Origin of the sequence: Streptomyces sp. NBC_00207 (assembly GCF_045160965.1) — a bacterium.
In the GTDB taxonomy this organism is placed as follows: Bacteria; Actinomycetota; Actinomycetes; order Streptomycetales; family Streptomycetaceae; genus Streptomyces.
On the sequence record NZ_CP130715.1, the window covers coordinates 4,913,358 to 4,969,285 of the forward strand.

At 71.8% G+C, this 55,928-nt stretch carries 52 protein-coding genes, 1 tRNA gene and 2 pseudogenes (2 of these 55 cut by a window edge); 35 read left to right on the top strand and 20 right to left on the bottom strand.

The features are described 5' to 3' along the window. Together OG472_RS23180 and OG472_RS23185 are read left to right on the top strand one after the other, a co-directional pair. Positions 1-351, top strand: partial view of an RNA polymerase sigma factor gene (locus OG472_RS23180; RefSeq protein WP_405831051.1) — the 3' portion only. It extends 255 nt beyond the left edge of the window; 351 of the gene's 606 nt are visible here — the last part of the coding sequence; the start codon falls outside the window, past its left edge; it ends in the stop codon at positions 349-351. Then, on the top strand, positions 348-1,124 hold the full coding sequence (locus OG472_RS23185; protein WP_405941975.1) for an MGMT family protein: 777 nt from the start codon (positions 348-350) through the stop codon (positions 1,122-1,124). Before OG472_RS23180 ends, OG472_RS23185 begins: the two co-directional genes overlap by 4 nt. A gap of 85 nt (positions 1,125-1,209) precedes the next feature. Here OG472_RS23185 and ddaH (OG472_RS23190) read toward each other — a convergent pair whose 3' ends face one another. After that, entirely contained in the window at positions 1,210-2,076 is an 867-nt protein-coding gene (ddaH, locus tag OG472_RS23190; RefSeq protein ID WP_362851242.1) for a dimethylargininase, read from the bottom strand. A gap of 334 nt (positions 2,077-2,410) precedes the next feature. Between ddaH (OG472_RS23190) and OG472_RS23195 the strand changes: the two genes are divergently transcribed. Genes OG472_RS23195 through OG472_RS23250 form a run of 12 tightly spaced genes read left to right on the top strand, consistent with a single transcriptional unit; the run spans position 2,411 to position 15,279 of the window. Continuing rightward, complete coding sequence (locus tag OG472_RS23195; protein WP_401610029.1) at positions 2,411-3,724, top strand: SidA/IucD/PvdA family monooxygenase; 1,314 nt, start codon at positions 2,411-2,413, stop codon at positions 3,722-3,724. 54 nt (positions 3,725-3,778) lie between these two features. Further along, positions 3,779-4,147, top strand: a complete 369-nt coding sequence (locus OG472_RS23200) for a cupin domain-containing protein (protein WP_030714028.1) — start codon at positions 3,779-3,781, stop codon at positions 4,145-4,147. After that, on the top strand, positions 4,144-5,763 hold the full coding sequence (locus tag OG472_RS23205; RefSeq protein ID WP_401610025.1) for a class I tRNA ligase family protein: 1,620 nt from the start codon (positions 4,144-4,146) through the stop codon (positions 5,761-5,763). Before OG472_RS23200 ends, OG472_RS23205 begins: the two co-directional genes overlap by 4 nt. 15 nt (positions 5,764-5,778) lie before the next feature. Continuing rightward, complete coding sequence (locus OG472_RS23210; protein WP_405941976.1) at positions 5,779-7,107, top strand: MFS transporter; 1,329 nt, start codon at positions 5,779-5,781, stop codon at positions 7,105-7,107. 14 nt (positions 7,108-7,121) lie between these two features. Further along, on the top strand, positions 7,122-8,369 hold the full coding sequence (locus tag OG472_RS23215; protein ID WP_401610021.1) for an ATP-grasp domain-containing protein: 1,248 nt from the start codon (positions 7,122-7,124) through the stop codon (positions 8,367-8,369). Beyond that, positions 8,362-9,186, top strand: coding sequence for a dimethylargininase (gene ddaH / locus OG472_RS23220; protein WP_405941977.1), 825 nt, complete (start codon positions 8,362-8,364; stop codon positions 9,184-9,186). The genes OG472_RS23215 and ddaH (OG472_RS23220) overlap by 8 nt, the downstream gene beginning before the upstream one ends. Next, positions 9,183-9,518 carry a hypothetical protein gene (locus OG472_RS23225; RefSeq protein WP_327415049.1) on the top strand — a complete coding sequence of 112 codons (336 nt, stop codon included), beginning with the start codon at positions 9,183-9,185 and terminating at the stop codon, positions 9,516-9,518. The genes ddaH (OG472_RS23220) and OG472_RS23225 overlap by 4 nt, the downstream gene beginning before the upstream one ends. Then, positions 9,515-11,293 (top strand): ABC transporter substrate-binding protein, encoded by a 1,779-nt coding sequence (locus tag OG472_RS23230; RefSeq protein ID WP_405941978.1) that lies wholly within the window; start codon positions 9,515-9,517, stop codon positions 11,291-11,293. Before OG472_RS23225 ends, OG472_RS23230 begins: the two co-directional genes overlap by 4 nt. After that, a complete protein-coding gene (locus OG472_RS23235) occupies positions 11,293-11,796 on the top strand; it encodes a YbaK/EbsC family protein (protein ID WP_383565110.1) in 504 nt (167 codons plus the stop codon). Before OG472_RS23230 ends, OG472_RS23235 begins: the two co-directional genes overlap by 1 nt. Positions 11,797-11,801: 5 nt before the next feature. Further along, positions 11,802-13,064: an ATP-grasp domain-containing protein gene (locus tag OG472_RS23240; protein ID WP_405941979.1), complete on the top strand. Its 1,263-nt coding sequence runs from the start codon at positions 11,802-11,804 to the stop codon at positions 13,062-13,064. A 35-nt stretch (positions 13,065-13,099) separates the two neighbouring features. Further along, positions 13,100-14,245, top strand: coding sequence for an NAD(P)/FAD-dependent oxidoreductase (locus tag OG472_RS23245; RefSeq protein WP_401610012.1), 1,146 nt, complete (start codon positions 13,100-13,102; stop codon positions 14,243-14,245). Positions 14,246-14,274: 29 nt separating this feature from the next. Next, positions 14,275-15,279 (top strand): MmcQ/YjbR family DNA-binding protein, encoded by a 1,005-nt coding sequence (locus OG472_RS23250; protein WP_405941980.1) that lies wholly within the window; start codon positions 14,275-14,277, stop codon positions 15,277-15,279. 66 nt (positions 15,280-15,345) lie between these two features. Here OG472_RS23250 and OG472_RS23255 read toward each other — a convergent pair whose 3' ends face one another. Continuing rightward, a complete protein-coding gene (locus OG472_RS23255; RefSeq protein WP_401610007.1) occupies positions 15,346-16,788 on the bottom strand; it encodes an NB-ARC domain-containing protein in 1,443 nt (480 codons plus the stop codon). Positions 16,789-16,964: 176 nt separating this feature from the next. On the opposite strand from OG472_RS23255, the gene OG472_RS23260 reads away from it, so the two are divergent. After that, the gene (locus OG472_RS23260) at positions 16,965-20,240 is read left to right on the top strand and encodes an AfsR/SARP family transcriptional regulator (RefSeq protein WP_405941981.1); all 3,276 of its coding nucleotides are present in this window, start codon (positions 16,965-16,967) and stop codon (positions 20,238-20,240) included. A 45-nt stretch (positions 20,241-20,285) separates the two neighbouring features. Here the strand turns inward: OG472_RS23260 and OG472_RS23265 are convergent, their stop codons facing one another. Beyond that, entirely contained in the window at positions 20,286-20,450 is a 165-nt protein-coding gene (locus tag OG472_RS23265) for a hypothetical protein (protein WP_401610001.1), read from the bottom strand. A gap of 88 nt (positions 20,451-20,538) precedes the next feature. After that, positions 20,539-21,444, bottom strand: a complete 906-nt coding sequence (locus OG472_RS23270; protein WP_405941982.1) for a hypothetical protein — start codon at positions 21,442-21,444, stop codon at positions 20,539-20,541. 206 nt (positions 21,445-21,650) lie between these two features. Here OG472_RS23270 and OG472_RS23275 point away from each other — a divergent pair, with 206 nt between their 5' ends. Further along, positions 21,651-22,196 carry a LysM peptidoglycan-binding domain-containing protein gene (locus OG472_RS23275; protein ID WP_401609995.1) on the top strand — a complete coding sequence of 182 codons (546 nt, stop codon included), beginning with the start codon at positions 21,651-21,653 and terminating at the stop codon, positions 22,194-22,196. 62 nt (positions 22,197-22,258) lie between these two features. Here OG472_RS23275 and OG472_RS23280 read toward each other — a convergent pair whose 3' ends face one another. Further along, on the bottom strand, positions 22,259-22,951 hold the full coding sequence (locus tag OG472_RS23280; RefSeq protein ID WP_401610417.1) for a DUF5324 family protein: 693 nt from the start codon (positions 22,949-22,951) through the stop codon (positions 22,259-22,261). A 174-nt stretch (positions 22,952-23,125) separates the two neighbouring features. Here OG472_RS23280 and OG472_RS23285 point away from each other — a divergent pair, with 174 nt between their 5' ends. Further along, entirely contained in the window at positions 23,126-23,653 is a 528-nt protein-coding gene (locus OG472_RS23285) for a peptidylprolyl isomerase (protein WP_405834912.1), read from the top strand. Between the two features lie 160 nt (positions 23,654-23,813). Further along, positions 23,814-24,692: a rhomboid family intramembrane serine protease gene (locus OG472_RS23290; protein WP_401609993.1), complete on the top strand. Its 879-nt coding sequence runs from the start codon at positions 23,814-23,816 to the stop codon at positions 24,690-24,692. Between the two features lie 115 nt (positions 24,693-24,807). On the opposite strand, the gene crgA is transcribed toward OG472_RS23290, so the two are convergent. Then, positions 24,808-25,062 carry a cell division protein CrgA gene (gene crgA, locus OG472_RS23295; protein ID WP_030383881.1) on the bottom strand — a complete coding sequence of 85 codons (255 nt, stop codon included), beginning with the start codon at positions 25,060-25,062 and terminating at the stop codon, positions 24,808-24,810. Positions 25,063-25,153: 91 nt separating this feature from the next. On the opposite strand from crgA, the gene OG472_RS23300 reads away from it, so the two are divergent. The 6 genes and pseudogenes from OG472_RS23300 to OG472_RS23325 all read left to right on the top strand — a co-directional run bounded on the left by OG472_RS23300 (position 25,154) and on the right by OG472_RS23325 (position 29,131). Next, positions 25,154-25,927 (top strand): DUF881 domain-containing protein, encoded by a 774-nt coding sequence (locus tag OG472_RS23300; RefSeq protein WP_383565132.1) that lies wholly within the window; start codon positions 25,154-25,156, stop codon positions 25,925-25,927. Next, complete coding sequence (locus OG472_RS23305) at positions 25,899-26,672, top strand: class E sortase (RefSeq protein ID WP_405941983.1); 774 nt, start codon at positions 25,899-25,901, stop codon at positions 26,670-26,672. Before OG472_RS23300 ends, OG472_RS23305 begins: the two co-directional genes overlap by 29 nt. Positions 26,673-26,761: 89 nt before the next feature. Then, complete coding sequence (locus OG472_RS23310; protein ID WP_030011120.1) at positions 26,762-26,938, top strand: hypothetical protein; 177 nt, start codon at positions 26,762-26,764, stop codon at positions 26,936-26,938. Further along, positions 26,935-27,573 carry an aminodeoxychorismate/anthranilate synthase component II gene (locus tag OG472_RS23315; protein ID WP_401609986.1) on the top strand — a complete coding sequence of 213 codons (639 nt, stop codon included), beginning with the start codon at positions 26,935-26,937 and terminating at the stop codon, positions 27,571-27,573. The genes OG472_RS23310 and OG472_RS23315 overlap by 4 nt, the downstream gene beginning before the upstream one ends. Then, positions 27,555-28,394: pseudogene (locus tag OG472_RS23320) on the top strand (class E sortase); the annotation flags it as partial. The gene OG472_RS23315 and the pseudogene OG472_RS23320, both read left to right, overlap by 19 nt. 14 nt (positions 28,395-28,408) lie before the next feature. Then, a complete protein-coding gene (locus tag OG472_RS23325; protein ID WP_405941984.1) occupies positions 28,409-29,131 on the top strand; it encodes a class E sortase in 723 nt (240 codons plus the stop codon). A gap of 182 nt (positions 29,132-29,313) precedes the next feature. On the opposite strand, the gene pknB is transcribed toward OG472_RS23325, so the two are convergent. The 6 genes from pknB to OG472_RS23355 form a co-directional block, all read right to left on the bottom strand. Further along, entirely contained in the window at positions 29,314-31,329 is a 2,016-nt protein-coding gene (gene pknB, locus OG472_RS23330) for a Stk1 family PASTA domain-containing Ser/Thr kinase (RefSeq protein ID WP_405941985.1), read from the bottom strand. 195 nt (positions 31,330-31,524) lie between these two features. Continuing rightward, positions 31,525-32,988, bottom strand: a complete 1,464-nt coding sequence (locus tag OG472_RS23335) for a peptidoglycan D,D-transpeptidase FtsI family protein (protein WP_405941986.1) — start codon at positions 32,986-32,988, stop codon at positions 31,525-31,527. Beyond that, complete coding sequence (locus OG472_RS23340; protein ID WP_383565144.1) at positions 32,985-34,409, bottom strand: FtsW/RodA/SpoVE family cell cycle protein; 1,425 nt, start codon at positions 34,407-34,409, stop codon at positions 32,985-32,987. Before OG472_RS23340 ends, OG472_RS23335 begins: the two co-directional genes overlap by 4 nt. 34 nt (positions 34,410-34,443) lie before the next feature. Next, positions 34,444-35,901: a PP2C family protein-serine/threonine phosphatase gene (locus tag OG472_RS23345; RefSeq protein ID WP_405831074.1), complete on the bottom strand. Its 1,458-nt coding sequence runs from the start codon at positions 35,899-35,901 to the stop codon at positions 34,444-34,446. 138 nt (positions 35,902-36,039) lie between these two features. Continuing rightward, complete coding sequence (locus tag OG472_RS23350) at positions 36,040-36,537, bottom strand: FHA domain-containing protein (protein WP_327415068.1); 498 nt, start codon at positions 36,535-36,537, stop codon at positions 36,040-36,042. A 10-nt stretch (positions 36,538-36,547) separates the two neighbouring features. Continuing rightward, entirely contained in the window at positions 36,548-37,411 is an 864-nt protein-coding gene (locus OG472_RS23355; RefSeq protein ID WP_383565148.1) for an FhaA domain-containing protein, read from the bottom strand. 293 nt (positions 37,412-37,704) lie between these two features. On the opposite strand from OG472_RS23355, the gene OG472_RS23360 reads away from it, so the two are divergent. From OG472_RS23360 to OG472_RS23385, 6 genes are all read left to right on the top strand, one after another. Continuing rightward, a tRNA-Leu gene (locus tag OG472_RS23360) sits at positions 37,705-37,787 on the top strand. Between the two features lie 259 nt (positions 37,788-38,046). Further along, positions 38,047-39,753, top strand: coding sequence for a sensor histidine kinase (locus tag OG472_RS23365; protein WP_405941987.1), 1,707 nt, complete (start codon positions 38,047-38,049; stop codon positions 39,751-39,753). A gap of 8 nt (positions 39,754-39,761) precedes the next feature. Beyond that, the gene (locus OG472_RS23370; protein WP_401609968.1) at positions 39,762-40,421 is read left to right on the top strand and encodes a response regulator; all 660 of its coding nucleotides are present in this window, start codon (positions 39,762-39,764) and stop codon (positions 40,419-40,421) included. Positions 40,422-40,474: 53 nt separating this feature from the next. Beyond that, positions 40,475-41,875 carry a DUF2252 domain-containing protein gene (locus tag OG472_RS23375; RefSeq protein ID WP_401609965.1) on the top strand — a complete coding sequence of 467 codons (1,401 nt, stop codon included), beginning with the start codon at positions 40,475-40,477 and terminating at the stop codon, positions 41,873-41,875. 108 nt (positions 41,876-41,983) lie between these two features. Then, entirely contained in the window at positions 41,984-42,832 is an 849-nt protein-coding gene (locus OG472_RS23380) for a J domain-containing protein (protein ID WP_405941988.1), read from the top strand. A gap of 81 nt (positions 42,833-42,913) precedes the next feature. Then, on the top strand, positions 42,914-43,258 hold the full coding sequence (locus tag OG472_RS23385; protein ID WP_319721992.1) for a rhodanese-like domain-containing protein: 345 nt from the start codon (positions 42,914-42,916) through the stop codon (positions 43,256-43,258). Positions 43,259-43,265: 7 nt separating this feature from the next. On the opposite strand, the gene OG472_RS23390 is transcribed toward OG472_RS23385, so the two are convergent. From OG472_RS23390 to paaA, 6 genes are all read right to left on the bottom strand, one after another. Continuing rightward, the gene (locus OG472_RS23390) at positions 43,266-44,408 is read right to left on the bottom strand and encodes an acyl-CoA dehydrogenase family protein (RefSeq protein ID WP_405941989.1); all 1,143 of its coding nucleotides are present in this window, start codon (positions 44,406-44,408) and stop codon (positions 43,266-43,268) included. 91 nt (positions 44,409-44,499) lie between these two features. Beyond that, positions 44,500-45,603: a 2Fe-2S iron-sulfur cluster-binding protein gene (locus OG472_RS23395; RefSeq protein WP_401609958.1), complete on the bottom strand. Its 1,104-nt coding sequence runs from the start codon at positions 45,601-45,603 to the stop codon at positions 44,500-44,502. Further along, positions 45,604-46,110: a 1,2-phenylacetyl-CoA epoxidase subunit PaaD gene (gene paaD / locus OG472_RS23400; protein WP_401609955.1), complete on the bottom strand. Its 507-nt coding sequence runs from the start codon at positions 46,108-46,110 to the stop codon at positions 45,604-45,606. Beyond that, a complete protein-coding gene (paaC, locus tag OG472_RS23405) occupies positions 46,104-46,859 on the bottom strand; it encodes a 1,2-phenylacetyl-CoA epoxidase subunit PaaC (RefSeq protein ID WP_405941990.1) in 756 nt (251 codons plus the stop codon). The genes paaD and paaC overlap by 7 nt, the downstream gene beginning before the upstream one ends. Next, positions 46,856-47,140 carry a 1,2-phenylacetyl-CoA epoxidase subunit PaaB gene (paaB, locus tag OG472_RS23410; RefSeq protein WP_383565165.1) on the bottom strand — a complete coding sequence of 95 codons (285 nt, stop codon included), beginning with the start codon at positions 47,138-47,140 and terminating at the stop codon, positions 46,856-46,858. Before paaB ends, paaC begins: the two co-directional genes overlap by 4 nt. Then, complete coding sequence (gene paaA, locus OG472_RS23415; protein ID WP_405941991.1) at positions 47,137-48,186, bottom strand: 1,2-phenylacetyl-CoA epoxidase subunit PaaA; 1,050 nt, start codon at positions 48,184-48,186, stop codon at positions 47,137-47,139. Before paaA ends, paaB begins: the two co-directional genes overlap by 4 nt. A 135-nt stretch (positions 48,187-48,321) precedes the next feature. On the opposite strand from paaA, the gene OG472_RS23420 reads away from it, so the two are divergent. The 3 genes from OG472_RS23420 to OG472_RS23430 are packed head-to-tail and all read left to right on the top strand — an operon-like array spanning position 48,322 to position 50,959. Next, positions 48,322-48,984: a DUF5819 family protein gene (locus tag OG472_RS23420; RefSeq protein ID WP_405941992.1), complete on the top strand. Its 663-nt coding sequence runs from the start codon at positions 48,322-48,324 to the stop codon at positions 48,982-48,984. Further along, positions 48,969-50,156, top strand: a complete 1,188-nt coding sequence (locus tag OG472_RS23425; RefSeq protein ID WP_401609944.1) for an HTTM domain-containing protein — start codon at positions 48,969-48,971, stop codon at positions 50,154-50,156. The genes OG472_RS23420 and OG472_RS23425 overlap by 16 nt, the downstream gene beginning before the upstream one ends. Before the next feature lie 23 nt (positions 50,157-50,179). Then, positions 50,180-50,959: a TrmH family RNA methyltransferase gene (locus OG472_RS23430; RefSeq protein ID WP_401609941.1), complete on the top strand. Its 780-nt coding sequence runs from the start codon at positions 50,180-50,182 to the stop codon at positions 50,957-50,959. On the opposite strand, the pseudogene OG472_RS23435 reads toward OG472_RS23430, so the two are convergent. Beyond that, positions 50,915-51,859: pseudogene (locus tag OG472_RS23435) on the bottom strand (hypothetical protein); the annotation flags it as partial. The gene OG472_RS23430 and the pseudogene OG472_RS23435 sit on opposite strands and share 45 nt — an antisense overlap. Positions 51,860-51,967: 108 nt before the next feature. Between OG472_RS23435 and OG472_RS23440 the strand changes: the two are divergent. Continuing rightward, complete coding sequence (locus tag OG472_RS23440) at positions 51,968-52,627, top strand: MerR family transcriptional regulator (protein ID WP_405831089.1); 660 nt, start codon at positions 51,968-51,970, stop codon at positions 52,625-52,627. Positions 52,628-52,637: 10 nt separating this feature from the next. On the opposite strand, the gene paaN is transcribed toward OG472_RS23440, so the two are convergent. Further along, positions 52,638-54,320, bottom strand: coding sequence for a phenylacetic acid degradation protein PaaN (gene paaN / locus OG472_RS23445; RefSeq protein ID WP_383565176.1), 1,683 nt, complete (start codon positions 54,318-54,320; stop codon positions 52,638-52,640). A gap of 124 nt (positions 54,321-54,444) precedes the next feature. Here paaN and OG472_RS23450 point away from each other — a divergent pair, with 124 nt between their 5' ends. After that, a protein-coding gene (locus OG472_RS23450; RefSeq protein ID WP_405941993.1) for a 3-hydroxyacyl-CoA dehydrogenase crosses the window boundary here: on the top strand, positions 54,445-55,928 show its 5' portion. 28 nt of this gene lie beyond the right edge of the window; the window shows 1,484 of its 1,512 coding nt (coding positions 1-1,484); the start codon lies at positions 54,445-54,447; the stop codon falls past the right edge of the window.

The following is a 55,928-nucleotide window of genomic DNA, read 5'->3' on the forward strand; positions in this document are numbered from 1 at the left end:
CTCCGTACCCTGAGCCGCCGGCCCGGTGTTGCCGACGGCGTCGAAGTCACGTGTGCCGAGACCCTGGACGACGCTCCGGGGCCGGAACAGCGCGCGCTCGACGGGGCGCGGCGGGCCCGGCTGGTCGCCGCGCTGTCGGGTCTGCCGGACCACCACCGGCTGCCCGTGGTCCTCAGGTACATCGGCGAGCTGACCTACCAGGAAATGGCCGCGGTCCTGGACTGCCCGGTCGGAACGGTGAAGGCGCAGGTGTCGCGGGGTCTGGCCACTCTGCGCGCCGAGCCCGTCTTAGCCGCCGACCGCACGCGGCACGGGCCGGCCCGAGAGGAACGGAAGGAGGCGGCGGGATGAGACTGCCGGACGAGTTGAGCACCCTGCGCCAGGTGGCACCCGCAGGGTTCGCGGTACGTGTGCTGGAGCGCGCCGGTGTTCCGGCGCACCGCTACGACTGCTACGTACACACCGGCTCACCGGTCGGCCCCCTCTACGTGGCTCACGGGCGGGGAGCGGTGACCGGTGCCGCCGCCACGGACTGGTACGCCGACGACACGGCGTTCGAGGAGGCCTACCGGGCCCGGACCGGGCGATCGGTGCTCTCCGGGACCAAGCCCCCGCCGGGTCTGGCGCGGGCCCTGCGGGGCCGGGACCGGACCCTTCGCTACGACTTCGGGCCGCTGCCCGAGGAGCAGAGTGCGGTCCTGCAGGCCACCCGGCTCATCCCGTTCGGGCAGCTGCGTCCGACGGGCTGGCTGGCCCGCGAGGCCGGACTGCCCGCTCTCGCCCCCGCGCAGGTGATGGCGGCGGTCCGGGCCAATCCCGTGCCCGTACTCGTGCCGGCGCACCGGGTGTGCCGGGACGACGGGCTGCCGGCGGACTGCGGGCTGCCGGCAGCCTTCGAAGGGAGACTGCGGGAATGGGAGGGCGTGGACGCCGAGCGGGTGGAGCGGTTCGTACGCCTGGGGGCCCGCTTCCTGGGCAGCGGGACCACGCGGATCTTCTGCTACCCGACGTGCGCGCACGCGCGCCGCATCACCGCCCGGCACGAGGTGCCGTTCACCTCGGCCGACGAGGCCGCCGCAGCCGGGTTCCGGGGCTGCCGCAGCTGCCGGCCGGCCACCGTGTGACGGGAGCGGCCGGGCCCCCTTCCGTGCTGCCGCGTCAGCACGGAAGGTGCGGGGCGTCCGCAGGCCGCGCCCCGTCCGGCACCGCTCAGCGGTCGCGGAGTTCGAGCGTGCAGCACTTGACGCTGCCGCCGGCCTTGAGCAGCTCGGAGAGCTCGACCCCGATCGGCTCGAAGCCCCGCGCGCGCAGCTTGGCGTGCAGGCCGGTGGCCGCGGCGGGCAGCAGCACGTGGCGGCCGTCGGAGAAGGCGTTGAGCCCGAACACGGCGGCGTCCTCGGCGTCGGCCAGGATCGCGCTCGGGAACATGGCGCGCAGCACCGCCTGGCTGCCCTGGGAGAAGGCGGCCGGGTAGTACATGACCTCGTCGTCCGACAGGACGGAGAGCGCCGTGTCCAGGTGGTAGAACTCCGGGTTCACCAGCGTCAGCGAGGTGACCGGGAGACCGAAGAACTCCTGCGCCTCCGCGTGGGAGCGCGGGTCGGTGCGGAAGCCGGTGCCGGCCAGCAGGCGCCGCCCCACGGTGAGGATGTCGCCCTCGCCCTCGTTGACGAACTCGGGCCACAGCGTGTCCGTGTAACCGCGGCCTTCCAGCCATCTCAGGTACGCGGGCCCCTCCGCGGTGCGCTCCGCGTGCCGGAAGCGGGCCCCGTAGACCTTGCCGTCGACCACGGTGGCGCCGTTGGCCGCGAACACCATGTCGGGCAGGCCCTCGATGGGGTCTATCTCCTCGACCACGTGGCCGAGTTCGAGGTACAGCTCGCGCAGCCCCTCCCACTGCTTGACCGCGAGCGCATTGTCCGTGGCGTGCTGCGGGTTCATCCACGGGTTGATCGAATACGTGACGTCGTAGTGCCGGGGCCGGCACATCAGCAGACGGCGGCGGGTGGCGACGCGGGTGGGGCTTTCCGAACGGTAGAGAGCGCCGGCGGGGGTGATGGGCTCGGTGAGCGGCACGAGGGCTCCTTCATGGGGTGCGGATGGAAGCCCGGCCGCCCGAGGGATGTTTCGGGCCGGCCGGAAGCGCGAACGCGACTGATCACTGGGGCCAATGGAAAAGGCGCTCCGCATTGACCGGAAGCAGTTCGGAACACCGGCCAATCAACCCTCTGACCAGGCCCTCGGCCGAGTTGATTGTCCGTGTCCGGCTTCGCTTCCGGGCAATCGGCGGCTCCCGTGGAATGTGGACATCACCCGGTTTCGGGAGGCGACGCAAGGACGGGAAAGAGACCCCGAACCGTCCTGCCCGACCGTACGAACCTGTCCACCTGTTCCATCTGGAGGTACTTCCATGGCGCATCGCAACGTCGAACTGCTCGCAGTCGGTGCAGGACCGGCGAACCTCGCGCTGGCGGTCGCCGTCGAGGAGCTCGCTCCCGAGCTGGCCGGCGACACCCTGCTCATCGAACGCGAGCAGGACATCGTGTGGCAGCGCGGCATGCTGCTGCCCGACGCGCTCAGCCAGGTCTCCTTCCTCAAGGACCTGGTCACCATGCGCAATCCGTGCAGCCGCTTTTCCTTTGTCAACTTCCTTCACTCGCAGGAGCGGCTCGACGCTTTCGTCAACCTGGCCAGCTTCGTTCCGTACCGCAGCGAGATATCCGAGTACCTGCAGTGGGTGGCCGACGAACTCGCCGCGGTAAAGGTCGAATACGGCCGCGAGTGCACTTCCGTCGAAGCGGTGAACGGCGAGGACGGCGAACTCTCCGGCTGGCTGGTCACCCTCGCCAACGGCGACACCATCGGCTGCCGTTACCTGGTGATCGGCGCCGGCCGTGACGCCCACGTCCCCGCGGTGTTCGACGGCCTGCCGGCCGAGCGCGTCATCCACAGCACGCAGTACACGCAGCGCATCGCCGGGGTGCGCGCGGACCTGCCGCACCGGGTCGCGGTCATCGGCGGTGCGCAGAGCGCGGCCGAGCTGTTCGGCGCGGCCCTGCGGGACCTGCCCGAGTGCAAGCCGACCATGATCATGCGGTCCATCGGCCTGAACGGCTACGAGAGCAGCAAGTTCACCAACGAGCTGTACTACACGTCCTTCATCGACGAGTTCTACGAGTCCTCGCCCGAGGCCCGCCAGCAGCTGCTCGCCGAGATGTACCGCTCCAACTACGGCGGTCTGTCCCCGGCCACCCTCGACGGCCTGTACCGGCAGTTCTACCAGGACCGCCGCAGCGGCCAGGAGCGCCTGGCGCTCCACCCCATGACCGACGTGACCGCCGCACGCATGGACGGCGAGGAGATCGTCCTGACCCTCGTCGACCGCAAATCGGGTGCCGAGCGGGAGATGCGCACGGACCTCGTGCTCCTGGGCACCGGTTTCGTCCGCGAGATGCCGTGGGCGGTCAAGGCCCTCGCGCAGTCGATCGGACTCGACGAGATCAACGTGAGCCGGAACTACCGGCTCGACCTGGGCCGCCCGGCGACCGCCGCCTGCTACCTGCAGGGCGTCAACGAGGCCACCCACGGCATCGCCGACTCGCTGCTCAGCGTGCTCGCCGGCCGCTCCGCCGAGATCACCCAGGACATCGTGGCGCACCGCCGGTCGAGAGCGGTGGAGATCCCGGTCCAGGAGCGCGAGCTCGCGCTCGCCGGCGCGGTCTGAGCCCCGCGCGCCCCTCACGAGCCGTACCCGCCTGACGAGGAGAGAACGACCCACATGCTCACCCAGCCACTCGACCGCGAAGGACTGACGCACGAGAACGGCCTCGACGCGCAGCGGCTGCTGCCCTGGCCCGAGCTCAACGCCCCGTTCGAGGGGTCCTGGTGCGTGATCCGCCCCGGCACCGCGTCGACCGCCCACGCCCACCACGAGTACGAGATCTTCATCGCCGTCGCCGGCACCGCCGTCCTGGAGTCGCAGGGCGTCCGCAAGCCCTTCACGACCGGGGACATCGTGCACTTCACCCCGGGCTCCGACCACCGGGTGATCAACGAGTCCGACGAGGACTTCGAGATGTACAGCGTCTGGTGGGACCTCGACATGACGCAGCGGTTCGCAGCACGCCACGAAGGAGCCCAGGCATGACACGCCGTACGGTCATCATCGCGCCGCCGCCGACCCCCAACGGGGACCTGCACACCGGGCACCTGGCGGGCCCCTACCTGGCCGGTGACGTGCACGCACGCTACCTGCGGGCCTCCGGCCGTCCGGTGATCTTCACCAGCGGCACCGACGACAGCCAGACCTACGTGGTGTCCAGCGCGGCGAAGGCGGGCCTGACGCCGGAGGAGCTGGCCCTGCGCTCCGCGACGCAGATCCGCGCCACCCTGGAGGCGGCCGGCATCTCCGTGGACGGCTTCGCCCCCTTCGACAAGGGGTACCGGCAGACCGTCATCGACTTCGTCACCGACCTCCACAACGACGGCGCGTTCCGGCTGAAGACCGTGCGCCTGCCGTACGTCGAGGCCACCGGCGAGTACCTCATGGAAGGCCTGGTCGCCGGCGACTGCCCGGTGTGCCTGGTGGAGAGCCGCGGCGGACTCTGCGAGTCCTGCGGACACCCCAACAACTTCGACGAGCTGCTGCGTCCGCGCTCCACCGTCGACCCGGACGCCGTGGTCACGCACCGCGAGGCGCAGATCCTCGTGCTGCCGATGGAGGAGTACCGCGACCGCCTCGCCGACTACTACGTCCGGCACCGGGACGTGCTGCGGCCGCACACCGCGCAGCTGGTCCGCGAGGCGCTGGAGCGTCCGCTGCCGGACTTCCCGATCACCTACCCCACCGGCTGGGGCATCCCGGCGCCGTTCACCGAGACGCCGGGCCAGGTCCTCAACGCATGGGCCGAGGGCATGGCCGCCTCGATGTACTGCACCTGGTACGCGGCGGAGCAGCTCGGTGAGCACACCGACCGCTACGACGAGCACTGGCTGTCCGAGCACGGCATCGACCTCGTGTACTTCCTCGGATTCGACAACGTCTACTTCTGGGGAATGACGCACCTGGCCCTGCTGATGGCGCACGGCGACCGGTACGTCGAGCCGCACGCCATCGTGTCGAACGAGTTCTACGAACTGGAGAACCAGAAGTTCTCAACGAGTAAAGGCCACGTGGTCTGGGCCGCCGATCTGGTCGCCGAGGTACCGCGCGACCTGGTGCGCTTCTACCTGGCCCTCACCGCGCCGGAGCACTCCCGGACCAACTTCAGCCGCGAGGCGCTCGACACCCTGGCGAGCTCCCGGCTCGTCGAGCCGTGGAACCGGCTCGCGGGCCGCCTGGAGGAGCTGCTCGCCGGCGTCCCGGCGGACGCGCCGCTCCCGGTGTCGCAGACCGGCGCCGAGCACGCGGGCATCGTCGTCGGGCGGTTCCGCTCCCACTACGAGCTGGAGAGCTTCAGCCTCCACCGCGCCGCCGACCTGGTCGTCGTCCACCTCGACCGGCTGCTGAAGCAGGCGGACCGGGTGGCGGCCGACGTGCCGACCGACCTCGGGGACCTGGTCCTCGCCGTCCGGACGCTGACGGCCTGCGCTGCTCCGCTGCTCGTCGACGTCGCGGCCCGTGCCGAGCGGGCCGGGGCCGACCTGACCCTTCCGGCCGGCGCCTTCGCCGCCGACCCCGTCGCTCCGCTGCGACTCCCCCTCCTGTCCACCGCGGTCGGGGCGTTCGAGCCCGTGGCCGAGCCGGTCGACATCCGAGCCTGACCTCCGAGGAGCACTGTGTCCACGATCGCCCCGCCCCGACCCAATCGGGCAGAACGACTGCTCATCCCCGCGACCTTCATCACCAACCTGGGCAACGGCATCCAGCTCACCGCCGCCTCGTACCTGGTCTTCACCGAGGCCAACACCATGCTCGCGGTGAGCTGGCTGATGATCGCCGTCACCATCCCGCAGGTGGCGCTCTCCCTGTTCTTCGGCAAGCTCGCCGACCGCTTCGACCGCCGGACCCTGGCGATGGTCTCCGACCTGGCCAGCGCGGCCGCCGCGATCGGCCTGCCGGTCTGGCTGGCCCTCGGCGGCAACCCCTCGACCGTCAGCTACGTCGCCAGCTTCGTCCTGTCGATCTCCGCGGCGCTGTTCTTCCCGGCCAGCAACGCCCTGATCAAGGAGCGCATCCCGGAGTCGCGGCTGGCCCAGTTCAACGGCAACGCCGAAATCGCCATCCAGGGCGGCACGCTCGCCTCGGCGGCCCTCGGCGGCTGGGTGATCGTCTGGGTCGGCACCACGTCGCTCTTCTACTTCAACGCGATCACGTTCCTGGTCTCCGCCGCCCTGCTGTTCTTCATCGGCCGCCGTCCGGCCGGCGAGGGCGCCGGCACCCCGGAGACCGTGGCCAAGGCCGCTGCCGCTGCCGCCGCCCGCCTGACCGGTTCCCGCCCGCCGCTGGCCCGTCTCGCGGTGCTCTACATCATCGGCAACATCGTCATCATCGTCGGCAACAGCATCATGCTGGTCCTGGTCATCGAGGGCTTCAAGTCCAACGCCGGCTACCTCGGCATCGTCGACGCCCTGTTCGGCATCGGTGCGCTCTTCGCGGCCTGGGCCTTCAAGAAGATCAGCTCCAAGGCCACCGTGCTGAAGACGGCCCTGATCGGCTACCTCGCCTTCGCGGTGCTCCTGTCCCTGGAGTCCGTCCACCTCTACGCGATGATGGCCGTCATCCCCTTCGCCGCCATCGCCTTCTGCGTGGCCCGCATCTCGGCCCGCACCGCCCTGATGAGCGCGGCGCCCGAGGAGAAGACGGGCTTCGTCTTCGGTGCCACCAACGCCTTCGGCCTCGCCGCCGGCACCACCGCCGTCGTCCTGATCTCGCTCCTGGTCGACTCCACCAACGTGAAGAACGGCTTCTACGCCCTCTCCGCCCTGGTCGTGGTCATCGCCACCATCACCGTCATCTCGCTCAGCAAGCACGACCGTGAGGTCGCCGCCGCCGCTGCCGCCGAGGAGTCCGAGGCCGTCGCCGGGGCCGCCGAGGTCGCCGAGCCCGCCGCCGAGGTCACCGAGCGCGCCGCCGAGGCCCGCGAGTCCGTACCGGCCAAGGTCTGAGGGGGGAAGCAGAGATGAAGCTGCTCGCCATCGAGGCCAGCCAGAACGCCACCTACTACATCTCCCGCTACCAGCAGGTCCAGGACCTCGGAGCAGAGGTCTACGTCCTCAACGGACTGGGCACCGAGGACTTCTGGGACGCGGAGCGCTACCGGATCGCCGGATCCAAGCACATCGAGGACATCGTCACGGCCGCCAAGGTGTGGCACGCGGAGGAGGAGTTCGAGGGGGTCCTGACCTTCTCGGAGTCCGGGGTCGTCACGGTGGCGGTCGTCGCCGAGGCGCTCGGACTGCCGAGCATCGGCTTCGAAGCGGCCCGGACCAGCCGCAACAAGCTGCTCATGCGCCAGGCGCACGAGCGCGGCAGCGCGGCGCATCCCGGCTTCCGGTACGCCCCCGACGCCGAGGCCGCCCTGACGGCCGGTGAGGAGCTCGGCTACCCGCTGATCCTCAAGCCCACCCTGGGCGCCGCCAGCAACTTCGTCTTCAAGGTCGACGACCCCGAGGAGATGAGGGCCCGCTTCGCGGACGCCACCCTGGGCATCGAGACCATGACCTGGGCGCTGATGGAGGCGGACGGCCTCGACCTCGGCCCGAACGGGATCATCGTCGAGGGCTACCTTGACGGCCACGAGCACCTCATCGAGGCGCTGGCCTGGGACGACGAGGTGTACCTCGGCTCCATCGTGGACCGGATCACCGTCGAGAGCGGGACCTTCGACGACGACGTCCACCACGCGCCGAGCTCCCTGACCCCCGAGCAGGTGGCCGCGGTCCACGAGGTGGTCCGGGACGCGGCCCACGCCCAGGGACTGCGCCGCTCCGTGCTGCACGCGGAGGTGAGGTTCCACCAGGGCAAGCCCTTCATCCTGGAGATCGCCATCCGTCCCGGCGGCGGCGGGCTCGACCACATGGCGCGGATCAGCGCGGGCCACGACCCCATCCGGTGTGTGGTGGACGTGGCCCGGGGCACCCGGCCCGACGTCTCGCACTACTCGCCGACCTCGGTGCACACCGCCGCGATGTGCCTGATCAGCGGGGCCGGCACGGTCGAGTCGATCGAGGTGCCGCAGGACGTCCCGTCCTCCGTGTTCTTCCTCAAGATCACGGCCACTCCGGGGACCGTCATCAAGCGTCCGCCGGCGGGCAACAACATCCTCGGCTTCCTCGGGGCCACCGGCGAATCGCTGGAGGAGGCGCTGAGTACCGCCCACATCGTGGCCAGCCGCATCCGTACGGAGATGAGGCCCGAGCATGGCTGAGTCCCCGCGGCGCACGGCCACGAAGCGCCACTACCTGATGTGCCGGCCCACCCACTTCGAGGTGAGCTACGCGATCAACCCGTGGATGAACCCCGAGAAGCCCATGGACGCCGACCTGGCCCTGGCCCAGTGGGAGCGGGTCCGGGACCTCTACCTCGGCCTCGGCCACGAGGTCTCCGCCATCGACCCAATCCCGGGCCTGCCGGACATGGTGTTCTCCGCGAACGGGGCCACCGTGGTCGACGGCAAGGTGCTGATCGCGAAGTTCCGCCACCGGGAGCGGGCGGCCGAGGCCGACGCCTACCGGGCCTGGTTCGAGGGGCACGGCTACACCGACGTCAGGGTCCCGGAGTACATCAACGAGGGCGAGGGGGACTTCGCCCCGGCCGGCCGGCGGATCCTGGCCGGCGCGGGATTCCGCAGCGACCCGGGTGCGCACGAGGAGCTCCGTGAGTTCTTCGGCCTGCCGGTGGTCGGCCTGGACCTGACCGACCCCCGCTTCTACCACCTGGACACCGCGCTGTGCGTCCTCGACGACGACCTGGTGGCGTACTACCCCGCCGCCTTCTCCGAAGAGAGCCGGGACGCGCTGCGGGAGCTGTACCCGGACGCGGTCATCGCCACCCGGGAGGATGCCGATGCCTTCGGCCTGAACGCGGTGAGCGACGGACTGAACGTGGTCCTGACGGAGACCGCCACCCACCTGATCGGTGAGCTGCGCGAGCGCGGGTTCGAGGTGCACGGCGTGGACATGTCCGAACTGCTGAAGGCCGGTGGCGCGGTCAAGTGCATCACTCAGGAGATACGACGCCCGTGATCGATTACGACGGCAGAAGTTTCCGCAACACCGGTTACCCGGCGGGCGAGGACGCCCCCGTCGGCCACTACCACCAGGAAGGCGACCTGCTCTGGGCCGACTTCGACGGAGGGCCCGTCCGCAGGGGCTCGCTGAACGGGCGGGTGGAGTCCGACGGGAACCTCGAATTCGCCTACACGATGGTCCTCGCGGACGGCGAGGTGGTCGCCGGCAGGTGCTGGAGCACCCCGGAATTCCTGGACGACGGACGGATCCGGCTCAACGAGCGCTGGGAGCGCTACGGAGCCCACTCGGACAGCGGCGAATCCGCACTGGAGGAGGTAAGGACATGACCAAGCCCACCACCCCGCTCCGCGGGGGCAGCGTGACCTGGGCCTGCACCAGCGGCTTCAGCCCGGTCTTCATCTTCCCGTTCACCCCCGGCGAGTACTACGGGGTGGCCAACCTGCACGAGTTCCAGACGCTCATGTACCGCCCGCTGTACTGGTACGGCACCGGCGGGCAGCCGACGGTGGACTACGAGCGCAGCCTCGCCGAGCCCCCCGAGTGGAGCGAGGACGGCCGCACGGCGACGATCACCGTCAAGCCGTACAAGTGGTCGAACGGCGAGACGGTCGACGCCGACAACGTGATGCTGTGGATGCACCTCCTGGAGGCCGAGAAGGACAGCTTCGGCGGCTACACGCCGGGCTTCTTCCCGGACAACCTGACGGGCTACGAGAAGGTCGCCGAGGACAAGGTCAGCTTCACCTTCGACCGCGCCTACTCGCACAACTGGGTGCTGATGAACCAGTTCAGCACCATCACCCCGCTGCCGAAGGCCTGGGACCGCACCGCCGACGACCGGCCGGCCGACGCCACGCACGACCCGGCCCAGGCCTCCGCGGTCTACGCCTACCTGCGGGCCTGCAACGACGAGCGCAAGAGCTGGGACACCAGCCCCGTCTGGAGTGTTGTCAACGGACCCTGGAAGCTGAGCAGTTACACCATCGACGGTATCTCGGGCGAATGCGTCCTGGTGCCCAACGAGAGCTACTCGGGCCCCAACAAGCCCTACCTGGACGAGTTCCGGCTCGTGCCCACCGGCTCGGACACCGAGCAGTACGAGATGCTCCGCCGCGGCCCCGGGGCCCTCGACGGGGTGCAGATCGGCTTCCTGCCCTTCGACGAGGTTGCCGAGCCGGCCGAGGACCTGCTGGCCGGCGGGCCCAACCCGCTCGGCGAGCACTACGACCTCGTCCCCCAGCTCACTTACAAGATCCATTACTTCCCGATCAACTTCAACAACCCCACCGTCGCCGGAAAGATCTTCAAGCAGCTGTACTTCCGCCAGGCGCTGCAGTCCTGCCTCGACTCGCGCGGCGCCATCCGCGACGTCTACAAGGGCTACAGCTACCCGACCACCGGGCCCATCCCGGCCCTGCCCGACAGCCCGCTGCTCTCACCCGCCGCGCACGAGGACCCGTACCCCTTCGACGTCGAGGCGGCCCGCGCCTTCCTGACCGAGAACGGCTGGGACACCAGCACCACCCCGGGCCGTTGCGTCCGCGAGGGCACCGGACCCGGCGAGGCGGGAGAGGGCATCCCGGCCGGCACCCCGCTGCGGTTCTCGATGCGGTACGCCCAGGGGCACGAGACCCTGACCGCGGTCATGCGCAAGTTCGCCGCCGACGCCGCACAGGCCGGCATCGAGATCGAGCTGACCGAGGTCGAGGCGAGCGTCCTGGTCCTGGAGGACACCACCTGCACCCCGGGCCCCGACAGCCCGTGCCTGTGGGAGTTCAGCGACTGGAACGGCGGCTGGGGTTACGGCCCCGGCTTCTACCCGACCGGAGAGGCCCTCTACTCGACCGGGTCCTCGGTCAACTTCGGCAGCTACAGCGACCCGAAGGCCGACGAGCTCATCGCGCGCACGGTGGTCAGCGACGACCTGGAGGACCTCTACGCCTACCAGGACTACATCGCGCAGCAGGTCCCGGTCATCTGGATGCCCAACTTCCCCTTCCGTCTGCTGGAGGTCGCGAAGGACCTCCGGGGCGTGGCCCCGGTCAACCCCTTCGGGCTGATCAATCCCGAGGACTGGCACTACGTCGGCGAGGTGCTGTGATGTACCAGAGGCTGATCGACCACCTCGACGGGCACCAGGCCCGCTACCGGCTGATCGACCACCCCGCCGAGGGCCGCACGGACCTGGCGAGCGTGCTGCGCGGCCACCCGCTGGAGCAGGCCGCGAAGTGCATCGTCGTCCGCGTGAGCATCACCAAGCGGGTCGGCAAGTACGTGCTCGCGGTGGTGCCCGGTGACCGGCAGGTCGACCTGGAGGCGGTCGGCTCGCTGTTCGGCGGCGGCCGCACGGCCTTCGCCACGCCGGAGATCGCCGAGCGGCTGGCCGGCAGCGTCTGCGGCACGGTGATGCCGCTGAGCTTCCACCCCGATCTGCACCTCGTCGTCGACGAGGGCCTGATCCTCACCGACGAGATCTACTTCAACGCGGCCCGCCTGGACCGCTCCGTGGCCCTGTCCACCCCCGACTACCTGGCCATCGCACAGCCCCAGCTGGCGGCGATCGCGACGGCCGGCGACCGGGTCCTGACCCACTCCGCGAGGTGACCGACATGACTGATGACGCCCACACGACCGATGACGGCGTGGTGATCCTGGTCGGCAGCGGACAGCGCGCCTACCGCGAGTACCTGCTCGCGGGCGCCGCCCGGCGGCGCCCGATCTGGATCCTGGACGCGGTGGATCCGACCTGGCAGAAGGAGTACGTCATCGGCTCGACCACCGTCGAGCTGCTCGACCGGGAACGCCTGGTGCCCGACCAGGAAGGGCTCGTCAGGGCCGCCGAGGCGGTGGCCGCCGAGCACCGGGTGGTGGGGGTGTTCAGCTACGACGAGACGCTCGTGGTGACCACCGCGCTCATAGCCGAGCGGCTCGGCCTGCCCGGACTGACCGTGCGGGGCGCCGACAACTGCCGCAACAAGCACAACACTCGGCGGCTGCTGACCGCCGCCGGACTGCCCCAGCCGCACTTCGCCTACGTGACCGACGCCGAGCAGGCGCTCGCGGCGGCCGACTCCTTCGGCTACCCGGTCGTGCTCAAGCCCCGCGGCATGGGGGCGAGCATCGGCGTCATCCGCGTCGACGGACCGGAGGGGGTCCGCCCGGCCTTCGAGGTCGCCGACGCCGCCGGCCACGGCGGGAACAGCGACTACGAGGGCGGGGCACTGGTCGAGGAGTGCGTGATCGGGCCCGAGATCAGCATCGACGGCGTGGTCTTCGACGGCGGCTACACCCCGCTCTTCCTCGCGCACAAGGAAGTGGGCCTGGAGCCCTACTTCGAGGAGACCGGGCACGTGGTCAGCGCCACCGACCCGCTGCTGGCCGACGAGGAACTGCTGGGCATCCTGCGCGACGCCCACCGGGAGCTGGGAGTCGGCTACGGGATCACCCACACCGAGGTGAAGCTGACCTCCCGCGGGCCGGTGATCATCGAGGTGAACGCCCGGCTGGGCGGCGACCTCATCCCGTACCTCGGCAGCCTCGCCACCGGGATCGAGCCGGGCGAGGTGGCCGCGGAAGTGGCGACCGGCACCCGCCCCGAGTGGACGCCGGCCAAGGCCCGCACCGTGGGCATCCGCTTCCTCTACCCGCACCAGAACGGCACCGTCCGCTCGGTCGACGTGCCCGCCGCCCCCGACACCCCGGGGCTGCTGGAGGCGAACGTCATGGTCCGGCCGGGGACGACGCTGCTGCTCCCGCCGGACGGCTACCTCAGCAGGTACGCCAACGTGATCTGCGCCGGCGAAGACCGGCCGGACTGCGAGGAGCACCTCGCCAAGGCCGCCGCACTGACCACGATCGTCCTCGACAGCTGACACGTCGGCACCGGAACACTGAAAGGAGGTGTGTGATGTCGGCGAGGGTGACGGTAGTGGGCGGCGGTGTGATCGCCCTGCTCACGGCAGTCGAATGCGTGCTCGACGGACACAAGGTCACGGTCGTGGACCAAGGCCCCATCCCGCACAGCAGAGCCACCTCTTTCGACCAGCACCGGATCCTGCGGGCCCTGCACCCCTCGGATCCGCAGGCCACGGCGGCCGCGCTGCGCGCGCACCACCGCTGGGTCGAACTGGAAGATCTCTTCCTGACCCGCTTCTACGAGCAGGTCGGCGCCCTCACCGTGCTGCCGCCCGCGGCGGCCTCGGAAGCGGCGGCGATGCTCGGCAACGCCGGAGGCAGCGTCAGGGAACTGACCGCGGCCGGCCTGTCCGACCGCTATCCGCACCTGCACGTGGACGGCGGTCTCGGCGCGGTACTCGAGGACGAGGCGGGGGTCCTGCTCGCCGAACGGGTCCTCGCCGCGTGCGTCGGCTGGCTGAAGTGGCAGCCCGGCATCGAGCTCATCGAGCACCGGGCCGTGACCGCCGTCGACGGCGAGGGCGGCAACGTACGGCTGGTGGACGGGCGCGTCCTGCACGGCGACGCGGTCCTGGTCGCGGTGGGCCCCTGGTCCCGCGGACTGATGCCGGAGGGCATCGCCGAGCGGCTGACGCTGTTCCGCCAGTCCCTCCTCTACTGCAGGGTGCCCCGGCACCAGGCGCAGGCCTGGGCGTCCACCCCGGCCATCCCCGCGCTCGGCACCAAGGGGGGAGCCTGGCTGATCCCGCCGGTGGCGGGCACGGCCCTCAAACTCACCTCGGCCACCGCCTGCCGGGTGGTGGACGAAATCACCGACCACGCCACCGATCCGTACTGGCAGCGCCGGCTGGAGAAGGAGTTCGGGGACCTGCTGCCCGGCTTCGGCCCGGCCTGGGTCACGGCCGCCAAGGACGCCTACTACTCCTCCTTCTCCGAGACCGGCGGGCCGCTGGTGGTCGCCCTGGGCGGCGACGCGTACGCGTACGCGGCCTGCGGGGGCACATCCTTCAAGTTCGCGCCGCTCATCGCGCGGTCGCTGGCGGACCGGCTGACCGGCCGGGCCCCGTCACCGATCGGGCTCGGCGCGCTCGACGGGCCGCCGCTGGACGCCCTCGCCCCGCAGCTCGCGGGCCGGTGAGCCGGCGGCCGGGGCCGAAGGAGGAAACGGTGGCCACGACGGATGACGTACGCAGGCTCGCGCTCAGCCTGCCGAGGACCGAGGAGCACCTGATCCGGGACCGGGTGAAGTTCCGGATCGGGAAGATCGTCTATCTCGCCCTCTCCCGGGACGAGACCGAGCTGGGCTTCGCCTTCCCCAAGGAGGAGCGGGCGGCGCTCGTCGCCGCCGAACCGGCGAAGTTCTTCATGCCCCGTGCGTCCGACCTGCGCTTCAACTGGGTCGAGGCCAGGATGGCGGCCCTCGACCCGCAGGAGCTGACGGAACTGGTCACCGAGGCCTGGCGGATGGTGGTGCCGGCCCGGGTGGCGCGCGACCACCTGGCCCCGGCCGCGCCACCGCCGCCGCCCGCTCCGTCCCTGGCCGAACTGCGGGCCTCGGCCGAGGTGTTCAACGGTTTCGCGGGGGTGGACCGGAGCTGGCTGGCGCTGCGCGAGGAGACCGCCCCCGGCCTCGACCTCTCCGTCGCCGCGCACCGCGCCGCCCTGCACCGCTGGCTGAACTCCTGGGGCTGCCGCATCCGGTACCCGCGGGAGGGGGAGCCCGACCTGTTCGGGGCGGGGCTCGCCGCCTGGTGGGAGCGCCACCCCCTGCCGCAGACGCCGCTGTCCCGGCTCACCCCCCGCGAGATCGCCCGCTTCGCGCGGGCCTACGAGGAACTGGCCGCGCTGCCGATCGGCCGCCGCAGCCTCGGCCCGACCGCCGCGTCCAAGGCCCTGTACGCCCTGCGGCCCGACTCGGTCATGCCGTGGGACGCGGCCATCGCCGACCGGCTCCACGGCGTACGGGACGGGGCCGCGTTCGCCCGCCACCTGGAGACCGGCCGGACCTGGGCGCGGGCGGCGCTCGCCGAGGCCGGCGGCCCGGACGAGCGGACCCTGTGCGCCGGCATCGGCCGGGCCGGGGTGTCCCTCGCCAAGATCCTCGACGAACACCTCTACGTCACGATCACGTACGCGGCGGGCCGGCAGGGCCCCGGGCGGTCCGACGCCTGAGGGGACGACGTGCGAAGGCGCCCCGCAGCGGGAGCTGCAGGGCGCCTTCCGGCGGGCGGCCGCTGACTAGCGGGCGACCCGCGCGTGCGTGCCGGAGCGGGCCGCGGGTACCTGCTCCTCCTCCGTCGGGTCGGGCTGGGCCAGTGCGAACGCCCTGGCCATCGGCGTCAGCCCGTACTGCCCCGGCAGGTCGGAGTGTTCGAGCAGGCCCGCGTCGAGGAGCCGTTCGAGGAGGTCCTCCACCGGCTGGGCGGACCGCTCGACCAGGACGGCCAGCGCGTCCGTGGACTCGTACACCACGTTGTCCACGGAGGGCGGGCTCTCGGAGCCGGCGAACTGGCGCAGCATCAGGCGGGCCCACGGGGTCAGCAGGCGGTAGGCGCTGTCCAGGCGGCTGCCCAGGCCTTCGTCCCCGATCTGCAGCCGGCTCAGGAAGCGGCCGGGTTCCCGCCGCCCCTCGCCGAGCAGTTCGGCAACGGAGTCCTGAAGCATCCACTCGGGCCGGGCCGCGATCCGCCGGCCGGCCAGGTTCAGCGCGAGCGGCAGGTCCCCGCACGCGTCGGCGAGGCGCAGGCAGGCGCGTGGTTCGGCGCCGACCCGGTCCCTGCCGATCAGCTCGGCGAGCAGCTCCATGGACTCGTCGCGGTCCAGCGAGGGCAGCCTTATTCGGCCAATTCCGTCGAGGCCCAGGAGCCGCGACCGGCTGGTGATGAGGATGCGGCTCTCGGGCGCCGCGGTGAGCAGTTCCCGTACCTGGCGCTCGTGCGTCACACCGTCCAGCACCACGAGCAGCCGACGCCTGTGGAGCAGCGACCGGTACAGGCCGATCCGCTGTCCGGGGTCGTTCGGGATGCGGTCGGCGGGGATGCCGAGCGCCTCCAGGAAACCGCCCGCGATACCCGCCGCGTCCTTGCGGCCGTCGGCGGCCGGGTCCAGGTTCACGTAGAGCTGTCCGTCCGGAAGGCCCGTCGCCAGTTCGTGGGCGAGCCGCAGGGCGAAGACCGACTTGCCCGCACCGACCTGACCGCTGATCAGCAGTGGCCCCGGCGGGCGCTGTTCCCCGTAGCAGGGAGCCGTCATGGCCCGGGCCCGCTGGAGCAGTTCGGCCCGTCCCACCAGGGGATGCGGCTCCATGGGCAGCTGGGCGGGCGGCGGCAGAACGGCGCGCACGTCGGCGGCGCGCAGCTCGTTCTCCTGGTGCTGCTGAACGGCCTTGGCGGCCGGGCGGGCCGCGCCTTCGTCACCCTCGGCGCGCGCCGCCTCGTGCCAGCGGCGCTCCCAGGTGGCGCGGTCCCCGCCGCAGGCTTCCGCGAAGGCGAGGGCCACCTGAAGGGTCGGGAGGCGGTAGCCGGCGGCCGCGTCGGAGAGTACCGAGGCGGAGAACATGGCCCGCGTGGCCATGTCGCGGTAGCCGGGACTGCCGGCCGCCGTCCTCAGCCTGCGCAACTCCCGGGCGAACGCGGTGACTGGTCCGGCATCGGGGGCCAGTGGTCGCTCCAGTCTTCCCACACCTTGCTCCTTTGGCACTCGTTCTGTGTGCTGCCAGCTCCTCCGGCCTGCCCATGAACTGTCTGTGTCGCCCTTCCTGATCTGCTACCGGATGCTTACCGCGCGCTAGGGGGAACCCCTATGATCCGGTTGACATGGCCTGGCCAGGGGTTGTGTTCATTGGGGGTGGATAGCCGATGCCGGGGGCGGATGCGGAATCCGGGGAGAGACGCAGCGTGGATCTCGTGGGGGGAAGACCACGCTTCAACGTCCTCGGATCGCTCGAGGGATGGACAGGGGAAGTACGGCTGAGACTGGGGGGAGCGATCCAGGAACGGGTCCTGTGCACGCTCCTTCTCGAAGCCGGCCGGGTGGTGCCCGTTGCGCGGCTGGTCGAGGCGACCTGGGAGAAGGACCCGCCGGTGACCGCGGCGCACCAGGTCCGCAAGGCCGTCGCCGATCTGCGGCGGCGCATACCGGCCGGCAACGAGGTGATCGCGACCGACGGGCCCGGATACCGCGTGGTGGTGGCGGACGACCAGGTCGACCTCCTGGAGTTCGACGCACTGACCAGGGCGGCCGGCCGGGCAGTGCGGGAAGGCCGGCAGTCCGAGGCCGCCGAAACCCTGCGCGCGGCCCTCGCGCTGTGGCGGGGCTCGGTGCTGTCCGGCGCGGGCGGACCGGTGATCGACGCCGCGGCGACCGCGCTGGAAGAGCGCCGGCTGGCCGCTGCCGAGCAGCGCTTCGACCTGTGCCTCGCACTGGGCGAGAGCGGCGAACTCATCTCCGGGCTACGCGCGCTGATCACCCAGCACCCGCTGCGGGAGACGCTGCGCGGCCAGCTGATGCTCGCCCTGTACCGCTCGGGGCGGCAGGCCGAGGCGCTCAAGGAGTACGGCGAGGTCCGCGAGCTCCTCGTCGACGAGCTCGGTATCGATCCGGGACCGCGGCTGGCCCGGCTGTACGAGGCGATCCTGCGGGACAGCCCCGAACTGGCCGCGCCCGAGCGCCCGGCGCCCGTACCCGTGACGCCGGTACCCGTGACGCCCGTGGCCGTGGCGCCGGTGGCCGTCGCGCCCGTACCGGCCGCGCCCGTGCGTCCGGAACCGGCCGAGCCGGCGGCCCCCGTACGGCCGGTGCCCGAGCCGGCCGGTCCCGTGCGCACGGTGCCCGGGGCCGCGGCCCCCGGGCAGCAGGCCCTCGCGCAACCGGCTGCCGGGGAGCCGCGGACGCAGGCCGGGGCGCCCGCACCGGCCGACGCGCCGTGCACCCTGCCGTACGACCTGCCCGACTTCACCGGCCGCGCCAAGGAACTGGCCGAACTCTTCGACTACGTACAGGACGAGGGCCGGGGCGCCGAGCGGTACTCCCGGATCGTGGCCATCGACGGCATGGGCGGCATGGGCAAGACCACCCTGGCCGTACGCGCCGCCCACCGCCTGGCCGGGGGGTATCCCGACGGGCAGCTCCACATCGACCTGCACGGATTCACGCCGGGCGGGAAGCCCGTGTCGCCCGCCAGCGCGCTCGACAGCCTGCTGCGGACCGTCGGCACGCCCGGCGACCGCATCCCCGAGGACCTGGAGGGCCGCACGGCCCTGTGGCGCTCGAAGCTGGACGGCCGGCGGATGCTGCTGCTGTTCGACAACGCGGTCGACGCCGCGCAGATCCGGCCCCTGCTGCCGGCCTCGCCCGGCTGTCTGGTGCTGATCACGAGCCGGGGTCGGCTGCTCGACCTCGACGGCGTCGAGTGGGTGTCCATCGGGATGATGGAGCCCGAGGACAGCACCAGCCTGATGACCGAGACGCTCGGCACGACCCGGGTCGCCGCCGAGCCGGAGGCCTCCGCCGAACTGGCCGAGCTGTGCGGCCACCTGCCGCTGGCCCTGCGGATCGCGACCGCCCGGCTGCGCAACAGGCCGCGCTGGACGGTGCGCTACCTGGTCGAGCGGCTGCGGGACGAGAAGCGCCGGATGGACGAGCTGAGTTCGGGCGAGCGCAGCGTCGCGGCGACCCTGCGCCTGTCGTACCTGGCGATGGACGAGGAGTACCGGACGGCGTTCCGCATCCTGAGCCTGTACCCGTGCGCCGGAACCGACGTCCACTCGGCGGCGGCCCTGCTCGGCACGGCCGTCCGGGACGCCGAGGACGCCCTGGAGTTCCTGCTCGACGTCCACCTGGTGCAGCAGCCCGACATCGGCCTCTACACCTTCCACGACCTGGTCCGCAGCTTCGCGCAGAGCCTGCGGGGACCGGCGACGGCGGAGGACGACGCGGCGGCGGTCGAGCGGCTGCTCGGCTACTACCTGACGACCTCCGACGCGGCCTGCGAGGTGCTCTTCCCCGGCCGCGAGCGCCGGCCCACCGGTCTCCCGGCCTACCAGGGCGAACGGCCGACCTTCACGCTGGCCGACCAGGCCGTGCGGTGGTTCGACCGGGAGCAGGCGGGACTGCTGGCGGCCGTGTCCCTCGCCGAGCGGTCCGGCCACGACCGGTACGCGGCCTGTCTGAGCCGCAACGTCGGCTTCCACCTGCACACGCACGGACAGCTCGACGAGTTCTGGAGCGTCGGGCACCTCGCGGTCGCCGCCGCCCGCCGGCTCGACGACCCGGCGCTCCTCGGCATCAGCCTGGCCAACCTGGGCGCGGCCTGCTGGAAGCTCGGCCGCTTCGAGGAGGGGCTGGAGGTGGCCACGGAGGCGCGCGACACGGCGGTCCGCGCCGGTGACCTGCACACCGAAGCGCACAGCGAAGCGACCATCGGGCTGCTGATGTCGATGCTCGGGAGGTACGAGGAGGCCCTGCCCCTGCTGGAGCGGTCCCTCACGATGGCCGGGGAACTGGGCAACCCGCGCGAGGAGGCCGAAAGCCTCACCATGCTCAGCACGTTGTACGAGCGGTGGGGCCGCTATCCGGAAGCAGCCGCCTCCGCCCGCAGGGCGCTCGCGATCGACCGCGACCTCGGCTACCGCAGCAACGAGATCATGGCCCTGGCCGATCTGGCCTTCGCCCAGGTGGGCCTCGGCGAGTACACGGACGCGCACGAGACCCTCAAACGCGCCCGCGACCTGTGCGACGAGACCAGGTCGCCGGGTGACGTCGCCCTGGTGTTCGCGGTGTCCGCCCAGGTGGCGCAGGAGCGGGGGGACGGCACGCAGGCGCGTGCGTTCGCCGAGCGGGCCCTGCTCCTCGGCCGTACGAGCGGCGCCCCGATCCGCCTTGCCAAGGTCGAGAACGTCCTCGGCCGGCTCCACATGACGTGGGGGGAGCACGAGGAGGCGCTGGCCCTGCACGCCCACGCCCACAAGATCGCGGCGCCGATGAGCTTCCGCGCCGAGGAGGCGTCCGCGCTGGTGGGCCTCGCCCGCGCGGCCGAGGCCCTCGGGGACGCCCCGGCGGCGGCCGGACACCGTGCGGCCGCGGAGGACTTATTCAAGTTCATGGGTCTGCCGGCGCACCGCCGGACGTACTGACCGACCCCGTACGCGGACGTGCGCGGCGAGCGGCCGGCGGCCGGCTCAGCGGGTGGTGGGGCCCGGGGAGGGGGTGCCCGGGCCGCGGTCGTCCGCGAGGACCTCGTACCCGGAGGGCTGGCCGGCGTCCGCCGACTGGACCGTCACACCGACGCCGATCACCAGAGCCGCCGCGAAGATCCCGACCAGTCCAGCCAGCTTGCTGCGCATGTGTTGATCCCCCTGCTTGCGTTCCCGGTGTGCGGTTCCCGTGTGGCGGGTTGGCCGCTCTCGACAAGACACAGACTGGCCGAGGCCCTTACCGGTCCGTTCCCCTCTCGATACCGCTCGCGGAAACGGGCCGGGAACCGCCGTTACCGGCCTGTTCCCGCCCCGGCTCCACGGCCGCCGCGATCCGCGATCCCCGGGCGCTGACCAGCACGTCCGTCCGCGTGGTGCCCGATTCGTACCCGGCCAGATCCAGCAGGGCCCGCACGGTCGCGCGGATCCCGGCCTGCTCCGTCTCGTGCAGCGGTACGGCGTTGCCCTCGGGGGTGATGCCGGCGACGAGGTGCATGCCGTCGACGGTCAGCGTCTCCACACGGAACTTGGCTCCCGTCAAGAGCTCTTCGACGAGATAGGGGGCCGAATGCCGGGCGGTGACGGCCTGTTCGGCCCACCGGTCGAGTCCGGGCCGGTCGTGCACCGCAACGGACCACCAACAGCCCGCCTTGTCGGCCGACTTGATGACCACCGGCAGGGGGAAGTGCTCCGCCAGCGAACGCGCCTCGGCGACGGACCCCGCCTCCTCGGCGCGTACGGCCGAGGTCCGGCTCTCGTTGAGGATGCGCCGGATCGTCACCGCGTCCGGCAGTGGGGCCGAGGGGGTCTCCCGGCCCTCGGAGAGTTCCCGCAGGACCTCCCCGGCGGCCGCGGCCGCCCCGCTGCCGAGATCCCTTTCGAGATCGCTCGCGAGGTACAGGACGTGCCCGATCCCGTGCCCCAGGACCGTGTCCGTCAACAGGGCGCGCAGCGCGGCCGTGTCGCCGAAGTCCACGCGGAGGAGTCGTTGCGGGGGCAGCTCGGGGGGAAGCCGTGCGTCCGGAGGCCACGGGCCCGGGTCCGACACCACCCAGACGTCCAGACCCGCCGCGACCGCGGCGCGTACGAGCCCTGGTCCGGGCCTGACCAGGACGACCCGCTCCACGGACTGTCTGATGATCACAGAATTCTCCTCCATCGTGTCCCACGAGGCTGCCGCCGTGCGTTCCCGGTCCCTTCCCACCGTGTTCCCGGCCGCCGGGGCGGCGTTCCACGGGCGCCGCGGGTCCCCCGGATGGCCCCGTCACAGGGCCACCCGGCGCCCCGTGTCCGACAGTGGGGGAAGGCACCGAGCCCAGGGGGGCACCATCACGCCGGAGGCGTACGCACATGGGACTCTTCGACTTCCTGAAGTCCGACAAGAAGAAGGCGCACGAGGCCGCCGAGAAGGCGAAGGAGCAGGTGGAGCAGCAGTCGGCCGCGCGGGCGACACCTCCCGCGAGCTCGGCGGCCGACGCCGCCGCGGCCACCAGGGCCGCCGCGGAGCGCAGGGCGGCCCCCGCACCGCCCAAGCCGGGGCCCAGGCCCGCGACCCCGAGCCCGACGTCCGCCGCGCACAAGGCCGTGCCGGCCCCTCCCAAGCCGGCCGCGATGCCGAAGCCCGGGCCCGTGGCCGAGGCGCGGGGCGCCGCGCACACCCCCTCCCCCGCGTCGGCCGCGCACAAGGCCGTGCCCGCGGCCCCGATGCCCAAGCCGGGGGCCACCGCGAAGAAGCGCACGTACACCGTCAAGCCCGGTGACTCGCTCTCCGAGATCGCCCGCCGTGAGCTGGGCAACGAGGCCCGCTGGCGCGAGCTCTACGCCATGAACCGGGGCGTGGTCGGCTCCAACCCCGACCTGATCCGCCCGGGCATGGTCCTCACCCTCCCCGGCTGAGACCCGCACGTGCACGCGGAGGGGGCCCGGATCCAGCAGGATCCGGGCCCCCTCCGCGTGTCTCAGCGCTGCGTGTCGTCCGAGGCCGGGCCGGCCTCGCGCTCCTTCGCCGCGAGCTCGTCGTCGAAGCTCGCCGGAGCGGCGTCCTGCGACGACAGCTCCGTGGCGGCCGGCGGCTCGACGAGCCAGTCCGGGTTCGACTGCTGGTCCCACCACCTCCACGCCGCGTAGGCGACGCCGGCCAGCACGCCGACGACCACCGCACCCTTGACCAGCCCCTTGCAGCGCTCCCGCCGCTCGTGGCGCCGCACCAGCTTCTGCACTTCCTTGGCCGTCACCTGGCCGCGCAGCGCCGCGAGGGCCGCCGCCGACCGCGAAGCGGCCTCCTCGGCCACCGGGGTGGCGGCCGCGATCGCGCTCTCGAGCCGCGGCTGGGTGTAGTCGGCGGCCTGCCGCGCCGCGATGCGGGTCTGGTGCACCGCCTTCGTCGCCGCCCGGTCCACGTTCGGCGGCACGTGTGCGCGCGCCGCCTTGAGCCGGGGATGCAGATGGCTGTCGTAGGTCGTGCGCGCCTGCCGGGCGGCCGCGTCGGCCGCGTACGACACCTTGGGCGCCAGCAGTTCGTTGGCCTCTTGGGCGTAGTGCACCGCGGCGTCCCTGGCGGATTCCGCGTACGGTGCCACCACTTCCGCCGCGTGCAGGAAACTCTCCCTGGCGCTCTCGGCTGCCAGGCGCACGCTGTCCTTGCGGGTCACGGGATCCTCCTCCTCGGTGGCGGACACAGTTCACCTTTCCACCCTTTGTCGGATCATGCCTCTCCTATCGCCGACAGGCATGCGTGACAGGGCATACGGGTGGACGATTTCAGTGCTGCGGAGCGCTCCGTGCGACCATCTGGACCGACAGTGATGACTATGGAAGGCAGATCAGTGGCCGAGAAGCTCTACGCCACCCTGAAGACCACCCACGGCGACATCGAGATCGAGCTGCTGGAGAACTTCGCTCCGAAGACGGTCCGGAACTTCGTGGAGCTCGCCACGGGGGCCCGCGAATGGACCCGCCCCACCGACGGTCAGAAGACCACGGACCCGCTGTACGACGGCACCGTCTTCCACCGCGTCATCAAAGGCTTCATGATCCAGGGCGGCGACCCGCTCGGGAACGGCACCGGCGGCCCCGGCTACCAGTTCGCCGACGAGTTCCACCCCGACCTGGCCTTCACCAAGCCGTACCTGCTCGCGATGGCCAACGCGGGCCCGGGCACCAACGGCTCGCAGTTCTTCATCACCGTGGCGCCCACCGCCTGGCTGACGCGCAAGCACAGCATCTTCGGCGAGGTCACCGACCCGGCGAGCCAGAAGGTCGTGGACGCCATCGCCGGCAGCGCCACCAACCCGCGCACCGAGCGCCCCCTGGACGACGTGATCATCAAGTCCGTGGTCGTCGAGAAGCGCTGACGGCCCCGCGCGCCGGCCGGCCCCAGGCCCTGCCAGGCCAGGCCCGGCCCGGCCCCGGGAACCTTTCCGCCCCGCCCGTCCGTCCTGCATGCGTATGAAGTGATGGGGCATACCGGACCGGCGGGGCGCACCCCTGCCTCGCCGCTGATCGAGGGAACCGATGGACACCGACCGTCTGCCGGGCTGCTACCGCCACCCGGACCGCGACACGGGGATCAGCTGCACCCGCTGCGAGCGCCCCATCTGCCCCGAGTGCATGATCAGCGCCTCGGTCGGCTTCCAGTGCCCCGAATGCGTCCGCGAGGGCTCGGGCACCGGGCACCGGCCGACCGCGAACGCGCCGCGCACCATCGCGGGCGGGGTGGTCGCCGCCGACCCCCACCTCGTCACCAAGATCCTCATCGGGATCAACGTCCTGGTGTTCCTGGTGGGCGCGATCGACCCGGCGCTGGCGGTCCAGCTGGAGCTGATCGGCCGGTACCGGGAGTTCGCGTACGTGCCCGGCCCCATCGAGGGCGTGTCCACGGGTGAGTACCACCGGCTGCTGACCTCGGTGTTCCTGCACACCCAGCTGTGGCACCTCGCCGGCAACATGATCGCCCTGTGGGTGATCGGAGGCCCGCTGGAGGCGGCGCTGGGCCGGGCCCGCTATCTGGCGGTCTACCTGCTGTCGGGCCTGGGCGGCAGCGCCCTCGTCTATCTGGTGAGCGCGCCGAACACCCCGACCCTCGGCGCGTCCGGCGCCGTCTTCGGCCTGCTGGGCGCGACGGTCGTCCTGGTCCGCCGGCTGCGGTACGAGATGCGGCCGGTCATCGTCATGGTCGTGCTGATGCTGGTGCTGACCTTCGTCCCGCTCGGCGGCATCAGCGTGTCGTGGCCGGCGCACGTGGGCGGGCTGGTGACCGGCGCACTGGTGGGGCTGGGCATGCTCACGCCCACCTCGGGCAGGACGCGCACACTCGTCCAGTGGGGGACCTGTGCGGGGGTGTTCCTGCTGGCCACGGCCCTGATCCTGATCCGTACGGCGGAACTCACCTGATCACACCGGCGTCAACTCTCCACAGAGTTATCCACAGATCTTCTGTCTTTTCCTCAGGTGTGGATGACGCTGTGGATAACTCATGGGGAGAGCTTCCGTCAGAGGCCGGGAGGTGCTACTTCCACTGCGTGGACACACCGAATCCCGCGGCGATGAAGCCGAAACCGACCACGATGTTCCAGTTGCCCAGGGCCTCGATCGGCAGCTGGGTCTCGGTCACGTAGAAGACGACGATCCACGCGAGTCCGATCAGGAAGAACGCCAGCATGACCGGGGCGACCCAGCTGCGGTTCGTCAGCCGGATGCTCTGCGGCTGCCGCGTGGGCGGCGGCGTGTAGTCGTCCTTCTTGCGGATACGTGACTTCGGCACGAGGGGCTCTCCTGTCGATGCGCTGGGGACCTTGCCTGCCCCGGGCGTCCGTTAGCGTAGTGGACCTGTGGCGTTGAAGGAGAAGGGTACGTTGAGCAATTCCGACGACTCCTCCGCGGGTCCCCGTCGCCGGGCCAGAGCGGTCCGGCTGCTGACGGCCGCCGTCTTCGCCCTGGCCGGGCTTCTCTTCGTCACCAGTTTCAACACCTCCAAGGGTACGAACATCCGGACGGACGCCTCGCTCCTCAAGCTGTCCGACCTCATCAAGGAGCGCAGCCAGAACAACGCGGAGCTGGAGCAGAGCACCGCCCTGGCCCGCCACCGGGTGGACGCCCTCGCCGACCGCGACGACGGCAGCACCAAGGCCGAGGACGCGAAGCTGGCCGCCCTGCGCGCGGCCTCCGGCACCGAGGAGCTGTCGGGCAAGGGCCTGACGGTCACCCTCAACGACGCCCCGCCGAACGCCACCGCCCGCATCCCCAACGTGCCCGAGCCGCAGCCCAACGACCTGGTGATCCACCAGCAGGACCTGCAGGCCGTGGTGAACGCCCTGTGGCAGGGCGGCGCCGAGGGCATCCAGGTCATGGACCAGCGGCTCATCTCCACCAGCGCGGTGCGCTGCGTGGGCAACACGCTGATCCTCCAGGGCCGCGTCTACTCGCCCCCGTACAAGATCTCGGCGGTGGGCGACCCGGGCGCGCTGAAGAAGGCCCTCGCCGCCTCGCCGGCCCTGCAGAACTACCAGCTGTACGTGAACGCGTACGGGCTCGGCTGGAAAGTGGACGAGCACAAGGCGCTGACACTTCCCGGCTACTCCGGCACAGTGGACCTCCACTATGCGAAGCCGGTGGCTCCCACCCCGTGAGCGGGTCCGTCCCGACGTCGTACTGCGCCTGGTGGTACGGACGTTCAGCGAGGTGTGCCTGACGGCGGGCACGCTGATCGTGCTCTTCGTGGCGTACGTCCTGCTGTGGACCGGGGTCAAGGCCGACCGGGCCATGGACGGCGAGAGGGCCGGGCTGCGCGACCGCTGGGCGGCGGCCTCTGCGGCGGCCCCGGGGGCCGCGCCGCAGCCCGCACCGGCCACGCCGTCCGCGCAGCCGGCGCCCCCCGCCGAACCGGCCGGACCGCCGCCCTATCCCGCCGGCCGGGCCTTCGCCGAGATGTACGTACCGCGCTTCGGCCCGGACTGGGTCAAGCCCGTCCTGGAGGGCACCGACCCCGAGCTGCTGAAGAAGGGGCTGGGCCACTACGCCGCCACCGCCCGCCTCGGCGCCACCGGGAACTTCTCGGTGGCCGGACACCGGCGCACCTACGGCGATCCCTTCAAGGACTTCCCGGAGCTCCGCAAGGGTGACGAGGTGATCCTCAAGGACGCGGGCACCTGGTACACGTACACCGTGCGGGGCGGGCCCCTGCGCACCCTGCCGACCCAGGTGGGAGTGGTCGCCCCGGTCCCGGAGAAGTCGCCGTTCACCACGCCCGGCCGGTACCTGACCCTCACGACCTGCGATCCGGAGTGGGGCCACAGCCACCGGCTGGTCGTCTGGGCGGAGCTGACCGGCACCCGCCCCGTGGGACAGGGCCGGCCGGAGGGTTTGTCCGGGTGACCCACCCGGTCGGGCCGCTGCCTTTAGTCTGTTGGCGTACCGCCTCCGCGGTGCGTTGAACGAATGTGGACGAAAAGGAAACAGGCGGCATGTACGGCTGGATCTGGCGGCACCTGCCGGGCAACGCGTGGGTCCGCGCGCTGATCTCACTCGTACTGGTCCTCGCAGTGGTCTTCGTACTGTTCCAGTACGTCTTCCCGTGGGCCGAGCCGCTCCTGCCGTTCAACGATGTGACGGTGGACGAGGGATCGGGAGCCACTCCGTGAGCGCGCGCATTCTGGTTGTCGACAACTACGACAGCTTTGTCTTCAACCTGGTCCAGTACCTCTACCAGCTCGGCGCCGAATGCGAGGTGCTGCGCAACGACGAGGTCGAGCTCGCACACGCGCAGGACGGTTTCGACGGCGTCCTGCTGTCCCCCGGGCCGGGCACGCCCGAGGAAGCGGGCGTCTGCATCGACATGGTCCGGCACTGCGCGCGGACGGACGTCCCCGTCTTCGGCGTGTGCCTCGGCATGCAGTCGATGGCGGTCGCCTACGGAGGGGTCGTGGGCCGGGCGCCCGAGCTGCTCCACGGCAAGACCTCGCCCGTGATCCACGAGGGGCTGGGAGTCTTCGAGGGACTGCCGTCGCCGTTCACCGCGACCCGCTACCACTCCCTCGCCGCCGAGCCCGGCACCCTCCCCGACGCGCTGGAGGTCACGGCGCGCACCGAGGACGGGATCATCATGGGCCTGCGCCACCGGGAGCACGACGTCGAGGGCGTGCAGTTCCACCCCGAGTCGGTGCTGACCGAGTGGGGCCACCGGATGCTCGCGAACTGGCTGGTGCGGTGCGGTGACGCCGGCGCCGTGGAGCGCTCGGTGGGGCTGGCCCCGGTGGTGGGCAAGGCCGTCGCGTGACGACGGTCGCGCCGTCCGCGCCCACGGAGGGCCGGGCCGCGCGACGCAGGGCAGCTCAGGAGGCCGCGAAGCGGGCCGCCAGACACACCCGGAGGCGGGGCGGACGGCGGCGCAGGCGGCCGGCGTCGGGCGGCCCGGTGGTCATCGCGAGCCGGCTGGGCGGAGAGCTGTTCATCACGATGGGGCTGGTGATGCTGCTGTTCGTCGCCTACCAGCTCTGGTACACGAACGTGGTGGCGGAGCGGGCGGCGAACGGGGCCGCCGGCTCGCTGCGCCAGACCTGGGAGCACCCGCCGGGCGGCGACGGGGCCGCGGCACCGCCGGTGACGGCCTTCGAGCCCGGCCAGGGCTTCGCCATCCTCCACATCCCGAAGCTCGACGTGAAGGTCCCGGTGGCGGAGGGCGTCAGCAAGCCCAAGGTGCTGGACCGGGGCATGGTCGGGCACTACGGCGAGGGCGCACTGAAGACGGCGATGCCCTCGGACAAGCAGGGCAACTTCGCGGTGGCGGGCCACCGCAACACCCACGGCGAGCCCTTCCGCTACATCAACCGGCTCGTGCCCGGGGATCCCGTCGTGGTCGAGACCCGGGACGCGTACTACACGTACGAGATGACCTCCGCCCTGGCGCAGACGCCGCCGACGAACGTGGCGGTCCTGAGGCCGGTGCCGGAGGGGTCCGGGTTCACCGGTGAGGGCCGGTACATCACGCTGACCACCTGCACCCCGGAATTCACCAGCACCTACCGGATGATCGTATGGGGCAGGATGACCGAGGAGCGGCCCCGCAGCCAGGGCCCGCCGCCCGCGCTGACCAGTTAAGGACGAATCAAGCAGTGTCTCGAGCCCGCCGCCCCGCCGCGGCCCCGCCCGCCGGCAACCGCAGTGTGCTCGCCGGATTCCTGAGCCTGCTGGGCGAGGTCCTGATCACGGTGGGCCTGGTGCTGGGCCTGTTCGTGGCCTACTCGCTGTGGTGGACGAACGTGCTCGCGGACCGGGAGGCCTCCGCGAAGGGCGACGAGGTCCGCCAGCAGTGGCAGACGCCCTCCCAGCCCGCGGAACCCGGGGCGCTCGACACCAAGGACGGCGTCGGCTTCCTGCACGTACCGGCGATGAAGAACGGCGAGGTGCTCGTCAAGCCGGGCACCGCGCCGGACATCCTCGACGACGGCGTGGCCGGGTACTACACGGAGCCGGTGAAGTCGGCGCTGCCGTGGGACGAGAAGGGGAACTTCTCGCTCGCCGCGCACCGCGACGGACACGGGGCGAAGTTCCACAACATCGACAAGGTGAAGAACGGCGACGCGGTCGTCTTCGAGACCCGGGACACCTGGTACGTCTACAAGGTCTTCGCGGAGCGGCGCCAGACGTCGAAGTACAACACCGACGTGATCAACCCGGTCCCGAAGGAGTCGGGCAAGACCGCCCCGGGCCGCTACATCACGCTCACGACCTGCACGCCGGTCTACACCTCGAAGTACCGGTACATCGTGTGGGGCGAGCTGGTCCGCACCGAGAAGGTGGACGCGAAGCGGACGCTGCCGGCGGAACTGCGCTGAGGAAGGCCCCTGAGGGCTCCTGCGGCGCCTCCTGAGCCCCACGGGCCCCCGGGGGTCACCGGCGGCCCCGGGCGGCCCAGGACGGGGCGCAGGCGGCCGTCCGGCGGCGGGTACGGAAAAGGTCCGGCCCTTCCCCCGGTCGGTGGGGGAAGGGCCGGACCTCTTCGTGTCTCGCCGGTGCGCTACCGGCGGCCGTTGCCTCCGGTCAGGCCGGAGATGATGCCACCGCCGTCCTGCTGGCCCTGGGTGGTGGCGATGTTGACGGGCTGGCCCGAGTTGAGCGGGGTGCCGGGCGGCGGGTTGGTACCCACCACGATCGAGTTGTCGTCCGTCGGGCCGCCGACGATGCCGACCCGCAGGTTGGCGCGCTGCAGATCGTCCTTGTACTGGCCCAGCGTCCGGCCGGCGAAGTTCGGCACCACGGTCGCCGTCGAGGCCTTGGCGATGGTGATGTTCACCGTCTTGCCCACCTCGAGCTGCTGCCCCGCCGAGAACTGCTGGAAGACCACCGTCCCCGGAGCGGCTCCGGGCTGCTCGTTCTCTGTCACGCTGCCGAGCTTGAGCTTGACGTCCTTGAGCGCCTTCTCCGCGTCGTCCCTGGTCTTGCCCTTGAGCTCCGGGACCACGGCCTTGGTGAGCTCCTTGGCGACCGTCAGCTTGATGACGGAGTTCTTCTCCGCCTCGCCGCCCTTCGGGTCCTGGTCGATCACGAGGCCGGGGGTCTGGTCGGACTCCTCGTTCTTGCGCTCGACCTGGAAGCCCCTGTCCTTCAGGGTCTTCTCGGCCTCTTCGAAGGTGATCCTCGTGACGATGGGGACCTGCACCTTGGGCGCGCCCAAGGAGACCGTCACCGTGACCGTGGAACCGTCCTTGACCTTGGTGTCGGCCGCCGGGTCCTGCGTGCAGACGTTGCCCTTGGGCTGGTTCTCGCAGGGCGCGTCGCCGCCCTTGACCACCTTGAGGCCGACGTTGGTGCCGCTCCGCTGCGCCTGTTCGAAGGTCTGGCCGATGAGCTTGGGCACGGCGGGCCGGTTGTCGGCCGTGTCGCTGAAGAGGGAGCGGCCGATGAGGATCGCGCCGACGAGGACGAGGACGCCGGCCAGCACGAGCAGGACCGTGGAGGCCTTGCTCTTCTTCTGCTGGCGGCGGTTTTGGCCCTGGTCGTAGCCGCCGTGGCCCTGGTCGCCGTATCCGTAGCCGCCGTCGCCCGGGGGCATCGGCTGCATCATCGCGGTCTGGCCGCCTTCGGTGGCGCGCAGGGCGGCGGTGGGCTGGTCGTAGCCCGGCTGCCCGTATCCGTGGCCCTGGTCGGGATAGCCGTAGCCGGCCGCGCCCATGGAGGCGGTGGCGGCGACGGGCTGGCCGTCGAGGCAGGCCTCGATGTCGGCGCGCATCTCGTCGGCCGACTGGTAGCGGTAATCGGGGTCCTTGACCAGGGCCTTGAGGACGATGGCGTCCATCTCGGGCGTGATCTCGGGGTCGAAGTTCGACGGCGGCTGCGGCTCTTCCCGTACGTGCTGGTAGGCGACGGCCACGGGGGAGTCGCCGACGAACGGGGGCCGCACGCTGAGCAGCTCGTAGAGCAGGCAGCCCGCGGAGTAGAGGTCGGAGCGCGCGTCGACCTGCTCGCCCTTGGCCTGCTCCGGGGAGAGGTACTGGGCGGTGCCGATGACGGCGGCCGTCTGCGTCATGGTCATGCCGGAGTCGCCCATGGCGCGGGCGATGCCGAAGTCCATGACCTTGACCTGGCCGGTGCGCGTCAGCATCACGTTCGCGGGCTTGATGTCGCGGTGCACGATGCCGGCCCGGTGCGAGTACTCCAGGGCCTGGAGGATGCCGATGCACATCTCCAGGGTGCGCTCGGGCAGCAGCTTGCGGCCGGAGTGGAGCAGTTCGCGCAGGGTGGAGCCGTCGACGTACTCCATCACGATGTACGGGATGGAGATGTTGTCGACGTAGTCCTCGCCGGTGTCGTAGACGGCGACGATCGCGGGATGGTTCAGCGACGCGGCCGACTGGGCCTCGCGCCGGAACCGGGCCTGGAAGGACGGATCGCGGGCGAGGTCGGCGCGCAGGGTCTTGACGGCGACGGTACGGCCGAGCCGGGTGTCGTGGGCGAGGTAGACCTCGGCCATGCCACCACGGCCGAGCACGTGGCTCAGCTCGTACCGGCCGCCGAGGCGACGCGGCTCTTCCATAACGTTGCAGCCCTCTCCGTCAGTCCCGACCGCACCTGTGTGTGGTCCGGCGGTGTGCTGTTCGCGCAAAGGCTACCGGCCGATCGTCCGTGATCGGTTCGTGGCCACAGGCTGATACTGGACCGGTACCGTACGCTCGGATCGGGGCGGAATTCAGTGATGTGGGTCACTCCGCTCCGGCCCGTCATTGCTTGGTCACCCCTGGCTGTTGAGCACCGCTTCCATGACGGCCTTGGCGACGGGCGCGGCCAGACCGCCACCGCTGATCTCCTCGCGCTCCGCGCTGCTGTCCTCGATGACGACGGCGACGGCGACGGGCGAGGACTTGTCCGCGTTCTCGGCGTAGGAGATGAACCAGGCGTACGGCCGCTTCTTGTTGCCCTCGCCGTGCTGGGCGGTGCCGGTCTTGCCGCCGACGGTCACGCCCTTGATCTGGGCCTTGGGGCCGGTGCCCCGCTCGACGACGTTGACCATCATCTGCTGGATCTTCTGAGCGTTGGCGGCGGACAGCGGCCGGCTCATCTCCTGCGGCTCGTGCTTCTCGATGACGTCCAGGTTGGGGGCCGTGAGCTGGTCGACCATGTAAGGCTTCATCAGCTTGCCGTCGTTGGCGATCGCCGCGGTGACCATGGCCATCTGGAGCGGGGTGGCGGCGGTGTTGAACTGCCCGATGGAGCTCAGGGCGTTGCCGTCCCTGGCCATCTTCTTGTCGTAGATGCTGGCGAACGCGCGGACCGGAATGTCGACCTTGTCGTTGTTGAAGCCGAACTTCTCGGCGGTCTCCACCATCTTGTCGCGGGTGACCTTGTCGCCCAGGTTCGCGAAGACGGAGTTGCAGGAGACCTCCATCGCCTTGTTCAGGCTGGCCTTCTCGCAGCCCTTGGCGTGGTTCTCCATCGGGGTCTGGGTGCCGGGCAGGATGTACGGCTCGGGGGTGTCCGTCGGGTCTTCGATGTTCTTGACGACGTTGTTCTCCAGCGCCGCGGCGGCGGTGACCACCTTGAACGTGGAGCCCGGCGGGTACGTCTCGCGCAGTGCGCGGTTGACGAGCTTCTTGTCCTCGCTGTCCTTCAGCTCGACCCAGGCCTTCTCGTCGGCCTTGGAGTTGCCCGCGAAGCTGGAGGGGTCGTACGAGGGGGTGGAGACCAGGGCGAGGACGGCGCCCGTGCGCGGGTCGATGGCGGCGACCGCGCCCTTGTTCTTGCCGAGCGCCTCGAAGGCGGCCTTCTGGGCGGCGGGGTTGAGCGTGGTGACGACGTTGCCGCCCTGCTTCTTCTCCCCGGTGAACATGCCGATGGTGCGGTCGAAGAACAGCCGGTCGTCGTTGCCGGTGAGGATGCCGTCCTCGAGCGATTCGAGCTGGGTGGAGCCGAAGGCCTGCGAGGCGTAGCCGGTGACCGGCGCCCACAGCTCGCCCTCCGTGTACGTGCGCTTGAACTTGTAGTCGCTGCCGTCGGTGACCGCGGAGCCCGTGATCGGCGCCCCGTTCACGATGATGTTGCCGCGCTCGGTCGCGTACTGGGCGATCTGGACCCGGCGGTTCTCCTTGCGCGTGCTGAGTTCCTCGGCCTGGACGTACTGCAGCCAGTTCGTGCGGATCAGCAGGGCGAGGACGAGCAGCCCGCAGAACAGCGAGATGCGGCGCAGGGGCTTGTTCATGACGGGCGGACCACCTGGGTCATCTCGGAGTCGGGGGACGGGGCGGGGGCCGGGGCGGGGCGCCGTGCGGTGTCGCTGATCCGGATGAGCACGGCGATGAGGATCCAGTTGGCGAGGACGGAGGAGCCGCCGGACGCGAGGAAGGGCATCGTCATGCCGGTGAGGGGGATCAGGCCCATGACCCCGCCGGCGACCACGAAGATCTGGAGCGCGAAGGCGCCGGAGAGGCCGATGGCGAACAGCTTGCCGAAGGGGTCGCGGGCCGCGAGGGCGGTGCGGACGCCCCGCTCGATGATGAGGCCGTAGATCAGGAGGAAGGCCATCACACCGGCGAGCCCGAGTTCTTCGCCGACGGTGGAGAAGATGAAGTCGGAGTTGGCGGCGAAGCCGATCAGGTCGGAGTTGCCCTGGCCCCAGCCGGCGCCGAGCACGCCGCCCGAGCCGAAGCTCATGATCGACTGGCCGACCTGCTCGCAGGCGCCGGAGGTGCTGTAGCAGGCGAAGGGGTCGAGCCAGGCGGTGACGCGGGCCTTGACGTGGCTGGCGGTGGCCCCGACGACGGTGGCGCCGCCGACCGACATCAGCAGGCCGATGACGATCCAGCTGGTGCGCTCGGTGGCCACGTACAGCATGATCACGAACATGCCGAAGAAGAGCAGCGAGGTGCCGAGGTCGTTCTCGAAGACGAGGACGAGCAGGCTCATCGCCCAGATCATCAGGATCGGGCCGAGGTCGCGGCCGCGCGGCAGGTAGAGGCCCATGAAGCGGCGGCTGGCCAGCGCGAGCGCGTCCCGCTTCACCATGAGGTAGCCGGCGAAGAAGATCGCGATGACGATCTTCGCGAACTCACCGGGCTGGATGGAGAAGCCGCCGACGCTGATCCAGATCTTGGCGCCGAACACGTCGGCGCCGAGGCCCGGGATGACCGGCAGGATCAGCAGGATCAGGGCGCCGGCCATGGAGATGTACGTGAACCGCTGCAGGACGCGGTGGTCCTTGAGGATCAGCAGCACGGCGGCGAACAGGGCGATGGCCACCGCCGTGTACATCATCTGGCGGGGCGCGGACGGGGAGAACGCGCCGAAGGACTTCTTCGCCAGGTTCTGCAGCCGCTCGGACTGGTCCAGGCGCCAGATCAGCACGAGGCCCAGCCCGTTGAGGAGCGTGGCCAGCGGCAGCAGCAGCGGGTCGGCGTACTTGGCGTACCGGCGCACGACGAAGTGCGCGATCCCGGCGAGGGCGCCGAGGCCGAGGCCGTAGAGCAGCATGCCGGGCGGCAGGGTGCCGTTGATCGCGAGGCCCACGTTGGCGTAGGCGAACATCGGGATGACCACGGCGAAGACGAGCAGCAGGAGCTCGGTGTTCCGCCGGCTCGGCAGCTCGATGGCGCCGATGGTGGTCGTATTGGTGACAACGCTCATGGTGTGGCAGGCCCCCTGCGCCCGCGTGTGACTGCTACTTCCCGCACAGGCCGACCAGCTGCTGCTCCTCGGGAGTCAGGCTGGGACCGGGTGTCGGAGTGTTCTGCGCCTCGGCGTTGCGGCGCTCTTCGTCCTTCTTGCAGGCGGAGGTCTGGACGCCGAGGTCGTCGAGCTTCCTCTTGGCGGCGTCGAGGCTGCCCTCGCTGATGGTGGCCTCGACCAGCTTGCGCTTGAAGGGCGGCAGGTACTTCAGTTCGATGTCGGGGCGGTCGGTCTCCACCTTGGAGAGCTTCAGCGGGCCCAGCTTCGGGCTGATGCCGCGGAAGAGCGCGACGTGCTCGCCGTTCTTGCCGACGTAGAACTGCGTCTGGGTCCAGCGCCAGCCGGCGTACAGGCCGCCGCCGATGACACCGGCGACGATGAGCAGGGTCAGCGTACGGGTGGTCCACTTGCGCCCTTTGCTGCGGCGCCTGCGGGGGTGGTCGTACGTGTCCTCGTAGCCGGAGTCGGCGTCGTAGCGGTCGGCTTCGCCGAAGCTGCCGTAACCGCCGCCGCCCTGGCCCTGCTCGGAGTAGCCGTAGCCGGGGGCGTCGCCGCTGCCGGGGGGGCCGAAGGCGCCGGGCGGCGGGGACTGGCGGCCGAGGCCCGAGGCCCGGCCGGCCGGGGTCTGCATGGCGTTGCCGCCGTCGAAGAGCTGGTGCTGGTTCTCGGCGACCGCGCCGACGACCACCGGGGTGTCGCTGACCTGGGCGGCGAGGGTGTCGCCGCTGTCGGTGTCGAGGACGTCGGCGACGATGCAGGTGATGTTGTCGGGTCCGCCGCCGCGCAGCGCGAGCTGGATCAGGGACTGCACGGTCTCGCGGGGGCCGTGGTAGTCGGCGAGGGTCTCTTCCAGGGTCTGGTGCGAGACGACGCCGGAGAGCCCGTCTGAGCAGATCAGGTAGCGGTCGCCGGCGCGGACCTCACGGATGGAGAGGTCGGGTTCGACGATGTCGCCGCTGCCGAGCGCGCGCATCAGCAGCGAGCGCTGCGGGTGGGTGGTGGCTTCCTCTTCCGTGATGCGGCCCTCGTCGACGAGGCGCTGCACCCAGGTGTGGTCCTGGGTGATCTGGGTGAGGACGCCGTCGCGCAGCAGGTAGGCGCGGGAGTCGCCGACGTGGACGAGGCCGAGGCGCTGGCCGGTCCACAGCAGGGCGGTCAGGGTGGTGCCCATGCCCTCGAGCTGGGGGTCCTCCTCGACCATGACGCGCAGCTGGTCGTTGGCGCGCTGCACGGCGGTGGCGAGGGAGGTGAGGATGTCGGAGCCCGGGACGTCGTCGTCGAGCTGCACGAGGGTGGAGATCACCTCGGAGCTCGCGACCTCGCCGGCGGCCTGGCCTCCCATGCCGTCGGCGATCGCGAGGAGCCGGGGGCCGGCGTAGCCGGAGTCCTCGTTCCCCTCGCGGATCATGCCCTTGTGTGATCCGGCGGCGAACCGCAGGGACAGACTCATGCGCACCTCGCCGGTCGGCTCCGGGTACAACCGGTCTCGAGCCACACTGCCCACCCTCCGGTCGGGAGCGCGCACGTGTCCGTGTCCTCGGTGGGACGGATCACCGCCGCGCGCTCGCTCCGCTCGCTCATTCTCGTACTACTTCCGCAGCTCGATGACGGTCTTGCCGATGCGGATCGGTGCGCCCGGCGGAATGGGCGTCGGGGTGGTCAGCCGGGTCCGGTCGAGATACGTGCCGTTGGTGGACCCGAGATCCTCGACGATCCACTGGCCGTCACGGTCGGGATAGATCCTGGCATGGCGGCTGGACGCGTAGTCGTCGTCCAGCACGATCGTGGAGTCGTGGGCGCGGCCCAGCGTGATCGTCTGGCCGGCGAGGGCCACCGTGGTTCCCGTGAGGGTGCCCTCGGACACGACGAGCTTGGTCGGCGCACCGCGGCGCTGGCGCTGCTGCGGAGGCGCGGCCTGGCGGCCCGCCTGCTGCGGTGCGCCGGTGGCGCCGCCGCGGCGGGAGCCGCGCTGCGTCACTCTCGTTCCGAAGAGGTCGCTGCGGATGACCTGGACGGCCACGATGACGAACAGCCACAGAACGGCTAGGAAACCCAACCGCATGACCGTCAGGGTCAGCTCTGACATTGCCCCCGCTTCACCCTTCGGCTTGCCGGTAAATGATGGTGGTACTGCCCACGACGATCCGCGAGCCGTCGCGGAGCGTAGCGCGGGTGGTGTGCTGCCCGTCCACCACGATGCCGTTGGTGGACCCGAGATCCTGGATCGTCGAGGGCGTTCCGGTCCGGATCTCACAGTGCCGGCGCGATACGCCGGGGTCGTCGATCCGCACGTCGGCTTCCGTGCTTCGGCCGAGTACGAGCGTGGGGCGCGAGATCTGGTGGCGGGTGCCGTTGATCTCGATCCAGTGCCGCCGGGGACCGCCCGGGCCGGCCGCGGGGGCCGCTCCGGCAGGTCCGCCGGGGGCGGGACGCCGCGCGCCCGCGCCGCCGGGTGGCGGCGCACTGGGCATGGGCGGGGCGGCGACCGGCGGGTAGCCGTATCCACCACCGCCCTGCGGCGGGTTCTCCGGCGGGTAGCCGTAGCCGCCCTGCGGTGAGGGAGGCCCTGCCTGCGGCTGGGAGGTGCTGGAGGCGAGGGTGCGGCTGCGGACCCGGTAGAGCCCGGTGTCGAGGTCGTCGGCCTTCTCCAGATGGACCTTGATGGGGCCCATGAAGCTGTAGCGCTGCTGCTTGGCGTAGTCGCGGACGAGGCCCGCGAGCTCGTCGCCGAGCTGCCCGGAGTAGGGGCTCAGACGGTCGTAGTCACCGGCGCTGAGTTCGACGATGAAGTCGTTGGGGACGACGGTCCGCTCGCGGTTCCAGATGGTGGCGTTGTTGTCGCACTCCCGCTGGAGGGCTCCGGCGATCTCCACCGGCTGGACCTCGGACTTGAACACCTTGGCGAAGGTGCCGTTCACCAGACCTTCGAGTCGCTGCTCGAACCGCTTCAGAACTCCCATGGGGCACCTCCTCCGTCGTTGTCGCCCTGTACTGCTTACTGATCGTATCCACGCATGGCGGATTCGGGTGGTTCCCCATCGCTCCTGTGAGGACGAGTGTTGGTCCTCACAAGGGATCGTAGGGGCGCCGCAGGAACAGTGTCCCGCACCGGGACGGGAGTGCGGGAGGGGCCGTCCACGGCGGGGTGCGGGTGTCCCGGGAAAGCGATTTCAAACCACCCCGCTCACCGTGCTAATGTTTCGACGTCGCCAGGGGAACGGCCCGAAAGGGAAGAACCACTGGGGCGCTGCTCGGGCGAGTGGCGGAACGGCAGACGCGCTGGCTTCAGGTGCCAGTGTCCTTCGGGACGTGGGGGTTCAAATCCCCCCTCGCCCACATCGACGAGACGGTCGTCACTGCGAAAGCGGTGGCGGCCGTTTCGCATTTCCGGCCCCGTCGCGTGTGTGACGTACGTCCCTCCCGGGGCCCCTGACGTGCCGGCTTGCCCGCGGACCCGGTTGGTTGGGATCAACTGTCCGCATGGCGAGACCAGTTGCGGCCGGCGGAGGCGAGGGGCGGGCGGACGACTTTCGTCGCGGCGGGTGCGACGAAAGAGGGCGGCCGGGTCGGGCGCCGGGTGTCTAGGGTCGGTCGGGTGGATGTGACGGCGAAGACGCGTGCGGGCTGGGACTGGCTGAGGGGGCCGGAACCGTGGACCCGGCGGATGCTGGCGGCGGACCTGGCGGTCGGCGGTGTGCTGGCCGTCCTCGGCCTGGGCGTCGACGAACTCAGCGGCGGGTCTGTCCCTCGGATGCTCGTGGGCTCCGCGGTCGTGGTGGCGCTGACCCTGATGCGCCGGCGGCTGCCGGGGACCGCGCTCGTGGTCGCCTCGGCGGTGAGCGCCCTCCTCCCGGGGACGTTCTTCATCACACCCCTGCTGGCGTGGTCGGCGGGGCGGCGGATCGTCGGGGTGGGCCGGGCGGTGGCCGCCTTCGCGCTGGCCTTCGTCGCGGCGGTCGGCGCCAGCGTGGCGGACCAGTCGGAGCAGATGCAGCCGCTGCTGGTGATCGTGTTCTCCACGCTGATGTTCCTGGCCATGATCGTGATGCCGGGTCTGGCCAGCCGGTACTGGTCGCAGCGGCGCACCCTGCTGCGGGCGCTCCACGAGCGCAACGGACAGCTGCTGCGCGAGCGGGCCATGGTCGCCGGGCAGGCGAGGCTGCGCGAGCGGCAGCGCATCGCCCAGGACATGCACGACAGCCTGGGGCACCAGCTGGCCCTGATCTCCGTGCACACCGGGGCGCTGGAGGTGGATCCGGAACTCACCGGCCGTCAGCGCGAGGCGGTGGGTGTGCTGCGGCAGGCCTCGGTGGCCGCGATGCACGAACTGCGCGAGGTCGTCGGCATCCTGCGCGACGGCGTGGAGGCGCCCGCGCCGGTGGAGGAGGCCCAGCCCGCGGCGCGCGGCGTGGCCGGGATCCCGGGGGTCGTGGAGGCGGCGCGCGGCTCGGGCACCGATGTGCGGCTGAGCACGTCGGGGCAGCCCAGGCCGCTGGTCGCGGCGTGCGACCACGCCGCGTACCGGATCGTCCAGGAGGCCCTGACGAACGCGTACAAGCACGCTCCGGGGGCGCCGATCGCCATCGAGCTGCGGTACGAGGACGACTCGCTGGTGGTGGAGATCGCCAACGGGCCGGCGGCCGGTCCGGCGGACGCCGAGGTGGTCTCCGGCGGGCAGGGCCTGACGGGGCTGCGCGAGCGGGCGCGGCTGGTCGGCGGGATGGTGCACGCGGGCGCCACCGAGGGCGGCGGGTTCCGGGTGGCCGGGGTGCTCCCGTACGGGACGGAGCCGGCCGGGGTGGAGGACGTGGCCGACGACTTCGGGCAGCGGGCCCATGCGCAGACGGACCTGCAGGCCGGGGTGCGGGGGCCGGGCGGGGAGCAGCCGATGGACTGGGCGGCGGTGGACCGCGAGCTGGCCGTACGGGTGCGCAGCCGGACCGGCGGCCTGGCGGTGGGCTGCGGGATCGCCTTCGCGGCGGTGGTGCTTCTGGTGATCGTGCTCGGCGCCGGGGTGGTGCTGCTGGTGGACTCGGCGAGCGACGCGATCATCGGCCGCGACGAGTTCGACGCCGTGCACGTGGGCGAGTCCGAGGTGTCCGTCCGCGACCGGCTGCCGAGCGGCGAGAGCTTCATGACGGCGGGGGCGGAGCGCAAGGGGCCGGCCAGGCCGCCGGGCTCGGAGTGCCTGGCCCTGCTGGCCGAGGACCAGCCGGGGAGCTGGGGCAAGGACCTGGTTTTCCGGTTCTGCTTCAAGGACGGCAAGCTCGTCGACAAGCAGGTCTACGAGGTCAAGCAGTAGGAGCACGGGTGACAGCCGAAGTGATCCGAGTGGTGATCGCCGACGACGAGCCGCTGATCCGGGCCGGGATCAGGATGATCCTGACCTCGGCGCCGGACATCGAGGTCGTCGCGGAGGCGGCGAACGGCCGGGAGGCGGTGGAACTGGCCCGCTCGCACGCGCCCGACGTGATGCTCCTCGACATCCAGATGCCGGTGATGGACGGGCTGACCGCACTGGGGGAACTGCGGCGGGCCGCGCCGCAGGTGCGCGCGCTGATCCTGACGACCTTCGGGGAGAAGGAGAACGTGCTGCGGGCGCTGGGCCAGGGCGGCGCGGGATTCCTGCTGAAGGACTCGGCGCCGGGCGAACTGATCGGGGCCGTCCGGGCCGCCGCGTCCGGGGACGCGTACCTCTCGCCGGGGGCCACCCGGCACGTGGTGGACCAGCTGGCCTCGGGGAAGGCCGCCGTGCGCGGCGAGGAGGCCCGGCGCCAGGTGGCGGCGCTGAGCGAGCGGGAGCGCGGTGTGCTGGCGCTGCTCGGCGAGGGACTGTCCAACGCGGACGCGGGCCGGCGGCTGCACATGAGCGAGGCGACCGTGAAGACGTACGTGAGCCGGATCCTGGCCAAGCTGGGCTGTGAGAACCGCGTCCAGGCCGCCCTGCTGGCCAGGGACGCCGGGCTGTAGATACGGTCAGCCCGTTCGAAAAAGCGATCGATGAACGGGTGGGGGCGGCGCCGATGGCGGCGGTAGCGGGGCAGCGGATTCCGGACGTGGCGGGCTTCGCGCCGCGGGTGGCTGCGGGTTCGCCCAAGGGGCAGGGCAAGGCGCTGCGCGTGCGCGTGCCGCGGTCGGCGCACGCCGCGTTCGTGGCGCCGGCCGACCGGCCGGACGCGGTCCGGGCGGTGGAGGAGTCCAATGCGGGGCGGGTCGCCGAGCTGACTCCCATACGGGTGGGCCGGATGGCCGCGAACCCCTTCGCGTTCCTGCGCGGGGCGGCCGGGCTGATGGCCCACGACCTGTCGGGCGGCCCCGTGACCGGGGTCGGCGCACAGATCTGCGGTGACGCCCACGCGGCGAACTTCGGCCTGTACGGGGACGCCCAGGGGCGGCTCGTGATCGACCTGAACGACTTCGACGAGACCGTGTTCGGCCCGTGGGAGTGGGACGTCAAGCGGCTGGCGGCCTCGCTGGTGCTGGCCGGCCGGGTGGCCGGCGCGGACGAGGACACCTGCCGGGCGGCCGCGCTCGACGCGGTGGGCGCCTACCGGCGGACCATGCGGCTGCTGGCCAGGCTGCCCGCCCTCGACGCGTGGAACGCCATCGCGGACGAGGAGCTCGTCTCGCACACGGACGCCCGCGACCTGCTGGGCACGCTGGAGCGGGTCTCGGTGAAGGCCCGCAACAACACCTCCGCCCGGTTCGCCGCCAAGTCGACGCAGACCGGGCCGGACGGCGCCCTGCGCTTCGTCGACGCGCTGCCCGTGCTGCGCCGCGTCGGTGATGCGGAGGCCGCGGCCGTGGCGGCCTCGCTCGGCTCCTACCTCCAGACGCTGCAGGGCGACCGGCTGCCGCTGCTGGCCCGGTACGCGATCCAGGACGTGGCCTTCCGCGTGGTGGGGACCGGGAGCGTCGGCACCCGCTCGTACGTGGTGCTGCTGCTGGACCACCGGGGCGAGGCGCTGGTGCTCCAGGTGAAGGAGGCACGGCCCTCGGTGCTGCTGCCGCACCTGCCCGCGCTGGGCTTCACCTCGCCTCCCGAGGAGCACGAGGGCCGCCGGGTGGTCGCCGGGCAGAAGCGGATGCAGGTGGTCTCCGACATCATGCTGGGCTGGACCACGGTGGAGGGCCGGCCGTTCCAGGTGCGGCAGTTCCGCAACCGCAAGGGCAGCGTGGACCCGGCGGCGCTGGCCGTCGACCAGATCGACGACTACGGGCGGATGACCGGCGCCCTGCTGGCCCGGGCGCACGCGCACAGCGCCGACCCGCGGCTGCTGGCCGGCTACTGCGGCAAGAACGAGGAGCTGGACGAGGCGATGGCGGCCTTCGCGGTGGCCTACGCCGACCGGACCGAGGCCGATCACGCCGACCTGGTGGCGGCCGTGCGGCGCGGCCGGATCGCTGCGGAAGCCGGGGTCTAGGACCGTGCCGGACCGCTTCGCGCCGGGCGGCGTCCCTTCCCCGGCCACCGTGGGCAAGGTGCCCCCGGTGAAGACGTCGCCCGCGCGGGCGGGCCGTAGGCTGGCCGGGTGAGCGAGCAGACCGAGCAGCCTGAGCAGACAGTCCCCGGTGGTTCCGGCGACTCCTCCACCGGTGCGGAGCGCCCCGAGGCGCGCCTGGAGCGGGCCGTACGGGCCGCCGAGCAGGCGCTGATCGAGTTCGAGATCGCGGTGGAGACCTTCCGCGTGGAGGTGGAGAACTTCTCCCGCCTGCACCACCAGAAGCTCGGCCCCATGTACTCCAGGCTCGACGAGCTGGACGCGCTGATCGCCGAGGCGAAGGCGGCCCGCAGCGGGGACCGCGACGATCTGCGCCGGGCCAAGGAAGCGCGCGCGCTGGTCATGCCGATGCCGGGGGTGGACGAGCTGTTCCACGACTGGCTGGGCTCGGACGGGATCTCCGACGACGCCTCCGCGATGCTCACCGACCGGCCCGTGCGGCCGCCGGAGCGGGTGCGGCCCTCGGAGGAGGTGCGCCGCCTGTACCGCGAGCTGGTCCGCCAGGCCCATCCCGACCTCGCCCAGGAGGAGGCGGAGCGGGAACGGCGCGACGCGTTCATCGCGCGGGTCAACGCCGCCTACGGGCGGGGCGACGAGGTGCTGCTGCGCGAGCTGGCCGAGGAGTGGGCGGCCGGCCCGGTCCCGGAGGCGGCCGCCCCGAGCGAGAGCGAGGAGCTGTACGCCCGGCTGGAGTGGCTGGCGCAGCGCAAGGAGCTGCTGGCGCTCGTGGCCCGGGAGCTGGAGGACAGTGCGATCGGGTCGATGCTGAGGATGGCGCCCGACGACCCGGACCGGCTGCTGGAGGAGATCGCGGAGCAGCTGCTGGCGCAGGTCTCCGAGCGCGAGGCGGAACTGGCGGCCGCGCTCGCCGCGGAGTGACCGGGCCGGACGGCGCCGGCCGGGCCGCATCCGCCCGTCGGATAGGTTGGAAGGACCATCTGCGATGAGAGAAGGCGACGTATGAACTTCGGACCGCTTCCCTCGGTGGACGCCGCCGCGGTGCCCTCCGAAGGCTTTGTCCTCGACGTCCGTGAGGACGACGAATGGGCGGCCGGTCACGTCGAGGGCGCTCTGCACATCCCGATGAGCGACTTCGTCGCCCGCTTCGGTGAGCTGACGGAAGCCGTCGAGGACGGCCGCCGGGTGTACGTGATGTGCCGGGTCGGCGGGCGTTCCGCGCAGGTCACCCAGTACCTGGTGCGCCAGGAGATCGACGCCGTGAACGTCGACGGCGGGATGCAGGCCTGGGACGGTGCCGGACGCCCGATGGTGACGGACAGCGGGAGCCCGGCCTTCGTGCTGTAGCCCCTGCTCAGCCGAGGGGGTGGGCGGCCAGCAGGTCGCCCAGGGCCTCCTCGTGCGCGGCGGCCGGGCCGAGCTGGAGTTCCAGCTGCTTGGCCCAGGCGTGGTAGCGGTGCAGCGGGTAGTCGGTGTCGGCGCCGAAGCCGCCGTGCAGGTGCTGGGCGGTCTGCACGACCCGGCGCACGCCCTCCGAGGCCCAGATCTTGGCGACCGCGACGTCACCGGAGCTCGGCAGCGGGCCGCCGGCGCCGCCGGTCGCGGCGTCGAGCCGCCAGGCGGCCTGCCACAGGGTGACCTCCATGGCGCGCAGGTCGATGTAGCGGTCGGCGGCCTGGACGGCGACCGCCTGGAAGGTGGCCACGGGGAAACCGAACTGCTCGCGCTTGCCGGTGTACTGGCTGGTCATCGTGAGGACGGCCTCGCCGAGCCCGAGCGCCAGTGCGCAGGTGCCGGCGGCGAGGAGCTGGCGGAGCCGCTCCCAGGCCTCGGGGGCGTCGATGAGGTGGGCGGCGTCCACCCGTACGCCGTCCAGGGCGAGTTCGGCGAGCCGCTCGCCGCTGGTGGAGACCTGCTCGGCGAGGGCGAGGCCCTCGGCGGTGCGCGGGACGAGCGCGAGGACGGCGTCGCCCTCGCCGGTGTGGGCCGGTACGGCGATCCAGTCGGCGCTCTGCGCCCAGGGGACGGCGGTCTGCGTGCCGTCCAGGATCCAGTCCGCGCCTTCGCGGCGGGCGGTGACGGCGAGTTCGGCCGGGTCGTGGCCGGAGCGGCCGTGCGCGGCGGTGGTGAGCACGAGCGTGCCGCGTCCGGCGGCGGGCAGCAGGGCGGCGGCCAGTTCGGGGCTGCCGTGGGCCTGGACGGCCATGGCGGCGGCGCAGTGCTCCAGCAGCGGGACCCGTGCCAGCACCCGGCCCGCCTCGCGCAGCACCAGGCACAGGGCGATGGCGTCCAGGCCGGCGCCGCCGTGCTCCTCGGCGAGGACCAGGCTCAGCAGGTCGGACCCGGCGAGCCTGGCCCACAGCGGGCGGTCGAAGTCCTCGGCGACGGCGCCGGGGGTGAGCGCGGGGCTGGGCACGCCGTCGGGTGCGACGTCCGCGAACACGGCCCGGGCCGCCTCGACGGCGGCCTGCTGCTCCTCGGTGAAGGTGAAGTCCACTGCCTGTCCTCCCGCGCGCGTTCAGGTCTGACGGTGCGTCAAGATAGAACACGTTCTGGAAATTGGACAGAGCAGCTTCACGAGTCGTGGCCTAGCGGTCGAAGTCGATCTCCACTTCCTCCGTCAGCGGGTGCGACTGGCAGGCCAGCACGAACCCGGCGTCCGTCTCCTCGGATTCCAGCGCGAAGTTCCGGTCCATCCGGACCTCGCCCGACACCAGGAACGCCCGGCAGGTGCCGCAGACCCCGCCCTTGCAGGCGTAGGGGGCGTCCGCGCGGTTGCGCAGCACCGCGTCCAGCAGGGATTCCCCGTCCTGGACCGGCCAGGTGCCGGAACGCCCGTCGAGCCGCGCGGTGACCCGCCCCTGCGGGGCGGCCGCCGAGGCCGCCGTACGGGCCGGGGCCGTGGGCTCCTCGACGTGGAAGATCTCCTCGTGCACCCGGGTCCGGACCACGCCGAGCACGCTCAGGGCCCGCTCCGCGCCCTGCACCAGGCCGTAGGGGCCGCACAGGAACCAGCCCGTCACCTCCGCCACCGGAAGCAGCGCGGGCAGCAGGGCCGCCAGCCGCTCCTCGTCCAGCCGCCCGGAGGGCAGCCCGGACTCCTGCTCCTCCCGGGAGAGGACGGTCACCAGCTGGAACCGCGCCGGGTACCGGTCCTTGAGGTCGGCGACCTCCTCCAGGAACATCGTCGAGGCCGCCGTACGGTCGCTGCGCACGAGGCAGAAGCGGGCGTCGGGCCGGGCGGCCAGCAGGCTCGCGGCGATGGACAGCACGGGCGTGATGCCGCTGCCGCCGACGATCGCCGCGTAGTGCCCCGACGCGGGGGCTGCGGCGGGCTCCAGCACGAACCGGCCGGCCGGGACCATCACGTCGAGGACGTCCCCGGCCGCGATCTCCTTGTGGGCGAAGGTGGAGAACTCCCCGCCCTCCACCAGCCGCACCCCGACCCGCAGCTCCGCCGGGCCCGGGCCGTCCGGCACCGGGGCGGGGGAGCAGATCGAGTAGGTGCGGCGGACCTCGGTGCCGCCCTCGGGGGCGGCGCGGCGCAGGGTCAGGTGCTGGCCGGGGGCGTGCCGGTACTCCTCGCGCAGTTCCGCGGGAACCCGGAGGGTCAGCGCCACCGAGTCGTCGGTGAGCCGGTCGACAGCCGCCACCGTCAGCGGGTGGAACGCGCCGTGGCGGGGGGCGGCCATCTACAGCTCCTTGAAGTGGTCGAACGGTTCGCGGCAGGCGGTGCAGCGGCGCAGCGCCTTGCAAGCGGTGGAGGAGAACCGGCTGAGCAGTTCGGTGTCGGTCGATCCGCAGTTCGGGCAGCGGACCGACAAGGTGAGCGGGACCGGTCCGCCGGCCGCGTGCGGGCGGGGCGGGGCGATGCCGAACTCGGCGAGCTTGCGGCGGCCTTCGGCGCTGATGTCGTCGGTCGACCAGGCGGGGGCCAGCACGGTGGTCACCCGCACCTCGGGGATGCCGTGGCCGGTCAGGGCCCGCTCGATGTCCGCCGACATGGCCTCGATGGCCGGGCAGCCGGTGTAGGTGGGCGTGAGGGTGACCTCGGCGTGGCCGTCCTCGTGCATCCGCACACCGCGCACCACGCCGAGCTCGCCGAGGGTGAGCACGGGCAGCTCGGGGTCCGGGACGGAACCGGCCAGCTCGGCCAGCTCCGCCTCCAGGCGGGTCACTCCGGCGTCGGCGGTCACCATGACGCCCCCGGGTGGCTGCGGTGCAAGTGCTGCATTTCGGCGAGCATCCGACCGAACGGCTCGGTGTGCAGGCCCTGCCGGCCGGCTCCGGCCGCCCAGGCGCCGGTGCGCGGCCCCTCGGGCAGAGCGAGACCGGCCCGCTCCAGCACGCCGGTCAGCGCGGTCAGCCAGCGCTCTTCCAGGACGGCCCAGTCCACGCCGTCGATCCCCTCGACCGGCTGGAACATCTCACCGGTGTACTTCCACAGGGCGTCCAGGGCGGTCCGCATGCGGAGCCGGCTCTCCTCGGTGCCGTCGCCGAGCCGCAGGGTCCACTGCTCGGCGTGGTCGCGGTGGTACGCGGTCTCCTTGACGGCCTTGGCCGCGAGCGGGGCGAACGGGCCGTCCCCGCGGGCCAGCTCCGCGTAGAGCTCGTGCTGGTGGAAGGAGAAGTAGAGCTGGCGGGCGATGGTGTGGGCGAAGTCGCCGTTCGGCTGCTCGACCAGCTGGAGGTTGCGGAAGGACCGCTCCTCGCGCAGGTAGGCCAGCTCGTCCTCGTCGCCGGCCATGGACAGCAGGATGCGGGCCTGGCCGAGCAGGTCGAGGGCGATGTTCGCCAGGGCGACCTCCTCCTCCAGGACGGGGGCGTGCCCCGCCCACTCGGCGAGGCGGTGGGAGAGGACGAGCGCGTCGTCGCCGAGCGCGAGAGCCGCCGAGACGGTGGTGCCGGTGGTTCCGGTCGTGCCGGTGCCGGTGTCCGTGCTGGTCACAGGTGGCTCACCCCCTCCGGGATGTCGTAGAAGGTCGGGTGCCGGTACGGCTTGTCGGCGGACGGGGCGAAGAACGGGTCCCGCTCGTCCGGCGAGGAGGCGGTGATCTGGGTGGAGGGCACCACCCAGATCGAGATGCCCTCGCTGCGCCGCGTGTAGAGGTCGCGGGCGTTGCGCAGGGCCATCTCCGCGTCGGGGGCGTGCAGGCTTCCCGCGTGCGTGTGCGAGAGGCCGCGGCGCGAGCGCACGAAGACCTCCCACAGGGGCCAGTTCTGCGTCATACCCGTGCCTCCTCGTTCTGTACGGCATTCGCCGCCGCTTGCCTTGCCACCTGCTTGTCCGCATACGCCGCGGCCGCGTCGCGCACCCAGGCGCCTTCCTCGTGGGCCGTGCGCCGCTGACTGATCCGCTGCTCGTTGCAGGGGCCGTTGCCCTTGAGCACGTCCCAGAACTCGGCCCAGTCGATGGCGCCGAAGTCGTGGTGCCCGCGCTCCTGGTTCCACTTCAGGTCCGGGTCGGGCAGGGTCAGGCCGAGGGACTCGGCCTGCGGGACGGCGATGTCCACGAACCGCTGGCGCAGCTCGTCGTTCGAGTGGCGCTTGATCCGCCAGGCCATCGACTGCGCCGAGTGCGCCGACTCGTCGTCCGGCGGGCCGAACATCATCAGCGAGGGCCACCACCAGCGGTCCACCGCGTCCTGCGCCATCGCGTGCTGGGCCTCGGTGCCCTGCGAGAGGGCGAGGAGCAGCTCGTACCCCTGGCGCTGGTGGAAGGACTCCTCCTTGCAGATCCGGACCATGGCGCGTGCGTAGGGCCCGTAGGAGCAGCGGCAGATCGGCACCTGGTTGGTGATCGCCGCGCCGTCCACGAGCCAGCCGATCGCGCCGACGTCCGCCCAGGTCAGCGTGGGGTAGTTGAAGATCGAGGAGTACTTCTGCTTCCCCGAGTGCAGCTTGTCGAGCAGCTCGTCGCGGCTGGTGCCGAGCGTCTCGGCCGCGCTGTAGAGGTACAGCCCGTGGCCGGCCTCGTCCTGCACCTTGGCCATCAGGATCGCCTTGCGGCGCAGCGAGGGCGCGCGGGTGATCCAGTTCGCCTCGGGCTGCATGCCGATGATCTCGGAGTGGGCGTGCTGTGCCATCTGGCGGACCAGCGAGGCGCGGTACTCGTCGGGCATCCAGTCGCGCGGCTCCACGCGCTCGTCCGCCGCCACGGCCGCGTCGAACGCCGCCGCGAGCTGTGCGCCCAGGTCAGCAGTCATGTCCGTCCCGTCCGTCCTGTCTGCCCCGAGGGCCGTGTCCGGTCCCGTCTCCGGGGTCACTGCCACCATTCCGGCCCCTTGTCAGTGTCTGCCGTCCGCCCGACCGACCGATCGTTCGGTTCATCCGCTTCAATGGTGAGACGGCGGCCCGTAGGGTGTCAACCTCTGTGGTCAACCCTGTGGACGCCGGACGATCGGGGCGGGATGGATTCGAACGGGCACGAGCTCGCCGAAGAGGCCGCTCCGCCACCGCCCCGGGCGCCCGGAATAGCCGGTCTGTCCACCCCGTACCGCGTCGTGACGGCCCTGGCCCTGGGGGCGGTCGCCGTGGCCGCCTGTGCGCACCTCGCGTTCGTCTTCCTCCACGTGGCACCGTCCAACACGGTCAGCAAGCAGCACGCGCGGACGATCGACAGCTGGATCTATCCCGAGTTCGAACAGAACTGGAAGCTCTTCGCCCCCAATCCGCTCCAGCAGAACATCGCCGTGGAGGCGCGCGCGGAGGTGCGGACCGCCGCCGGCGAGCTGATCACCACCGGCTGGCGCGACCTGAGCGCCGAGGACACCGCCGCCATCCGGCACAGCCTGCTGCCGAGCCACACCCGGCAGAACGAGCTCCGCCGGGCCTGGGACTTCTTCACCGGCTCCCACGACGAGGACAACAAGCCGACCGGGGACCGCGGCGAGCTCTCCGAGGAGTACCTGCAGCGGATCGCGGTGAACCGGCTCGCCCCGCAGCACCCGGGCGGGCACATCCTGCGGATCCAGCTGCGCTCGGCGACGACGGCGGTGCCCGCGCCGGAGTGGAGCACCGAGACCACCGACACCCAGACCTACTACCGGGAGCTGCCGTGGTGGACGGTGTGAAGCGGGCCCGGGCGGCCCTCGGGCGTGCGGCCGCGCAGGTCACCGGGCAGGCGCTGGGCCCGTACCAGAGCGCCGTGGTGCGCATCGGCTTCGCCGGGACCTGGCTCTTCTTCCTGCTGTGCGAGTTCCCCGTCCGCGCGGAGCTGTACGGGCCGGACGGGCCGTGGAGCTGGCGCCTCGCCGAGCGGCTGACCGACTCCAACGGCGCCTTCACGGTGCTGATGTGGTCCGACTCGACGCTGTGGTTCGAGATCGTCTACGCGGTCTCGGTGCTGGCGAGCCTCGGGCTGCTCCTGGGCTGGCGCACGCGGGCGACGTCCGTGGTGTTCATGGTCGGGGTGCTGTCGCTGCAGAACCGCAGCGTGTTCATGGGCGACGGCGGGGACAACGTCATCCACCTGATGGCGATCTACCTGGTGCTCACCCGGTGCGCGCAGGTGTGGTCGCTGGACGCGCGGCGGGCCCGGCTGCGGGGGTCGGCCTCCGCGGGAGCCGCCGGGCCGGTGCTGTGGGTCGTGCTGGGGGCCTTCTTCGCGTACGGGGTGGCGACCGGACGCTTCGGCTACGGCTGGCTGGCGGCCTTCGCGGCGCTGTGGGTGGTCTGCGTGCTGTGGTGGCTGGTGGACCGGTACGAGCCGGAGGGGGAGGGGCGCGCGGTCCTGGACGTCCTGGCCAACCTGCTGCACAACGCGGGCCTGCTGGTGATCATGGCGGAGGTCTGTCTGATCTACGCGACGGCGGGCTGGTACAAGATCCAGGGATCGCGGTGGCAGGACGGGACGGCCCTGTACTACCCCCTGGGGCTGGACTACTTCACCCCGTGGCCGGGGCTGTCCGCGCTGGTGGCGGGGAGCGGGACGCTGGTGATGCTGCTGTCGTACGGGACGGTGGCGGTGCAGGTGGCGTTTCCGTTCACGCTGTTCAACCGGCGGATCAAGAACGTGCTGCTGGCCGTGATGATGCTGGAGCACGTGGGGATCGCGGTGCTGCTGGGGCTGCCGTTCTTCTCGTTGGCGATGATCGCCGCCGACGCGGTCTTCCTGCCGACGGTGTTCCTGGTGTGGCTCGGCGCCCGCTGCGCCGCCCTGCGGCCGAGCCGCCGCGCGCCCGAGCCGGTCTCCGTCCCGGACCCGTCCACCCCCGTCCCCGCCCAGGGACCCGCACTCCGCTGACCTGCGGCCCGTAGGGTCGGGGCATGAGTGATCAGGCGGACGCAGACGAGACGGCACGGGAGTGGCGGGAGGCCGCAGGGCGGTCGGATCTTGTTCTGCTCGACGGGTTCCACGCGCTGAAGCACGCCCTCCGCTTCGGCGCCGACGTACGGATGGCCCTCGCTGAGGACCCCGGCGAAGTACGCGCGCTCGCCGCCGGGCTGGCCCCCGACGTCGAGGCCGACGTGGCCCGGCTGGTGCGCCGGGCCGCGCTCAAGGGGCTGCTCCCCCGCGTGCACCCCACCGGGGTCGCGGCCCTCGCCGTACGCCCCGACCGGGCGGCCGGCCTCGCCGCGCTCGGGCGGATGCCCAGGCCCGCGCCCGTCGTCGTGCTCGACAACCCCCGCAACCTCGGCAACGTCGGCGCCGTCGTCCGCCTCGCCGCCGGTTTCGGCGCCACCGGCGTGGTGACCCGCGGCGACCTCGACCCCTGGCACCCGAACGTGGTCCGGGCCGGGGCCGGTCTGCACTACGCCACCACCGTCGAGCGCCTCGCACTGGAGGAGTTCCCGCCCGGGCCGCTCTACGCGCTCGACCCGGAGGGCGTGGACATCCGTACCCTCACCCTCCCGGACGACGCCCTGCTCGCCTTCGGCTCGGAACGCCACGGGATCTCACCGGAGCTCCGGGACCGGGCCGACCACCTCGTCTCCCTGCCCATGCGCCCGCAGGTCTCCAGCTACAACCTCGCCACCAGCGTGGCCATGACCCTCTTCCACTGGGGCGGCCCGCCGGCCGGTGAAGAGGGCGGCGAGGACGCCTAGCGCGCCCCCGGCCAGGATCAGCGCGGCCGCGCCGAGCGTCGCCCCGTCCGGGTGGACCAGCGACTGGCCGCGCAGCGCCTGCCAGGTCAGCAGGGCGAGCACGGCCGAGTAGACCGCACCGGCCACGAAGACCAGCCGTACCCGTACCCGTTCGTCGCGCAGCCGGGCGAAGCGCGGGGCGAGTGCGGCCAGGACGAGCACGAGGAGCGGGAGCAGCTGCAGGGCGTGCATGCCGAAGAAGTGCGGGATGCGCAGGTCTCCGCCGGTGGTGGACCAGCCGGTGAGGAACATTCCGGGGCCGCCGTCGGGCACTCCCACGCTGTGCGCGCCGGTTTCCGGTGCCTCGACTCCGGCCATGTCGAGGCGCTGCTGCTCGGCGGTGGGCAGGGTCATCAGGACGGCGAGTGCGGCACCGGTCAGCGCGAGGACCGTGGAGATCCGGATCGACCAGGTCGTGGCCCGGTCGGCGGTCCTGGCGCGCCAGAGCAGGATCGCGACGACGAGCGTGGCGAGCCACAGCACGATCACGCTGTTGCGCATGAGCGAGTAGAGCTCGGCGTCGAAGGGCGTCGCCCTGTTGAAGTGGCTGCGCACTCCGCGCAGGACCTGCAGGGTGATCAGCACCATTTCCCCGACGCCCGCGGCGGCCACGACCGTGCCGGCCCACCAGGCGGCCCGGCGCAGCCGTCGCCGCTCCTCGCCCAGCAGCGAGATCATCCAGGCCAGGCTGAGGCAGTAGGCGGCGAGCGAGACCGAGAACTTGAAGGGCTTGGCCCAGATCGGCGCCCCCGTCAGCACGCGGTCGTCGACCAGGATTCCGACCGCGGAGCCGAGCGCCCACACGGCCATGACCAGGGTGAACAGCACCAGCGGGCGGTGCCAGGTACGCCAAGAGGACATCAGCATTCATACCCCCGTGATGAATGGATAGCAGCACTCTCTGCTATCTGATAGTGCCACTATCTATGATGGGGGTGGACAGGGCAAGCGAAAACAGGGTGAAGACACGTGCGCATCGGTGAGTTGAGCCGTCGGACCGGGGTGCCGGTACCGACGATCAAGTACTACCTACGGGAGGGTCTGCTCCCGGCAGGGGAGCTGACGAGCCCCAACCAGGCCAGCTACGGGGACGTGCACGAGCGCCGGCTCCGGCTGGTCCGTGCGCTGCTGGAAGTCGGCGGGCTCTCGGTGGCGGCCATCGGCGAGGTGCTCGCGGCCGTCGACGACAAGGAGCAGCCGGTGCACAAGCTGCTGGGCGCGGCCGCGCAGTGCCTGGTGCCCGGATACGGCGACGGCGCAGGCGGCGGCGGTGCGGAGGACGCGGAGACGGTGCTGGCCCGGGAGCGGGTGGCGCGGCTGATCGCGTCGCGCGGCTGGCGCATCGATCCCGGCAACACGGCCGTCGATGCGCTGGTGGCCGCGCTCGCCTCGCTCGACCGGGTGGGGCACGGCGGTTTCGCGGACGTGCTGGACGACTACGCGGAGGCGGCCGAGCGGGTGGGCCGCGCGGACCTGGACTACACCGCCCGCCGGGCGGCCCGCGAGGACCTGGTGGAGACGGTGGTCGTCGGCACGGTGCTGGGCGACGCGATCTTCGCCGCCCTGCGCAGGATGGCCCAGGTGGACGCCTCCGTCCGAACCTTCGGGGAGGAGGCGCCCAGGGCCTGATCGGGAGGGACTACGCCTGGCGGCGGACCTCCACCACCCGGAAGCGGTTCGCGACGAAGGCGCCGTCGCACAGCGCGGCATTGGCCGCGGGGTTGCCGCCCGAGCCGTGGAAGTCCGAGAACGCGGCGGTCTGGTTGACGTACACCCCGCCGGTCAGGTTCAGCGAGAGCTGCGCGGACTCCTCCAGGCAGACCTCCTCGATCGCCCGCTCGGTGTCCGCGGACGTCGTGTACGCGCCCACCGTCATGGCGCCCTTCTCCCGCACCGTGCGGCGCAGCAGGTCGAGGGCGTCGGCGGTGGTGTCCACGGCCACCGCGAAGGACACCGGGCCGAAGCACTCGGAGAGGTACGGCGCCTCCGGGTCCGGCTTGGCGGCGTCCAGCTTGACCATGACGGGCGTACGGACCACCGCGTCCGGGAACTCGGGGTTCACGACCTCCCGGGAGGCCAGGGCGACCTCGCCCAGTCCGGCCGCCGCCTCCAGCCGGGTCTTGACGTCCGGGTTGACCAGCGCGCCGAGCAGCGCGTTGGCCCGGGCGTCGTCGCCCAGCAGGCCGCCGACCGAGGCCGCGAGATCGGCGACGACCTCGTCGTACGTCTTGTGGCCGGCGTCCGTGGCGATGCCGTCGCGCGGGATCAGCAGGTTCTGCGGGGTGGTGCACATCTGGCCGCTGTAGAGGGACAGGGAGAACGCGAGGTTCGCCAGCATGCCCTTGTAGTTGTCCGTGGAGTCCAGGACGACGGTGTTGACGCCGGCCTTCTCCGTGTAGACCTGCGCCTGGCGGGCGTTGGTCTCGAGCCAGTCGCCGAACTCCGTGGACCCGGTGTAGTCGATCAGCTTGATCTCGGGGCGGACGGCGAGGGCCTTGGCGATGCCCTCGCCCGGGCGCTCGACCGCGAGCGCGACCAGGTTCGGGTCGAAGCCCGCCTCCGCGAGGACCTCGCGCGCCACCTGGACGGTGAGCGCGAGCGGCAGCACGGCCCGCGGGTGCGGCTTGACCAGCACCGCGTTGCCGGTGGCGAGGGAGGCGAACAGGCCGGGGTAGCCGTTCCAGGTCGGGAAGGTGTTGCAGCCGATCATGAGGGCGATGCCGCGCGGGACCGCCGTGAAGCTCTTGCCGAGGTTCAGCGGGTCCTTCTTGCCCTGGGGCTTCGACCAGTCGGCCTGCCCCGGGACCCGGGTCTGCTCCTCGTACGCGTACGCCACCGCCTCCAGGCCGCGGTCCTGCGCGTGCGGGCCGCCCGCCTGGAACGCCATCATGAACGCCTGGCCGCTGGTGTGCATGACCGCGTGCGCGAACTCGTGGGTGCGGGCGGAGATGCGGGACAGGATCTCGATGCAGACCAGGGCGCGCGCCTCGGGTCCCGCGTCGCGCCAGGCGGCCATGCCGGCCTTCATGGCGGGCAGCAGCACGTCCGGGTCGGCGTGCGGGTACTCGACGCCGAGCTCCGGGCCGTACGGGGACACCTCGGCGCCCGTCCAGCCGTCGGTGCCGGGCTGGCCGAGGTCCAGGCGCGTGCCGCGCAGGGCCTCGAAGGCGGCGAGCCCGTCGGCCGGCGCGGTCTCGCCGTAGGCCTTGGGGTGCTCGGGATGCGGGGACCAGTAGGCACGGCTGCGGATCGCCGACAGGGCCTGGTCCAGGGTGGGCCGGTGCTTGGCGGACAACTGGGGGACGGTGAGCTCGGCGGCCATCAGGGACCAACTCCTCGTTGAGCCGGGCGAAGAAGAGCAGACTGGAGTTAGAGTAACCGAACGATCGGTCGGGACAAGAGGGCCCGGCGGACCTGTGGATAAGTCGGTGCGGGAGGATCAGGACATGACAGCAATCGAGCGGTCCCGCACTGTGGCGGTCGTCGGAGCGGGCACCATGGGCCAGGGCATCGCCCAGGTCGCCCTTCTCGCAGGTCACCGCGTGCTGATCTACGACATCGACGCGACCCTCGCCGCAGACGGCGTCGGCTTCGTGCAGGACCGCGTCGACCGGATGGCCGCCAAGGGCCGTCTCGACCGGGCCGAGGCCGAGGACGCGATCGGCCGAATCGGTGCGGCGGCCGCCCTCGGGGACCTCGCCGGGGCCGCCCTCGTCATCGAGGCGGTCGTCGAGAACGTCACCGTCAAGCAGGCGCTCTTCGCCGCACTCGAAGAGGTGGTCGCGCCGGACGCGCTGCTGGCCACGAACACCTCCTCCCTCTCGGTCACCGAGCTCGCCGCCGGGCTCGCGCACCCCGGCCGCTTCCTCGGCCTGCACTTCTTCAACCCGGCCCCGCTCCTCCCGCTCGTCGAGGTGGTCAGCGGTTTCGCGACCGACCCGGCGGCCGCCGAGCGCGCGTACCGCACGGTCCTCGGCTGGGGGAAGACGCCGGTCCGCTGCGCCGACACCCCCGGCTTCATCGTCAACCGGATCGCCCGCCCCTTCTACGCCGAGGCCTTCGCGGTGTACGAGGAGCAGGGCGCCGATCCGGCCACCATCGACGCCGTGCTCCGCGAGAGCGGCGGCTTCAAGATGGGCCCGTTCCAGCTGACCGACCTGATCGGCCAGGACGTCAACGAGGCCGTGACCCGCTCCGTGTGGGAGTCCTTCTTCCGCAGCCCCAAGTTCACCCCCTCCCTCGCGCAGCGCCGGATGGTCCAGTCGGGCCGCCTCGGCCGCAAGTCGGGCCACGGCTGGTTCCCGTACGGCCCGGACGCCGTCTCCGCGCAGCCGCACACCGCCGGACCCGAGGAGGCCCCGGACAAGGTCACCGTGGTGGGCGACCTCGGACCCGCGGCGGAGCTGGCCGACCTGCTGGAGGAGGCCGGGATCGCGGTGACGGCCACCGAGCACGGGGGTCCGTACATCCAGCTGCCCGGGGAGGGCCAGCTGGTCCTGGCGGACGGGAAGACCTCGGTCGAGTTCGCGGACGTCGTGTACTTCGACCTCGCGTTCGACTACCGCGGCGCCACCCGGATCGCGCTCTCCGCCAGCGAGGACACCAGCGAGCGGACCCTCGCCGAGGCGATCGGCCTCTTCCAGAAGCTGGGCAAGCAGGTCTCCGTCATCGGCGACGTCCCCGGCATGATCGTGGCCCGGACCGTCGCGATGCTGATCGACCTCACGGCGGACGCCGTGGCCCGCGGCGTGGCCTCCGCCGAGGACATCGACACGGCGATGCGGCTCGGCGTGAACTACCCCGTCGGCCCCGCCGAATGGCACGACCGGCTCGGCCGGGACTGGGCCTACGACCTGCTCCACCACCTCGACGAGCGCTGTCCCGGCGGCCGGTACGCGCCCTCGCTGGCGCTGTTCAAGCTGGGCTACGC

Excerpts from the sequence above, each read along its gene's own strand:
- OG472_RS23185 (WP_405941975.1), top strand. The coding sequence starts at position 348 with ATGAGACTGCCGGACGAGTTGAGCACCCTGCGCCAGGTGGCACCCGCA.
- OG472_RS23195 (WP_401610029.1), top strand. The coding sequence starts at position 2,411 with ATGGCGCATCGCAACGTCGAACTGCTCGCAGTCGGTGCAGGACCGGCG.
- OG472_RS23200 (WP_030714028.1), top strand. The coding sequence starts at position 3,779 with ATGCTCACCCAGCCACTCGACCGCGAAGGACTGACGCACGAGAACGGC.
- OG472_RS23205 (WP_401610025.1), top strand. The coding sequence starts at position 4,144 with ATGACACGCCGTACGGTCATCATCGCGCCGCCGCCGACCCCCAACGGG.
- OG472_RS23215 (WP_401610021.1), top strand. The coding sequence starts at position 7,122 with ATGAAGCTGCTCGCCATCGAGGCCAGCCAGAACGCCACCTACTACATC.
- ddaH (WP_405941977.1), top strand. The coding sequence starts at position 8,362 with ATGGCTGAGTCCCCGCGGCGCACGGCCACGAAGCGCCACTACCTGATG.
- OG472_RS23230 (WP_405941978.1), top strand. The coding sequence starts at position 9,515 with ATGACCAAGCCCACCACCCCGCTCCGCGGGGGCAGCGTGACCTGGGCC.
- OG472_RS23235 (WP_383565110.1), top strand. The coding sequence starts at position 11,293 with ATGTACCAGAGGCTGATCGACCACCTCGACGGGCACCAGGCCCGCTAC.
- OG472_RS23240 (WP_405941979.1), top strand. The coding sequence starts at position 11,802 with ATGACTGATGACGCCCACACGACCGATGACGGCGTGGTGATCCTGGTC.
- OG472_RS23245 (WP_401610012.1), top strand. The coding sequence starts at position 13,100 with ATGTCGGCGAGGGTGACGGTAGTGGGCGGCGGTGTGATCGCCCTGCTC.
- OG472_RS23260 (WP_405941981.1), top strand. The coding sequence starts at position 16,965 with ATGCCGGGGGCGGATGCGGAATCCGGGGAGAGACGCAGCGTGGATCTC.
- OG472_RS23265 (WP_401610001.1), bottom strand. The coding sequence starts at position 20,450 with ATGCGCAGCAAGCTGGCTGGACTGGTCGGGATCTTCGCGGCGGCTCTG.
- OG472_RS23275 (WP_401609995.1), top strand. The coding sequence starts at position 21,651 with ATGGGACTCTTCGACTTCCTGAAGTCCGACAAGAAGAAGGCGCACGAG.
- OG472_RS23290 (WP_401609993.1), top strand. The coding sequence starts at position 23,814 with ATGGACACCGACCGTCTGCCGGGCTGCTACCGCCACCCGGACCGCGAC.
- OG472_RS23305 (WP_405941983.1), top strand. The coding sequence starts at position 25,899 with ATGCGAAGCCGGTGGCTCCCACCCCGTGAGCGGGTCCGTCCCGACGTC.
- OG472_RS23310 (WP_030011120.1), top strand. The coding sequence starts at position 26,762 with ATGTACGGCTGGATCTGGCGGCACCTGCCGGGCAACGCGTGGGTCCGC.
- pknB (WP_405941985.1), bottom strand. The coding sequence starts at position 31,329 with ATGGAAGAGCCGCGTCGCCTCGGCGGCCGGTACGAGCTGAGCCACGTG.
- OG472_RS23335 (WP_405941986.1), bottom strand. The coding sequence starts at position 32,988 with ATGAACAAGCCCCTGCGCCGCATCTCGCTGTTCTGCGGGCTGCTCGTC.
- OG472_RS23340 (WP_383565144.1), bottom strand. The coding sequence starts at position 34,409 with ATGAGCGTTGTCACCAATACGACCACCATCGGCGCCATCGAGCTGCCG.
- OG472_RS23345 (WP_405831074.1), bottom strand. The coding sequence starts at position 35,901 with ATGAGTCTGTCCCTGCGGTTCGCCGCCGGATCACACAAGGGCATGATC.
- OG472_RS23350 (WP_327415068.1), bottom strand. The coding sequence starts at position 36,537 with ATGTCAGAGCTGACCCTGACGGTCATGCGGTTGGGTTTCCTAGCCGTT.
- OG472_RS23355 (WP_383565148.1), bottom strand. The coding sequence starts at position 37,411 with ATGGGAGTTCTGAAGCGGTTCGAGCAGCGACTCGAAGGTCTGGTGAAC.
- OG472_RS23375 (WP_401609965.1), top strand. The coding sequence starts at position 40,475 with ATGGCGGCGGTAGCGGGGCAGCGGATTCCGGACGTGGCGGGCTTCGCG.
- OG472_RS23385 (WP_319721992.1), top strand. The coding sequence starts at position 42,914 with ATGAACTTCGGACCGCTTCCCTCGGTGGACGCCGCCGCGGTGCCCTCC.
- OG472_RS23395 (WP_401609958.1), bottom strand. The coding sequence starts at position 45,603 with ATGGCCGCCCCCCGCCACGGCGCGTTCCACCCGCTGACGGTGGCGGCT.
- paaD (WP_401609955.1), bottom strand. The coding sequence starts at position 46,110 with ATGGTGACCGCCGACGCCGGAGTGACCCGCCTGGAGGCGGAGCTGGCC.
- paaB (WP_383565165.1), bottom strand. The coding sequence starts at position 47,140 with ATGACGCAGAACTGGCCCCTGTGGGAGGTCTTCGTGCGCTCGCGCCGC.
- paaA (WP_405941991.1), bottom strand. The coding sequence starts at position 48,186 with ATGGTGGCAGTGACCCCGGAGACGGGACCGGACACGGCCCTCGGGGCA.
- OG472_RS23420 (WP_405941992.1), top strand. The coding sequence starts at position 48,322 with ATGGATTCGAACGGGCACGAGCTCGCCGAAGAGGCCGCTCCGCCACCG.
- OG472_RS23430 (WP_401609941.1), top strand. The coding sequence starts at position 50,180 with ATGAGTGATCAGGCGGACGCAGACGAGACGGCACGGGAGTGGCGGGAG.
- paaN (WP_383565176.1), bottom strand. The coding sequence starts at position 54,320 with ATGGCCGCCGAGCTCACCGTCCCCCAGTTGTCCGCCAAGCACCGGCCC.